Raw genomic sequence first — 55,908 nt, forward strand, 5'->3', positions numbered from 1 at the left:
ACGGCGTAATCGAAACGGGGCGTTTCGGCGCCCCGTTTTCGGTCGCGCCGCAATGCAAATAATTGCGAGATATTGGCGCGAGGCACCCCCCTCTGTCCTGCCGGACATCTCCCCCTCAAGGGGGAGATTGGACGTCACCTCGGCTTTCGCCAATCACGGACGTTGCAGGAGCGAGCGGATCGCCGAAGCTGCCGATCTCCCCCCTTGAGGGGGAGATGTCCGGCAGGACAGAGGGGGGTGCTGTCCCGCCGACATTTCCTACCAAGGCACGACACTGATCTCCGGCCAGTTCTCCCTCGCACGCGCGCCCTTCATCTCGTGCGTCTGCTGATTATCTAGTGCACGGTTCGGGGTAACGCGAAACGAGAAGATGTCGTCGAGCCCGAACGGCGCCACGAGCGCGAGTTGCCCATCGGTGCCGAATCTAACGCCGACCGCATGGGTTTTCGAAGCGAAATAGGACAGCGCCTCGGCGGACGACGACAGTCTGGGATAGGAACCGCCAAAGCGCGCCTCAAACCACAGATGCACCCGCGCCTGGTTGCGCACTTCGACCGGCAGCGTCAGTCCTTCGAACTGCTTCGCCGCCCGGCGGATGACCGTGTCCTCGGCCTCGTAAGACAGATCGCTCTCATCGAAATAGAACAGATCGACATCACGAATGCCATATCCCGAAGGCTTCGCCGTCAGATGATTCCAGACGCTGTTGTAAAGCGCGCCGGACACGACCAGCCAGTCGGGGAGGTCGAGCGCCCGTACCCGCGACAGCGTCTCGCCGACCAGCGGATCGGGCGAGACGATATCGAGAAAGGCTGCACGCTGTTCCTCGAAGGGCAGCCCTGAATAGCGCAAATGGTTCATCGCCCTTTGGAGGGCGATTCGCCATGCGTCCGCAATCCCTCAGCCGCGCAGCACGCCGCCGGTCTGTTTGCCGACATTCTCGACGATGCGCTTGGCCAGCGCCTCGAAATCCTCGTCGGTCAGCGTCTTTTCGACCGGCTGGATCGAAACTTCGATGGCGATCGACTTCTTCGCCGCGCCGAGCGCTGCACCCTCGAAAACATCGAACACCGAGACGCCGGAAATCAGCTTCCGGTCTGCGGCAAGGGCGGCGCGAACGAGTGTGCCGGCTTCGACCGCCTTGTCGACGACGAAGGCGAAATCGCGCTTGACCGCCTGGAAGGCGGACAGATCGAGCCTCGGCTTTGTCCGCGTCGGCTTGGCCTTCGGCTCGGGCACGGCATCGATGAACACCTCAAACCCGCAAAGCGGACCGGAGACGTCAAGCCCCTCCAGCGTCTTCGGATGGAATTCGCCGAACGTGCCGAGCACGACCTTCGGCCCGAGCTTGATCGTGCCGGACCGGCCGGGATGATACCAAGCCGGGCCGCCGGCCTCGATCTGCAGCCGCTCGACCGGCGCGCCGCAGGCTTCGAGTGCAGCGATGGCGTCGGCCTTGGCATCGAAGACGCCGACGGCGCCGGCATTGCCTGCCCAATGGCGGCCGGAGCCCTCGAGCTTGGCGGTGCCGCGCCGAACGCCGGCGGCAACACGCCGCTGCTGGTCGGCGCCGTCGCCCTCGTAAGTGCCCGACACTTCGAACAGCGCGACATCGCCGATGCCCTTGTCGGCGTTGCGCTGCGCGGCCGCGATCAGGCCCGGCAGCAGCGACGGCCGCATGTCCGACATATCGGCGGCGATCGGGTTGGCAAGCTTCAGCGCCTGCTGGCCGCCGCCGAACAAATCGGCGTGTTTTGCCGGAATGAACGACCAGGTGACGGCCTCCATCATGCCGCGCACGGCAAGTGCCCGCTTGGCGGCGCGGGTGCGGATCTGCAGCACAGTCAGGATCTTGGCGTTGACCGCGTCGTGGCTGCCGAGCGGCTGCGGCGCGATATTGTCGACGCCGTGGATGCGCATGACCTCCTCGACCAGGTCGGCCTTGCCGTCGACATCCGGCCGCCAGGACGGGACCGCCACATTGACGACATCGCCCGTGCCCTCCGGCTTGAAGCCGAGGCGGGCAAGAATGTCGAGGCTCGTCGAGCGCGGCACTTCGATGCCGGTCAGCCGCTTCACGTCCGACAACGGGAACGAGACGATCTTCGGCCGATGGCCGGCATAGCCGACGACTTCGGTTTGCGTCGGCGTACCGCCGCAGAAATCGAGCACCAGCCTCGTCGCCAGCTCCACACCGGGAATCATCATTTCCGGGTCGACGCCACGCTCGAAGCGGTAGCGTGCATCGGTGATGATGCCGAGCGTGCGGCCGGTGCGGGCGGTGGCGATCGGGTCCCAAAGTGCCGACTCGATCAGCACGTCGGTGGTGTTCTCGTCGCAGCCGGAATGCTCGCCACCCATGATGCCGGCGATCGACTCGATACCATCCTGGTCGGCGATGACGCACATCTCCGGCGTCAGCGTGTATTCGCGGCCGTCGAGCGCCAGCACCTTTTCGCCGTCGCGTGCCCGGCGCACGGTGAGATTGCCGGTGACCTTCGCAGCGTCGAAGACATGCAGCGGCCGGCCGCGATCGAAGGTGACATAATTGGTGATGTCGACCAGCGCACTGATCGGCCTCAAGCCGATGGCGAGAAGCCTTTGCTGCAACCATTTCGGCGACGGTCCGTTCTTGACGCCGCGCACCAGGCGCAGCGCAAAGCCGGGACAGAGCTCCGGCGCTTCGATCGTCACCTTGACCGGCGTCTCGCCCTTGCCGGGGATCGGCTCTATCGGCGCGCTCTTCAGCGTGCCGAGCCCGCTCGCCGCCAGATCGCGGGCGATGCCATAAACGCTGGTCGCATCCGGCCGGTTCGGCGTCAGATTGATTTCGATCAGCGGATCGTCGAGATGGGCATAGGCGGCGAAACTGGTGCCGACCGGCGCATCGGCCGGCAGGTCGATGATGCCGTCATGCTCCTCGGACAGTTCGAGCTCGCGCTCGGAGCACATCATGCCGTGGCTTTCGACGCCGCGGATCTTGCCGACGGTCAGCGTCACGTCGATGCCGGGAATATAGGTGCCGGGTGCTGCAAAGGCGCCGATCAGGCCCGCGCGGGCGTTCGGCGCGCCGCAGACAACCTGCACCGGCGCCCTGCCGTCGCCGGTGTCGACGGTCAGCACGCGCAGCCGGTCGGCGTCGGGATGCTGGACTGCCGTCAGCACCTTGGCGATGACGAAAGGTTTCAAGCTCGCCCGGTCGTCGACATGCTCGACCTCGAGGCCGATCGAGGTGAGACGTTCGACGATTTCCGCCAGCGAGGCATCGGTCTCGAGATGATCCTTGAGCCAGGAGAGGGTAAGTTTCATGACTGTGTTCCGTCTGGTCTGGGCACGCTGGGCTTGAAGCTATGCGGCCGCGCGTCGGACATGTGCAGGAAGGCTAGCTGCCCGCGGATTTGCTGCGGCCCGGTTGTCACGCGCTTAGCCCGCCAAACAGCGTCGGCATGTCGAGCGGCCTAAAACCGTAATGCGACAGCCAGCGCACATCGGCGTCGAAGAAGGCGCGCAGGTCGGGCATGCCGTATTTCAGCATGGCGATGCGGTCGATGCCCATGCCCCAGGCGAAGCCCTGGTATTCGTCGGGATCGAGGCCGCCGTAGCGGAGCACGTTGGGGTGGACCATGCCGCAGCCTAGGATCTCCAGCCAGTCTGAGCCTTCACCGAAGCGCACCTCGCCAGGCCGCGAACGGTCGCACTGGATATCGACCTCGAGGCTGGGCTCGGTGAACGGGAAGAAGGACGGCCGGAAGCGCATCTTGACGCTCGGCACCTCGAAGAAGGCCTTGCAGAACTCCTCCAGTACCCACTTCATGTTGGCGACGTTGGCCGATTTGTCGATCACCAATCCCTCGACCTGATGGAACATCGGTGAGTGGGTGGCATCGGAATCCTGCCGGTAGGTCTTGCCAGGAATGACGATGCGGATCGGCGGCTTCTGCATCTCCATGGTGCGGATCTGCACCGGCGAGGTGTGGGTGCGCAAAAGCTTGCGTTCGCCCTGCTCGTCCGGCTGGAAGAAGAAGGTGTCGTGCATCTCGCGCGCCGGGTGGCCTTCCGGGAAGTTCAGCGAGGTGAAATTGTAATAGTCGGTCTCGATGTCGGGACCTTCGGCGATGGCAAAGCCGAGATCGCCGAAGATCGCCGCGATCTCGTCGATAACCTGGCTGATCGGATGGATGCGGCCGCGCTCGGCCGGCGATTGTCGCACCGGCAAGGTGACGTCGACCTTCTCGGCGGCAAGCCGTGCCGTGATCGCCACATCTTTCAGCTCGGCGCGACGGGCCGAAAGTGCCTCGGTGACGCGGTTCTTGAGGCCGTTGATTGCCGGGCCTTTGACCTGGCGCTCCTCGGCGCTCATCGAGCCGAGTGTCTTCAGTATCTCGGAGACCGAACCCTTCTTGCCGAGGGCAGAGACACGCACCGCCTCGATTGCTTGCTCGTCGGCGGCAGAGGCGATCTCGGCCATCAGGGAATTTTCGAGAGTTTCCATGTCACTCATGTTCCAGACCCGATTGGAAGCAAAGAAAAACCCGCGCCAGCCCTGCCAGCGCGGGTTTCCCAAATCAAGTGTCGAATAGCTTGGGAAGCGCTGGTCTTAAGCGACAGCGCTTTCAAAAGCGTTCGGCGTGGTGTTCTTGAGGTATTCGAGCGCGACCTTGGCCTTGGCCACGAGTGCGGCAAAAGCCTGCGGCTCGTGGATGGCCATGTCCGACAGGATCTTGCGATCGATCTCGATGCCGGCCTTGTTGAGACCGTCGATGAAACGGCCATAGGTCAAGCCATGCTCATGCGTCGCCGCATTGATGCGCTGGATCCACAGCGCGCGGAACGAACGCTTGCGATTCTTGCGGTCGCGATAGGCGTACTGCAGCGACTTTTCCACCGCCTGCTTGGCGATGCGAATGGTGTTCTTGCGGCGGCCGTAAAAACCCTTGGCGGCTTTCAGGACCTTCTTGTGCTTGGCGTGCGAGGTGACGCCTCTCTTTACGCGTGCCATGTCATGATCTCCTTAAAAGCAATTCCAGGAAAAGTGCCTAGCGGTTTTCCGTTCGGAATTGCGTAAAACAAATGCGTGTCCAGACCGAATGCCCTTATTTGGCGCATGATGTTTTCCAAAAAGTTTGCAACTTTTTGGCATCATGCCCTAGAGGCCGTTCGGCAGAAAATTCTTGATGACCTTCTTGCCATCCGGTTCAGCCAGAACCATCGTGCCGCGGGCATTTCGAATGAACTTGTTGGAACGCTTGATCATGCCGTGACGCTTGCCGGCCGCAGCCGACAGAACTTTACCCGTACCTGTGATCTTGAACCGCTTCTTGGCGGCCGATTTGGTCTTCATCTTGGGCATTTTGCTACTCCGTTTATATGCGCACCAATGCGCTTTTTGTTCGCTTCAGTCCGACCAAAGCCCGAAAAGCAAATGAAACCGCCACGGCATGCCCTGCCGGGCGGTTTTTTTGGAACGCGGTCATATACGTCAAAGCGAGGGCGCGCGCAACACCCAGCGCTCAGCAACCTTGTAGTGCTCAGGGGAAACGGAACAGCACCGGTAATATGCCCGACTGCTGGGCGCCGTCGATCAGTTCGAAAGCCGGCAAGGCAAGGAGGAACACCAGCCCGTCCAGTAACGTGGTTCGCAGCAGGCGCGGCTTGAAGCTGCCGGTGTCGCCTTCCTGATACAGTGACAGTTTCGGGAAGAAGCGCGGCACTTTCGCCAGATAGGCCTGGTATGGCGCGCCGAGAACCTCCTTGAGGAATTTCTCCTCGCGCAGGATAACGATGTAAAAGGCACCCGCGCAGAGCGCTCCAAAGCCGATCGTGGCCGCGATGGAGCCGATCTGTGCGCCGACACCAGCGGCAGCTAAAGTGGAGAAAAGGTAGAGTGGGTTGCGCGTGATCGAATAGGGTCCGCCGGTCACCACTTCGGAGGATTTGCGTCCGCCGATGTAAAGCGTCGACCACAAGCGCCCGACGATGCCGAGAAAGATCAGCACGACGCCGACCATTTCGATCGTTTCATGCACTGGCGTATCGGGAGGGAAAACCGACTGGCCGAACAGCAGCGCCGCGAACATCACCATGATGAGAACGGCAAGTACCATCCTGCGCATATGCTGGTAGCTGCCAAGCCCGTGCTTAACTTGCGCGTATCTGACTTCATTGACCATGTCGGGAATCCGATCGTCGAGGGAACCAGAGCGTCGTTGCTCTCGCCGGCGATCGCAGCGTCTGGCCAAGAAAACAGGCGCCCCGCCGATCGCCGGGACGCCTTGCAACATGATTCAGGCGGATTTAATGCATGTCGCCCAAAAGTGCGCAGCGGTTTTGGGACAACGACATGCACAAAACAGAACTAAAGCGCAACGCGCTTTAGCGGGGCGCCAGCACCATCATCATCTGGCGGCCTTCGAGCTTCGGTTCGGCTTCGACCTTGGCGATGGGCGCCACTTCCTCGCGAACCTTATTCAGAAGCTGCATGCCGAGTTCCATGTGCGCCATCTCGCGACCGCGGAAGCGCAATGTCAGCTTGACCTTATCGCCTTCCTCGAAAAAGCGCCGGACGGCCTTCATCTTGGTCTCATAGTCGTGGCTGTCGATGTTCGGGCGCATCTTGATCTCCTTGATCTCGATGACCTTCTGGTTCTTGCGCGCCTCGGCCGCCTTCTTCTGGTTGGCGTATTTCAGCTTCCCGAGATCGAGGATCTTTACGACGGGCGGCACTGCATTGGGCGATATCTCGACCAGATCGAGCCCAGCCTCTTCGGCGAGCAGCAATGCGTCGTTGATGGAGACATCGCCCCGGTTCTGGCCTTCGGCGTCGATTAGCTGGACCCGGGGAACCCGGATATCACGGTTGGAGCGCGGGCCTTCCTTGGTGGGCGCCGCTGCTTTGAAAGGTCTGCGAATGGTCGTGGTCTCCTTGAGCCGTTTCGTTAAGGGGTTCTTCAGTTCAGAATTGCGAACGCGCAATGTGGTGAGTGCGCGGTCGGAGTCAATAGCACAGCATTCTCAGGAAATCACCTGCTCGATGAATGCTCCTCTGCACCAAGCGAAGAAAGTAACAGAGCACTTTTCGTTGAACCCCCGCTTGTGCCAAAAGACCGGCGCGAGGGAATACACCATGAGCACCACCACCCCGATCTTCCTAGACGTCGACGGGACGAGCATCGCCGTCAGGCATGCGGCAGGTGCCGAGCCCGGCATCGTCTGGCTTGGCGGCTACAAATCCGACATGCTGGGCACCAAGGCCGAAACCCTGTCGGAATGGACGCGCAAAGAAAGCCGGGCCTTCCTGCGCCACGATTATTCCGGCCATGGCGAATCGGGTGGCGCCTTTGCCGACGGCACCATCTCGAAATGGCTAGGCGAGAGCCTGGCGGTTTTCCGCCGCTTCACCCAGGGCAGGCAAATCCTGGTTGGTTCGTCGATGGGCGCGTGGATCGCGCTGCGCATGGTGCAGGAATTGCGTAAGGCGGGCGAGAACAGCGTCGCCGGCCTTGTGCTGCTGGCCCCGGCGCCCGATTTCACGTTCGAACTGGTGGAGCCGGTGCTGACCGGAGCGCAGAAGCGCGACCTCAGGAAAAAGGGTTTTTTCGAAGAGCCGTCGGATTATTCAGCCGAGCCTTACATCTACACGCGCGCTCTGATCGAGGACGGCCGCAGCAACCGGGTGATGACCGGGCCGGTCGACACGCACTGTCCGGTCCATATCCTGCAAGGCCTGGCCGATCCCGACGTGCCGTCGAGCCATGCGCTCAAGCTGGTCGGCCTGCTGCCGGCCGACGACGTCACGCTGTCGCTCATTCCGGACGGCGACCACCGCCTGTCGCGACCTCAGGATCTCGATATGCTGGTGCGGGCGGTGGACGCGATGGTGCGGCAGGCGGGATAGAGACATGCGCATTTCCATTCCGGTGTCCGCCTTTGTGGCGGCGATCGTCGGCTTCGGCGGTACGCTGGCCATCGTCATTGCCGCCGCCAAGGCGGTCGGCGCAACGCAGGTCGAGACCGCAAGCTGGGTGACGGCACTCTGCCTGGCGATGGCCATCGAGAGCCTGTGGCTGTCGTGGCGCACGAAAATGCCGGTCATCACCGCATGGTCGACGCCGGGCGTCGCGCTGATCGCCGCATCGACCGGCTTTTCGATGGGCGAGGCGGTTGGCGCCTTCATCGTCACCGGGGTCCTGCTGGTCGCCACCGGCCTGTTCGGGCCATTGACCAAGCTGATCGCCAGAATACCGGCTTCGGTCGCGTCCGGAATGCTGGCCGGCATCGTCGTAACCTTCGCCATCAATGCGGTGAAGACCGTGCCCGTCGACCCCTGGCTGATCCTGCCGCTGGTTGCGGTCTTCTTCGTCATCCGCCTGTTCAACCCGGCGCTGTCGGTGCTGTTGGTGCTGATCGGCGGCGGTCTCGCGGCCTTTCTTACCGACCGGGTCGGCGGTCTGCCGGCACCGGAACTCTCGAGCTTGACGCTGGTAATGCCGCAGTTCACCGCCGCTTCGATCATCGGCCTGGCATTGCCGCTCTATCTGGTCACCATGGCCTCGCAGAACCTATCCGGCCTCGCCGTGCTGAGGGCAGCCGGCTATCATCCCGAACCCGGGCCGCTGATCGGCGTCACCGGCCTGTTTTCGCTGCTGACGGCGCCGTTCGGCGCCTCGACGACCAATCTTGCGGCGATCTCGGCGGCGATCTGCACCGGACCCGACGTGCATCCCGATCCGGCCGAGCGCTGGAAGACCGGCCCGTTCTACGCGCTGGCCTATCTTGTCTTTGCCCTGTTCGGCGCCTCGCTGGTGGCGATCTTCGCCGTATTGCCGCAGAGCCTGATCGCGCTGGTCGCCGGCCTGGCGCTGATGGCACCGCTCGCCAATGCGCTGTCGATCGCCTTGAAAGACGAGGACGAGCGGATGGCCGCTACCGTCACCTTCGCCGTCACCGCATCGGGGCTGACGCTGTTCGGCGTCGGTGCGGCGTTCTGGGGCCTGATCGCCGGATTGGTCGTGCTTTTCCTTGAAATGCTCAAAAAGCGATAATCATTTCAGCCGCTTGTCCGGTTTTGGCGGTTGCTGTCTTGAATCGCCGTTTTCTCCATCCCATTTCGATTCCACGCAGCCGGATTTGGCTGTCTCCAACTGAAGGATTGGGAGAAATGAACACATCTGCATTGATCCGTCCGGCCTGGACGCCGGCGACCATCGCGCTGATGGTGATCGGGTTCATGGTGTTCTGGCCGCTCGGCTTCGCCATGCTCGCCTACATCATCTGGGGCGACCGGCTCGACGGCTTCAAGCGTGACGTCAACCGCGCCACCGACGGCATCTTCGCCGGCTGCCGCCGCGGTTCCGACAAGGCCGCGCGCTGGGGCCATGGCTCCGCCCGCACCGGCAACGTCGCTTTCGACGACTGGCGCGAAAAGGAACTCGAGCGGCTTGCCGAGGAACGCCGCAAGCTCGACGAGATGCTGAGCGAGTTCGACGAATATGCCCGCGAATTGCGCCGCGCCAAGGACCAGGAAGAGTTCGATCGTTTCATGGCCAACCGCAACAAGTCGACGTCTCCCACGACCGGGTCGACGACGAACAACAAAACCACCGGCAAGTCCACGCCAGGCCTGCTCGACGAGTAACGTCCCGTGCCCAGATAGATAATCCAACGGCGTCGCGTCAGCGGCGCCGTTTCTTTTTTGTTCTAGTCGTTTCCCTCGAATCACGTATCGTCCCGGAATGTCCTTCGGCTTCTTTCGCACCCCGACGAAACCCAAGCCCACGCCCGTCGTGGAGCGCGAGCATTGCGTTGCCGGCCGCACGCTGCCGCTCAAGATCGTCGAGAACGACAGGGCGCGGCGCCTGACGCTGCGCATCGATTCCGGCGGCCGCGGCCTGCGCATCACCGTGCCGCCGGGGCTGCGGCGCGGCGAGGTGGAAAGATTCCTCGACCGTCATCAGGACTGGCTGGAGCAAAGGCTGGCCAAGGTGCCCAACCGGCCGCAGGTGCGGCCCGGCATCAAGATACCGGTGCGCGGTGTGCCGCATCGCATCGTCCATGAACCGTCGAAACGCGGTACAGTCACGCTGTCGCGCGACGAGCGCGGTCCGCTGATGATCGTGCACGGTGAGCGCCTGCATCTGCCGCGCCGCATCGCCGATTTCCTCAAGCGCGAAGCCAAGCGCGAGATCGAGGCGCTGGTGACCAAGCACAGTGCTGCGGTCGGCAAGCGCGCCAAGGCGATCCGCTTCAAGGATACGTCGAGCCGCTGGGGGTCCTGCACGTCGGACGGCAATCTGTCGTTTTCCTGGCGCATCATGATGGCGCCGCGGCCGGTGATAAACTACCTCGTGGCGCACGAGGTGGCGCATCTCAAGGAGATGAACCACGGCCCGAAATTCTGGAAATTATGCGAGCAGCTGTGCCCGGACACCGAGCGCTGCAAGGATTGGCTCAAGCGCAATGGCGGCGCGCTGCAGGCGATCACGTTCGAGTAGTTGTCCGATCAATCGTCATTCGCCGCGTTCAACTCCTCCGGCCGCAACCCCTCATCGACATGGCGCGGCCAAGGCAGAAAATCCTTCTCGAAGCCATCGTTGCTGAAATAAGCCAGCGCCCGATGCGCCTCCGCGCCGTTGAAGGCTGCCTTGTCCATCAAATGAGCGATGACCTCATGGGCCTGCGCCAGCTTTTGCCTGAGTTCCGCGACGGTCTTTTCCGGCATGGTCTTTGTTCTCCCGCCTTTGTGCCTGAGCAAGGTAGCGCGTTGCGCTCTTATATTAGCAAGGTGGCGCGTTCCGCTCTTACATTAGCAAGGTAGCGCGTTCCGCGCCGGCGGCAAACAGGATGCTTTTTCTCGACTCTTTGGTCGTTTCGTGCCAATCCCGCGCCATGGCGCTGGACATCAAGATATGCGGATTGAAGACTGACAAGGCACTGGCCGCGGCATTGGCCGGCGGCGCCAGCCATGTCGGCTTCAATTTCTTTGCCAAAAGCCCGCGCTATGTCGAGCCGGTGGAAGCCGGCCGCCTGCGCGAAGCGGCGCGCGGCAAGACCAAGGCGGTTGCGGTGACGGTCGACGCCAGCGACGCGTTCCTGGACGAGATCGTCGAAAAAATGCAGCCCGACATGCTGCAGCTTCACGGCGCCGAAACGCCCGACCGGGTGGCTGAGGTGAAGGCGCGCTACGGCTTGCCGGTGATGAAGGCCTTGCCGGTCAGCGAGGCTGCCGATCTCGAGCGGGTTAAACCCTTCGTCGGCATTGCCGACCGTTTCCTGTTCGATGCCAAGCCGCCTAAGGGTTCGGAACTGCCGGGCGGCAACGGTCTTGCCTTCGACTGGCGCATTCTGGCCGGCCTTGACGCCGGCGTCGATTACATGCTTTCCGGTGGGCTCAATGCCGGCAATATCGGCGACGCCCTTCGGCTGGCGAACCCGCCCGGAATAGATCTTTCCTCGGGCGTGGAAAGCGCGCCGGGGGTCAAGGAACCGGCGCTGATCGAACAATTTTTCCGGGCCGTCGGGGCAGCACGCGACAACCGCGCCGCCTGACCACGCTTCAAACCACAGACCAGGAGATCGGCGATGGATAAGCCGGCGATACCGAATTCCTTCCGCACCGGCCCCGACGAGCAGGGCATGTTCGGCATTTTTGGCGGTCGTTTCGTTGCCGAAACGCTGATGCCGCTGATCCTTGAGCTGGAGCGGCACTGGAACGAGGTCAAGAACGATCCGGACTTCAAGGCCGAACTGACCGATCTCTCGACGCATTACGCCGGGCGGCCGTCGAAGCTCTATTTCGCCGAAGGCTTGACCAGGCATCTTCGCGAGGTTTCCGCAGCGAAGGGCCTCGGCGGGGGCGCAAAGGTCTATTTCAAGCGCGAGGATCTGAACCACACCGGCTCGCACAAGATCAACAACTGCCTCGGCCAGATCCTGCTCGCCAAGCGCATGGGCAAGACGAGGATCATCGCCGAGACCGGAGCCGGCCAGCATGGCGTCGCTTCCGCTACAGTGGCGGCGCGCTTTGGGCTTCCCTGTATCGTCTATATGGGCGCGACCGATGTCGCCCGGCAAAGCCCCAACGTCTTTCGCATGAAGCTTCTGGGCGCGGAAGTGCGGCCGGTGACCGCCGGCCACGGCACGCTGAAGGACGCCATGAACGAGGCGTTGCGCGACTGGGTGACCAATGTCGAGGACACCTATTACCTGATCGGCACCGCCGCCGGCCCCCACCCCTATCCAGAGCTGGTGCGCGACTTCCAATCGGTGATCGGCACCGAGGCGCGCGCCCAGATCCTCGAGCAGGAAGGCCGGCTGCCGGACACCATCATCGCTTGTGTCGGCGGCGGTTCCAACGCCATCGGCCTGTTCCATCCCTTCCTCGACGACAAAGAGGTTCGCATCATCGGCGTCGAAGCCGGCGGCCGCGGCCTCGATGGCATCGAGCATTGCGCTTCGATGAGTGCCGGCGCGCCCGGCGTGCTGCATGGCAACCGTACCTACCTCCTGCAGAACGCCGACGGCCAGATCATGGACGGCCACTCGATCTCGGCCGGGCTCGACTATCCCGGCGTCGGGCCGGAGCACTCGTGGCTGCGCGATTCCGGCCGCGTCGACTATGTGCCGATCCTCGACGACGAGGCGCTCGAGGCGTTTCAGCTGACGACGCGCGTCGAGGGCATCATTCCGGCGCTGGAATCCGCCCACGCTATCGCGCAGGCGGTGAAGATCGTGCCTGATATGGACAAGGACCAGATCGTCATCGTCAATCTGTCCGGCCGCGGCGACAAGGACGTGCATACGGTGGCCAATATGCTGGGCATGGAGATCTGATCATGACCACCCGTATCGACCGCCGCATGGCGAAGCTGAAGGCCGAAGGCCGACCGGCACTCGTCACCTATTTCATGGGCGGCGACCCCGACTACGACACGTCGCTGTCGATCATGAAGGCGCTGCCTGGCGCCGGCAGCGACATCATCGAGCTCGGCATGCCGTTTTCTGATCCAATGGCCGACGGCCCGGCGATCCAGGCGGCCGGCCTGCGGGCGCTGAAGGGCGGCCAGACACTGGTCAAGACGCTGAAGATGGCCTCGGAATTCCGCGCCGGCGACAATGAAACGCCGATTGTCTTGATGGGCTACTACAATCCGATCTACATCTACGGCGTCAAGCGCTTCCTGAGCGACGCGCTGGCCAGCGGCATAGACGGGCTGATCGTCGTCGACCTGCCACCGGAGATGGACGAGGAGCTTTGCATCCCGGCACTCAAGGCCGGCATCAACTTCATCCGGCTGGCGACCCCGACCACCGACGACAAGCGCCTGCCCAAGGTGCTGCAGAACACATCGGGCTTCGTCTACTACGTCTCGATGACCGGCATTACCGGTTCGGCGCTGGCCGACACCGGCAAGGTGGCGGCAGCGGTCAAGCGCATCAAGAGCCATACCGACCTGCCCGTCTGCGTCGGCTTCGGCGTCAAGACCGCCGAGCAGGCGCGCACCATCGGTGCCTCGGCCGACGGCGTCGTCGTCGGCACCGCGATCGTCAATGCGGTCGCCAACGTGCTCGGGCCGAAGGGCGAAAAGACCGCCGATCCGGCCGAGGCCGTTGCCACGCTGGTCAGCGGGCTTTCGCAAGGGGTTCGCGCGGCTCGCCTTGCTGCCGCCGAATAATCTTCCTACGTCTTCTTAAGGGACAGGAGCCGAAGCGATGAACTGGATCACCAATTACGTCCGTCCGAAGATCAATTCGATGCTCGGTCGCCGCACCGACATGCCGGAAAACCTGTGGATCAAGGATCCCGAGACCGGTGAAATGGTGTTCCACAAGGATCTGGAGCAGAACCAGTTCGTCATCCCGTCCTCCGGCCACCATATGAAAATATCGGCCAAGGAACGGCTGAAATTCTTCCTCGACGACGGCAAATACGAGACGCTGGAAAATCCCAAGGTCGTTCAGGACCCGCTCAAGTTCCGCGACGAGAAACGCTATGTGGACCGGCTGAAGGATGCCAAGGCCAAGACCGGCATGGAAGATGCCATCATCAATGCGCTGGGCACCGTCGAAGGCCTGCCGGTGGTGGTGACGGTGCAGGATTTTGCCTTCATGGGCGGCTCACTCGGCATGGCGGCCGGCGACGCCATCGTGCATGGCTTCGAAGTTGCCCTGCAGCGCAAGCGGCCGCTGATCCTGTTTGCGGCCTCCGGCGGCGCCCGTATGCAGGAAGGCATCCTGTCGCTGATGCAGTTGCCGCGGACCACGGTCGGCGTCGACAGACTGAAGGAGGCCGGCCTTCCCTACATCGTCGTCCTGACCAACCCGACGACCGGCGGCGTCACCGCCTCCTACGCCATGCTGGGTGACGTGCACATTGCGGAGCCCGGCGCCCTGATCGGCTTTGCCGGCCCGCGCGTCATCGAGCAGACCATCAGGGAAAAGCTGCCCGACGGCTTCCAGCGCGCCGAATATCTGATGGAACACGGCATGGTCGACATGGTGGTGTCACGGCTGGAGATGCGCCAGACGATTGCGCGGCTGCTGAGAATGCTGCTCAAGCTGCCGGAAGAGCAAAAATCGCAGGAGCCGGAAATCCTGCCGCCGTCGGTGATCCCGGTCGAAGCCAGGCCGCAAGCCTGACGCGACATCATGCGGCGCGGGCGGCTGTTGTGTGCCGTTGTGCGCACGCTTAGGATTCCTTCATGACCACGCTTGCCGCCGACCGCGAAATCGAAAGCCTGATGGCGCTTCACCCGAAGGGCTTCGACCTTTCGCTTGACCGCATTTCGCGGCTACTCGAGCGCCTCGGCAACCCGCAGGACCAGCTGCCGCCGGTCATCCACATCGCCGGCACCAACGGCAAGGGCTCCTGTGCCGCCTTTTCACGGGCGCTGCTCGAAGCCGCCGGCTACCGCGTCCATGTCCACACATCGCCACATCTGGTGAACTGGCATGAGCGCTACCGACTGGCCGCCGATGGCGGCGGCAGGCTGGTGGACGACAAGGTCTTCGCCGAAGCCATCGCCCGCGTCGCCAAGGCCAATCAAGGCCAGAAGATCACCGTGTTCGAAATCCTCACCGCAGTCACCTTCGTGCTGTTTTCCGAATATCCGGCCGATGCCGTCATCCTCGAGGTCGGCCTTGGCGGCCGCTTCGACGCCACCAATGTCATCGCCGAGCCGGCCGTGTCGGTGATCATGCCGGTCTCGCTCGACCACGAAGCCTATCTCGGCGACCGCGTTGAACTGATCGCCGCCGAAAAGGCCGGCATCATCAAGCGTGGATGCCCGATCGTCATCGGCGCGCAGGAAAGCGAGACGGCGCAGCAGGTGCTCATCGAAACCGCCGAACGGCTCGACTGCCCCGCCTTCGTCTATGGCCAGGATTTCCTTGCCTATGAGGAAAACGGCCGCATGGTCTATCAGGACGAAGACGGATTGATGGACCTGGCGCCGCCGCGCCTGCCGGGGCGCCACCAATTCGCCAATGCGGCAGCGGCGATCGCGGCGGTCAAGGCGGCGGGCTTCGAGATCAGCCACCGCGCCGCCGAGAAAGCGATGGCCAATGTCATCTGGCCGGGCCGCATGCAAAAGCTGCCGCAGGGGCGGCTGGGCGAACTGGCGCCGAAGGGCGCCGACATCTGGCTCGACGGCGGCCATAATCCCGGCGCCGGCGTGGTCGTCGCCGAGGCGCTGGCCGAGCAGGAGGAAAAGAACCCGCGGCCGCTGTTCCTGATCTCGGGCATGATCAACACCAAGGACCAAAGCGGCTATTTCCGTGCCTTCAAAGGGCTGGTGCGGCATGTCTACACCGTGCCGGTGAGCACGAGCGACGCCGGCGTGCCGAACGACGAACTGGCGACGCGCGCCATCGAGGCCGGCCTGTCGGCCGAACCCGTCAGTTCCGTCGCCAATGCGCTGATGCTGCTGCGCGACACATGGGACGGACCGCCGCCGCGCATCCTTGTCGGCGGCTCGCTTTACCTGGCCGGTGCGGTATTGGCCGAAAACGGCACACCGCCGGTTTGAGGCGTGCCTCCACCCGGGCCATGATGACGCCACACCTATCAGATCACCGCGAGGAGCCAATCATGATCAAGGTAAAGCAGCTCGCTCACGTTTGCATTTTCGCGAATGACCTGGAGAAGACGCGAAGCTTCTATCGGGACGTCCTCGGCATGGATACGCAGTTCAATTTCCTGCGCGACGGCAAGATTTTCGGCTTCTATCTCAATTGCGGCAGCCGTAGCCATGTCGAAGTGTTCCAGAAAGACGGCGCGAGCTATAGCGACTTGAACCAGATCAACCACTTCTGCCTCGAAGTGGAAAACATCGACGCCGCGATCGCCCATCTGAGGTCAGAGGGGGTTGATGTCACTTCCAAGAAACGCGCGTGCGATGACACCTACCAGGCTTGGATCCGCGACCCCAACGGCGTGAAGATCGAACTGTTCGAATACACTGAGAAAAGCGCACAATTCGTCGGCGGCGATCGCATCGCGGATTGGTGATCGCGCCTCGCCGGACAATTGTAGCGGCGCAGCCGATGGTTGGTGGACTACTTCAGCTCGACCTCGATGAAGGCGAATTCGCCATCGTTTGCGCTGATGACGTCATGTTCGACGCCCTCGTTGCGGAAATAGGGCGCGCCCTTCTTCATTTCGGCGAAGGATTCGCCATCCTTGGTCAGGAGCTTCACCTTGCCGTCGGTCAACGGCACGATCACATAGTCGTGGCCATGGCGGTGCCAGCCGGTGTTGTCGCCCGGGGCGAAGCGGTATTCGGTGACGATGACGCGCTCATTGTCGATGAAGACGGTGGCCTTGGCGGATCCGGTCATATCGCTTCTCCTTTGTATTCAGAAGAGAAGAATACGGGGCGGCAAGCCGCGAGTGCCAGAGCGGCCCACCAATGACGCCAGCAAAAGAAAGCCCGGCGCGAGGCCGGGCTTTTCTGCAAAATTTTGATCGGATCAGGCGAGACTGCCGTTGATCCAGTGCGACAATGCCGTTTTCGGCGCAGCACCGACCTTCATATCGGCGACTTCGCCGCCCTTGAAGATCATCAGCGTCGGGATCGAGCGCACGCCGAACTGCGCGGCCAGCTCAGGATTCTCATCGATGTTGAGCTTGGCGATCTTTATCTTGCTGCCGAGTTCGATGGCGATATCCTCAAGCGCCGGGGCGATCATCTTGCACGGGCCGCACCATTCCGCCCAGAAATCGACCACGACCGGCTCTTTGGCGTTGAGCACGTCGGCCTGGAAATTGCTCTTGTCGACCTTGACGGTGGCCATGCTGAGATCCTTTCGATTTGTTCGTCGCACCAAATGTGGTGGTGATCGTGTCCGTCTTCAAGCAAGTGTTGTGTCACGCTCCCGTGAGTCTAGCAAGCGCGTCGTCCATTGCGGCCGCCGGCAGTTCGATCAGCCGCGGCGCCTCGGTGAACAGCAGCGCCGCCGAGACCTCGCGTCCCGGATAGAGCGGCTGAAGCAGCGCGCGATAAAGTGCGAGTTGCAGAACATAGGCTTGCGGCACTTCGGCGAGCGTAGCTGGCGCTGGCCGATTGGTCTTGTAGTCGACGATCGAAACCTTGTCCGGCGTTACTGCCAGCCGGTCGATCTTGCCGGAGATCGAGCGCAGTTTGCCCCTCACCTCCAGGCTGCCCATGATGGCGACTTCAGCGCGCGAGTTTGGTGCAAACAGCGGCGCGAAGCGGCTGTCGGCAAGAATTCTGGAAACGCCAGCCAAGGCTTTGTCGCGCTCGTCTTCAGGCCATTGAGCTCCGGCGCGCGCCAAATAGCGCTCGGCGGCATCCTGGCGTTTTCCCTCGGCGATGCCGGGCAGCATCTGCAGCAATTTGTGCAGCGCCAACCCGCGAATCACGGCAAAGCCGGGCTCGGCGTCGGCATCCAATACCGGCGAACGCGTGTCGGCCACCGCTTGCCGCGCCTCGTCGATCAGCACCGAGGCGCCGGACGGCGAGAGCGGCCGCGGCAGTTCCTCGAAAGGCGGCAAAGGCTGGAACAGGGTTTCCGGCAGTGGCGCAAAGCGTTCCGCCTGCCGTGCCTCATCCACTGCCGCCAGTGGCATGGGCGGCAGCTTCGTCACCTGGAAACGATGCACGGTCTCGCCAGTGGCGGGATGCCGGCGTTCCGCGCTTTCAGCGGCGCCGACCAGCGCGCGGCTGACGACCGAATGCCAGGTGCCGGTATTCTGCGCCCGCTTGCCATGGTAGCCGCAGACGATCAGCCGATCCTCGGCGCGAGTCATGCCGACATAGAGCAGCCGGCGGTATTCGTCGTCGGCGAGCTCGCGGGCGCGGGCCGATGCGGCGCGTGAAAATCCATTGGCGACATCGCTGGCCGACCGCCAGAGATAGCCCTTGCCCTCCCAGCAGTCGCCCGACCCTTCGAACGGCATCAATCTCGGCAGGTGCTGGTCGCTGAACGGCGCGGAGCCGCCATCGACCAGGAATACCACCGGCGCTTCCAGGCCCTTGGCGGCATGCACGGTCATGACGCGAACCTCGTCGCGGGTCTGGTCCATTTCGCGCTTGATCTCGGGGCCGGCGTTTTCCAATGTCGACAGGAAGGATTCCAGTCCCGGCAGGCCGGTCCGCTCCTCGGCCAGGCAGAAATTCAGGAATTCGTCGAGGATGTCGCCGGCCTCCGGACCGAGCCGCGCGATCATCTTCTTGCGCAGGCCGTCGCGGGCGAGAGCTCCGGCGTAAAATTCGAACACCGGCTTGAATGCGACTTCGTTCGACCATGTGTCGAGCCGGCTGACGACGGCGGCCAACGCCTCGCTTTCGCCGGCATGCCGGCGCAGCGAGGCGATCAGCGAGACGCCCGACGGCCTCTCGGCAGCAAGTGCGAAGAGCTGCTCTTCCGAGACATCGAAGATCGGGCTGCGCAGCACGGCGGCCAGCGACAGATCATCCTGCGGCTGGATGAGAAAATGGCCGAGTGCGATCAGGTCCTTCACCGCGATGTGGCCGGGCAGGCTGAGCCGGTCGGCGCCGGCCACCGGAATGTCGCGGCGCTTCAGCGCCCGCGTCAGCGCATGGACCAAGCGGTCGCGCTTGCGCACCAACACCAGCACGTCGCCGGGCCGGAGTTTCTTGCCGCGACCTTCGATGACCTCACCGTTGCCGATCCAGCCGGCAATGGTTGCGGCGACGTTTTCCGCAACGCGCACCGCCGGCGCATGGGCATGGTCGACCGCTTGCGTCCAATCGTCTGGTTCGTCGACGACATCGGCGCCTATCGACGGCCAGACCTCGACATAACCCGGCGCATCGGTGCGGATCGCCTTGTGGTCGAGCGGATCGGGATCGTGGCTGATGCCGCGCCGCACGTTCGGGTCGGCAAAGACACGATCCACCGCCGCAAGCACGTCGTCGGTCGAGCGAAACGACCAGGTCAGCTTGAGATCGGCGAAGGCGGCGTCAGCGGATCTGACTTTGCCCGCAAACAAAAGCCGGCTGTCGGCAAAGGAATCCGGAGCGGCCCCCTGGAAGGAATAGATCGACTGCTTTTCGTCGCCGACCGCAAAGATGGTGCGGTGGACGGTGTCGCGTGCGCCGAGCCCGGCAAAGAACTCCTCCGCCAGCCGCTTGACCACCTCCCACTGGTCGGGACTGGTGTCCTGCGCCTCGTCGAGGAGGATGTGGTCGATGCCCTGGTCGAGCTTATATTGCACCCATGGGCCGGCGTCGGGCCGCGCCAGTAGATTGACAGTGCGGGTGATCAGGTCGTTGAAGTCGAGGAAGCCGCGGGCGCGCTTCAATTGCTCGTAGCGGGCGATCAGCCAGTCGGCGATGGTCAGCGCGGCACGCGTGCCTTCCAACATCCTGAACAAGGCCAGGCGGTCGGAGATTTCGAGAATGGCGTCGACCGCCACGAGATAACGTTCGGCAAGATCGGGCAGCCGGTCGAGCAGCGCCTTCTTGAACGTCTTTGCCGGATCATAAGGCTCGCCATCGGCCCTCAGGAGAGCCTTGGCAAGCAGATTCAGGCGTCGGGCCGGATCCTGCTCGGCGAAGGCAAGACGGGCGTATGGCAGCAGATTGTTCAGCACGATGCGTGCATCGGCGGCCTCGGCCGCCCGTGAAAAGGTGACGAGATAATCCGGCAGGAAGCCGGGCAGCGGCCAGACCGAGTCGGCTATGCCTTCGGCGGTCTGGCCGGCTCGGAATTGGAACTCGTCGAACAGCGCCTGAAAACCATCGCCGCCGGCCATGGCGATGAAGGCGCGCAGACCGTCGCGCTTGCGCACGATTTCGGCCAGCAATGCGTCGAGCCCATGTTCGCCGCCGCGCTCCAGCACGGTGGCAAAAGCTTCGGCCAGTGCCGCATCGCCTGCAACACCGCCGGAGATCATGTCGCGGCGGGCGGCGGCAAACAGCGAAGCCTCCATTTGCGGATCAAGCATTTCGAAATGCGCCGGGATGTTGGCTTCCAGCGGGAACTGATGCAGCACCGATTCGCAGAAGGCGTGAATGGTCTGGATCTTCAGCCCGCCCGGTGTTTCCAGCGCCTCGGCAAACAGCCGCCGCGCCCGGCGCATGGTTTCGCGGTCGGGCTGGCGGCTGTCCAGCGCCTCTATCCGTGTCGAGAGCTCGGCATCACCAAGCGCCGTCCATTGCGACAGGGTCGAAAACACCCGGTTCGACATGTTGGCGGCGGCGGCGCGCGTATAGGTCAAGCACAGGATCTTGGACGGATTGGTGCCGCGCAGCAAAAGCCGGATGACGCGCTGGGCGAGCACATGGGTCTTGCCCGATCCGGCGTTTGCCGACACCCATGCGGAGTTATGCGGGTCGGAGGCGCTCGCTTGGCTGGCGGCGGTGTCGCTCGGGATGGGATAGGCCTTCTTCACGCCTCCCCTCCCTCCTCGTCGGCGTCGCCGCCGGCGGACCATTCCAGCACGCGGGCGAGATGGTCGTAGTCGCCGTCGGTCTCACCTTCGCGGAACGGCAGCGCCCGCGACAGATAGCCGGTCGCCGGGTCGGCGTAGTGGATCAGCAGTTTTTCCAGCCGCGCCCAAGCCTCTTCGGCGAGATCGGCGGCGGTTCGCGCCTTGCGGTTGTATTCGAGGATCGATTCCTCGAACACCTCTCCGTTCGGCTTCAGCCGCACGAAGGCCAATTGCGACGGCTCGCATGCGCCAAGCTCCTTGAAGGCGCCGCGACGCAGCAGCGCGCCCTCCAGCGCCAGTTGCGGCGCGAGCAGCGTGTGCGCCTGCGCTTTGGATGGCGAGGAGCCGGTCTTGTAATCGAGGATGTCGGCCATGCCGCCGGCCAGCAGATCGATGCGATCGGCATAGCCGGACAGGGTCACGCCGGATCGGCCGACGCCGGTCTTTTCGGCGCGTTCCTCGGCGTGCCGCCGTACCACGGCGGCGGCCCGGCCGCGCTCCCATTCGATAATGCCGGCGGCAAGCTTTTCGAAGCGCGGCCACCACACCGCCTCGACATCGGCGGGCAGGGCAGCATCGGCAAAGCAGGACCGGCCGGCGGCGATGAGCCCGTCCAGCGCCTCCGGCGCGCGCGGGTCGGCCACCCTCGCTGAGAAGAGGTGCAGAATGGCGTGAAACAGCGTGCCGCGCTCGGCAGCGCCCGGATCACCAACGACCGGATCGAGTGGCATCAGGCCGAGTATCCTTCTGGCATAGACCGCATACGGGTCGCGACGTAGCGTCTCGATCTCGGTGACCGAGAAGTGGTGCGGCCGCAGGGCGAGCGGCGGTTTCGGCTGCGGCCTCGGCGCAAAGTCCTGCTTTTCGCCGGCATCAAGCGCACGCGCCCAGGCAAGCAGTTCATCGCCGCGCCGGCGAAGTGCCACAGCATGGTCCTCGCCGACGAAGGTAAGGATACGCTGCAGCCAGCGCGACGGCACCGACGGAGCGTCGCCGGAACGGGCGGAGCGAGCCAGCACCACTTTTTTGGCGCCCATGGCCATCTGGAAATCATGGGCGGCAAGGCCGATGCGCCGCTCCGGCGGTTCAAGATCGATGCCGGTCTTCATCAGCCGCGACATAAAGCGGTCACTCTCCGGCTTGCGCGGCCACACGCCTTCGTTGAGTCCGCCGACGACCAGCGTGTCGATATCCTGAAGCCGCGCTTCCAGCACGCCCCAGATGGCGATGCTCCTGTCGGTGCCCTGCGCCGGCTTGACCATTTCGGGCGCAATCAGCGCCTCCATCACATCGGGCCATTCGTCCGCGGCGAAGGAGAACGACACCGAGGCCGCGACCAGACCGCGCAAGAGCTCGGCAAGCTTTTCACCGGCATCGCCGGCATAGAGTTCGCTGAGGCTTCCGTCAGCAGCGCGGCCGAGGCTTTCGAGCACGCCGACACTGGCGCGCACAAGCGTGGCAAGATCGGCATTCTCCTCGCCGCGAAAGGCAACCAGCGGCGCCAGCGCAGCCGTTAGCCGGATCAGCAGATCGCGCGCCTGTTCGATGCGCCTGACCGAGAGGCGCGATCGCCAGAAAGGCGGGCGGCGATTGCCGCCGTCGTCGAATTCGGCAAGCCGGGCACCGAAGAGTTGCGGCAGCGACGCGACGTCCGGGCGACCGGTGCCGCCGCGCAGCGCCACGAGTTCGACGATTTCGGCCGCATGGCGGACGCTTGCCCGCTCCAGGCCGAGGCCAAGCAAGGGATGCTTGAGCAGTGACAGCAGGGCGACCGGATCGCCCGGGCGGAACGCCGCCTGAAGCGCCAGCCGGAGCAGGCTGGCGGCTGGCGTGTTGATGAGCGGCGTGCCGCCGGAATCGTCGGCGGCGACGCCGAAGCGCAACAGCTCGACCGAGACGCGTCGCGCCAGCGCGCGGTCGCCGGTGACCAGTGCGGCGCGCTGGCCGGGCCGTTCGACGGCCTGTTTGAGCGCAACGGCGATCGCCACGGCTTCGTCGCGTTCGCTGGCGGCCTCGAGAAGCGTCACACCAGCGAAGGCCTCGGCACTATCGCCAGCGGTGAAGCGCGCGCGCGTCTCGGCCCAGAGCTCGGTGGTCTCCGCCGGCCGCAGCGCCTCGCCGACAAGTGCGGCGCGCAGCGCAAGTGGCCGCGGCGCAACAGCAAGCTCCCCGACATCGGCCCGAAGCACCCCGATCTTGCCGATCAACTTTGCCAGGCCGTATTGCGGATGGCCAAGCAAAGCCGGCCGCGCACCAGGTGCACTGACGGCGGCAAAGGACGGCTCGTCCAGCGTCCGGTCGAGGCCGGGCAGCACAACAGCGCCATTGGGCAGACCGGCGATTACGGCAAGCAGCTCGGCCGTGGCGGGGATGGAGCCGGTAGAGCCGGCGGCGATCACCGGCCCGGCGGGTGGATTGCGCTTCAGCCGCGCCGCTTCCAGCCTTATCAGGGCATTGCGATGCGCTGCCGGATTGGAGCGACGGCGTTCCTCGAGCAGCATCGGCCAGTTCTCAGTCACGATGGTCAGGAAATCGAGCGTCACCTGCCACCAGCCTGCAAGGTTGCCGGTTACAAGGTCGGCGAGCCTCGCCCAATCCGTGCCTTCCGTCTCGATCTCATCCATCAGCCGTGCAAGGTCGCGCGCCAGCCAGATGGCGTCGGCGGCGGAGGCCGGGATGACGATCTCCTCGTCGAACAATGCCGCGACATGTGCCGGCAGGCGGCGTTTCCACGCCCGCACCAGCGGCGCAAGCAGCAGAAGACGCTCGACCGCGGCGATCGGCGGCGCAAAGTCGATGGCGGCCGAAGCTTCCGTCTCGAAGGCGGCTTCATCTTCATCAAACTCACCAAGTGGGCGGATGACCGGCAGGATCGCCGAACGGCTTCCCGAGCGCGAGAGAGCATCGACGAAGACGCCGCGAAGCGCCCGCGCTGCACGGCGCGTCGGCACGTAGATGGTGAGATCGGCCAGCACCAGCGGATCGCCATCATAGGCAAAGCCGGGAACCAGGCGCCCTGCAAGCAGCGCCTCGGCCAGCGTCGGCAGGAACGGCGCTCCGGGCGGGATCGAGAAAACGCGGCGGGAGCCGCTCATTTCGACTCGGCAAGAGCGCCGGGTGCCTCAGCAAGAGCATCGGGCGTGCCGGCAAGCGCGGCAGCGACCACTGCTTCCGCCCGCGGGATCGCGTCGGGTGTGCCGACAGTGATCCAATGGCCACGCATCGTCATGCCGAACAGGCGGCCGGCGGCGATTGCCGCATCGAAATAGGCGTTGAGCGACAGCGGGCCGGCCGGCGCGTCCTTGAAGATGCGCGGATGGACGATTGCGGCGCCGGCATAGATCAGGCCGGCCGGATCGTTGTTCGCACGCCGCAACGCGCCGTCCGGCGCCATCAGGAAATCGGTGCCGCCGCTATGTCCGGTTGCCGACTGGAGATCCGCAAGCATCAGCAGAATGTCCATTGTCGCGCCCTCCCATGCAAGGGCAAGTCGCCTGAGATTGGAAACGCCGCTGTCGATCCAGAAGGTGTCGGCGTTGAGCACATAGAAGGGTGCCCCTAACCTGGGCAATGCCTTGACGATGCCGCCGGCAGAGTCGAGCAGGCCGCTGCTCTCATCCGAGATGACGATTCTCGGCGCACTGCGGCGGGCTACATGGTCCACGATCTGTTGCGGCAGGTAATGGACGTTGACGACGGCCTTGGCGACACCGGCTTCGGCTAGGCTGTCCAGCCCCCAGTCGAGCAATGTCTTGCCGGCGACCTTGACCAGCGGCTTCGGCATGGTCTCGGTGATCGGCCGCATGCGCTTGCCGAGCCCGGCGGCAAGCACCATGGCGGTCGTCGGCATCGGTCCCGACGCTTTCAGGCCCAAATCCTTAGCCTTCAAATCGAGCGTTCCTCCAGCAAGCCGTGGGCGATGTAGAAATCCTGCAGCCCGGCCAGCGCCGGATGCGCCAGCGCCCGGCGAAGATAATCGCGGATGCGCGGCAGATGCTTCAGATAATAAGGCTTGCTGTCGCGTTTTTCGAGCCGCACGAAAATGCCGAGGATCTTGGAATTGCGCTGTGCAGCCATGATTGCATAGGTTTCGCGGAATTCGTCTTCATCGAAGACGCCGGCGTCGCGTCGCGCGGCGATATAGGCGGCGAGCGTGTGCTTTTCGATTTCAGGTGAAATGGTGACGCGCGCGTCCATGGCGAGCGAGGCGACGTCGTAGGCTGACGGACCGATGAGCGCATCCTGGACATCGACGACGCCGAGACGATCGTGACCGGAACGGTCACCGCGCCAGATCAGGTTGGGCGAATGGAAGTCGCGCAGCATTAGCGTGTATTCGCGCCCCTCGAGCCGATCGAGCACCGCATTCCATTCGCTGCGATAACCGGCGCGCAACGCCTCGCTTGGCGGAGCGCCTGATATCGCAGAGACATACCAGTCGACCAGCAATTCGGCCTCGATCATCATGGCGTCGCGATCGAAAGGCGGCACCTCGTGGAAGACGCCGGGGCCGGCCTGCATGCTGGCCGGCCATGTTTTGCCGTGCATCATGGCAAGCAGTTCGGCCGCCGCCGCGTAGCGCTCGGCCACCGGCTGGCCGCGCTTGTCCAGGAACCCTTGGGACCCGAGATGCTCCAGCAGCAGAAAACCCTGGTCGAGATCCTGGGCATGGATTTCCGGGACGCTGACGCCGCCGGCCCGCAAGGCACGGTCAATGGCGACGAACGCCGAAACGGATTGCGCGGTGTGGGCGATCTCGGCATAGGGTTTGCCGTCGCGGACTGGCGGTCCGAGCACCAGCCTTGGCGAGTTCATCAGCACGCGCGGCGGAAATCCGGCGAGCGTGACGATCTCGTAGGAGCGAGCCGAGGCATCACCGATGAAATATCGCCGCTGCGCTTCGCCCCAACCGGCCTGGCCGAGAAAATCGCGCATGGCCAGCGATCGCGCCGCGCGCTCGAAGGCGGCGCCCCCTCCCGCTAGTCTCGCCAATCGGCCGTCGCCCTGCTGGAGAAGTTCGACCAGCACCGAGGTTTTCGGCAAATATGCCTCTGCCCGTTCCGGCCATTCGACCAGTGCGGCCCCTTGCGTCAGCGCCTCGTCGAAACCCAGCTCGTCCAACTCGGATGCCGCGCCCAAGCGGTAGAGATCGAAATGATGGACCGGCACACGCGTGTCGTAACTCTGGACCAGCGTAAAGGTCGGGCTCGGCACGTCGAGGCCGGCATCGTCGGCCAGTGCCTTGACCAGCGCCCGCGCCAAGGTCGACTTGCCGGCGCCGAGATCGCCCTTGAGAGCGAGCACGTCGCCAATGCGCAGCGACATGGCGAGGTCCTCACCAAGCCTTGCCGTCGCAGCCTCGTCGGCGAGAAAACGCTCGAGCACCAATACCGCCATCGAACGCGCTACTCGGCCGCCGCGCGGATGCCGGACGGCGTGTCGGGAAAGGCGCAAACAACCGTCGTGCCCTTGTCCCTGCCGGTCTCGATGCGGACGCTGCCGCCATGCAGTTCGACAAAGCTCTTGACGATCGACAGGCCGAGCCCGGCGCCGCGGCGGCGGCCGCCATTGGTGCGCGGCTCGAAGCGCCGGAACACTGAGTCAAGCAGGTCCGGCGGCATGCCGGGACCGTCATCGTGAACGGAAAATTCCACGCCGTCGGCAAGTTGGCGGCAGGCGAGCGTTATGGTGCTCGCCTCCGGCGCGTAATTGGCGGCATTGCTGAGCAGATTGTAGAGGATCTGGCGGACGCGGATTTCGTCGCCGTGGAAGGTTTTCGGCGCGGCCGCCGCGTCGATCCTAAGCTTGATCGCATGTTCCTCCAGTCGGTCGGCGACCAGTTCGGCGGCGGCTGTAATGGTTCGATCGATGTGAACTTCGGAAATGTCGAGTTCCATGATGCCGGCATCCACCGTCGCCAGATCGAGGATGTCGTTGACGATGGTGAGCAGGACCGAGGAGGACGAGCCGACATGCCCGATATATTCGCGTTGCTTCTGGTTCAACGGACCAGTCGACGGCAGTGAAAGAAGCTCGGTAAAGCCGATGATGTTGGTGAGTGGCGAGCGCAGCTCATAGGAGACGTGCTGCACGAATTCGTTCTTGATCTGGTCGGACTTTTGCAGCGCCTCATTCTTGTCCTTCAGCGCCCGCTCGACATTGACGCTGTCGGTAACGTCGACGAAGGTCATCATCACCTGGCCGTTGGGCAAGGGGATGACGGCGTAGCGCAAAACGGTGCCGTTGTTCAATTCGGTCTGGCCGTGGCGGTCGCGGCGCTCGTCGTCGAAGCCGGTGATGGCGGCAACGAACCCGCCCCACGGACTGTCGACGGCACGGCGGTCGCAAAGGTCGCGGATCGTCGAGACATGGACGTTGGGTTTTGAGGCATCGGCATCCAGCCCCCACAGTGCTGCGAAGGCCGGGTTGGACAATCTCAGCCTGCCGTCGGGACCGAATACAGCGACGCCTTCGGCAAGGTTGTCGAGCGTCTCGCCCTGAACCCGGACGGCGGTCTGGTAGCGGCTTTCAAGGTCCATCTTCTCGGTCAGGTTCTCGAACACCCAGGTGACGCCGCCCTTGGGCTGCGGGTTGGCGACGACGCGAATGGTCTTGCCGTCCGGCAGATGCCACCAATGCTCCTGCGATTCAACCGCGCGATAAGCGCCGAGCAAGCTCTCTTTCCAGCGCCGCCATTCGGGCTGCTCGGCAATCTTGCCTTCGCTGCGCAGGCGGTCGAGCAGCAAGGCGTTGTCCGGCGCGCTGTGCAGGAAGCCGCTGTCGAGGCCCCATAGTTTCTGGAACGCCTGATTGAAAAACCGCAATTTCTCGTCGGTATCGAAAATCGCCACGGCAGTGTTGAGCTGATCGAGCGTATCGGCGTGGCTCTGCACGGTCCGCTCATACTCGGCGCGAATGGCCTCGATGGCGCTGATGTCGCAGGCAAGACCAGCCGAACCATCCGCCCCGGCAAAGTCGGTCACGGCAAACATACGGCGGTCGCCTTCGATCACAGTGGAGAGCGTCTGTTCGAAGACGGGGTGCGACTTGTGCTGCGCAGCAATCGTGTCGCGCGCCTGGCCGCCGAGGAATTCCTTGCTGTCACGAACCGCCGATTCGGCATTCTCGGCCTCGACCGCTTCGGCATAGGCCCGGTTGACCCATTTCAGCCGCCCGTCGACGGTGCGTAGCCATGACGGCATCTTGAGCGCATCGAGAAGTCCGATCAGCGTCTCATGGTCGGCGGCCAAGCGCTGGTTCTCGATCTTCAGCCTGGCCTGGCTTCGCTGTGTCTCCGAAAGCGAGACGAAGCGAACCAATACATGCGCCGCACTCTTGCGGCCGTGAACCTCGAGCGGCTGGCCGGCCTGCGATTCGATGACCAGATCGAAGGGCTTTGCCTTGTCCCGCAGCGCCGCCACGGCATGTTCCAACGCGGCCGCCGAACGCGGCATCAGCCAGCGGCCGAAAGCCAGGAAGGCCGCCCGGTCCTCCGGCGCGCCGCTCTCGATCGGCAATGTTCCGACAAGCTCGGGTTTCTTGTTTTCGGCGGCCCATACGACCACGCGCTGGTCGCGGGAATGGAGCAGCGCCTCGGAGCGCTGCAGCGCGGCATTGACGTCGGCGATGCGGGTCCTGAGCTCGGCATTTTCCGCCGCGGTGCGCGCCCTTTCGCGGATCAGAAAGATGGCCGACAGCAATGCCGCCCCCATGACGCCGACAAACATGGCGAGTTGCATGACCTCGACCGTGCTGACCGACAGCCCGGCCTTTTGCGCCACGCGGGTTTGGGCATGTGCGGCAAAGCCAAGCAGCGGACCAACCAGCGCGGAAGAAGCAAGCAGCACCCCGACACGGCTGCCGGCACGGCATAAAAGGCTGCCGCCTCTGGCAGCGGAGCCCGTGATCGAATCGTTATGGCCGCCGGAAACGGCCTGTCCCGCGCAAGGCGGGTTATCCCCCGGCATGTCTTGGTCCTCTTCGCCGCCTGAATGCAAGACCGCCCTGATGCGTGCGCCCGGGCCTCGTCCCCGGACCGCGAATCAGCACCATAGCGCTTGCGCGAATCGGCGTGAAGAATCAATCAGCGCAAAAATAAAGCCGGGCGAAAAGTCAATCGCCCGGCTTCAATATCTAGTGGCAAGTTTCGCCGTGGTTAATAGCGGTAGTGTTCCGGCTTGAACGGTCCCTGCGGGGTGACGCCGATATAGGCGGCCTGTTCGCCGGACAGTTCGGTCAGGCGGGCACCGAGCTTATCGAGATGCAGGCGCGCGACCTTTTCGTCGAGATGCTTCGGCAGGACATAGACCTGGTTCTCGTACTGACCGGGCTTGGTGTACAGCTCAATCTGGGCCAGCACCTGGTTGGTGAAGGACGCCGACATGACGAAGCTCGGGTGGCCGGTGGCGTTGCCGAGGTTGAGCAGACGGCCTTCCGACAAAAGGATCATCCGCTTGCCGTCCGGGAAGGTGATCATATCGACCTGCGGCTTGATGTTGGTCCATTTCAGGTTGCGCAGCGACGCCACCTGGATCTCGTTGTCGAAGTGACCGATGTTGCCGACGATCACCATGTCCTTCATCAGGCGCATGTGGTCGAGGGTAACGACGTCCTTGTTGCCGGTGGTGGTGATGACGATGTCTGCCGTCGGTGCCGCGTCTTCGAGCGTGACCACCTCGAAACCGTCCATCGCTGCCTGCAGCGCGCAGATCGGATCGACCTCGGTGACCTTGACGCGGGCACCGGCACCCTTGAGCGAAGCCGACGAGCCCTTGCCGACGTCGCCATAGCCGCAGACGACCGCGACCTTGCCGGCCATCATCGTGTCGGTGCCGCGGCGAATGCCGTCGACAAGCGATTCCTTGCAGCCATATTTGTTGTCGAATTTCGACTTGGTGACGGAATCATTGACGTTGATCGCCGGGAACGGCAGCAGGCCTTTTTTCTGCAACTGATAGAGCCGGTTGACGCCGGTCGTCGTCTCTTCGGTGACGCCGCGGATCGCTTCCTTCTGCTTGGTGAAGAAGCCGGGCGATGCCTGCATGCGTTTCTTGATCTGGGCAAACAGGATCTCTTCCTCTTCGCTGCCCGGATTGGACAGCACATCCTCGCCGGCCTCGGCGCGGGCGCCGATCAGGATGTACATGGTGGCATCGCCACCGTCGTCGAGGATCATGTTGGAGGTGCCGCCATCGGCCCACTGGAAGATCTTGTCGGTGTAGACCCAATAATCCTCCAGCGTCTCGCCCTTGACGGCAAACACCGGAATTCCGGCCTCGGCAATGGCCGCGGCAGCGTGGTCCTGGGTCGAGAAGATGTTGCAGGAAGCCCAGCGGATATCGGCGCCGAGCGCCTTAAGCGTTTCGATCAGCACCGCGGTCTGGATGGTCATGTGCAGCGAGCCGGTGATGCGCGCGCCCCTGAGCGGCTTCTTGTCGCCGAATTCCTCGCGGCAGGCCATCAGGCCCGGCATTTCGGTTTCGGCGATCTCGATCTCCTTGCGGCCCCAGCCGGCAAGCGCGATGTCGGCGACCACATAATCCTTGCTACCCGTCATGGCAGTGCTCCGATGCGAATTGATTGCGGGACGCGCCCCGCCCCGAAGGCGTGTGGGAGGGCGCGAGTTGCCGGCCTGACTAGCAGATCGGGAGTCGGACGACAATGGGATATAAAGAAATCTTTATCCGTGCATGTCTTCAGCGGCAACCAACACGAGAGAGCGCCGTCAGCATTCCTCGCCAAAACGGGAAGCAACCAGTTGCTCCAGCGCATCGATGACCTCTTCGGCCTGCGGGCCGCTGGCGGTGACGCGGATCGAATAGCCGGGGCTCGCCGCCAGCATCATCAGGCCCATGATCGAGGTGCCGCCGACCTTGACGCCGTCCTTCTCGACCTGGACCGTGGCATTGAAGCCGCTGGCAATTTGAACGAACTTGGCCGAGGCGCGCGCGTGCAGGCCGCGCTGGTTGACGATCGGAAAGTCGCGAACGATCTTGTCCTTTTCCGGCAACAGCGCGCTCATTTGCTGCTCAGGAGCTGACTGGCGACGTTGATGTATTTGCGGCCGGCAGCCTGCGCCTCATCCAGCGCGGCCGCCATGTTGTCGCCTTTGCGAACGCTGGACAGCTTGATCAGCATCGGCAGGTTCATGCCGGCAATGACCTCGATGCGGCCGGATTCCATCACGGAAATGGCGAGGTTGGAGGGCGTGCCGCCGAACATGTCGGTCAAAACGATGACGCCTGATCCGGTATCGACGCGGCCGACTGCGTCGATAATGTCGCGGCGGCGTTGTTCCATATCATCGTCGGCACCGATCGCCACGGTCTCGAAATTGTCTTGTGGCCCTACGACATGTTCCACGGCATTGCGGAACTCGGCGGCCAGTTGACCGTGCGTTACAAGCACGAGTCCGATCATTCTTTGGTGGCTCCCGTCATCGCCGCTTCACAGGCGCATTTTATGCTCGCCGACCGTTCCAGGTGGCGGGAGCGCTATCTTGTCGACGCAAGGCCCGTTGACAAGCCCAAAATTGCGCCGGCCCAGACCAATTTGACGCATTGCAGCAAAAAATCCAAATCGGATCACAGGAAAGGCGCAATCGACAGGCGCGACATCACTGCCGGCAAGGCCGCCGCGACATTGCGCCCGGCAAGATCGATGCGCGGCACTGGTACGCCGAAAACGAGTTCGCTGCAGTCTTCCTGGAAGCGGGCCATTTTGCCGGCTGGCACCAGCCGGATAATGAGGTCGATCACGCAGCTTGGCTCGAATGGTATCGGCTTGGGGCCGAATCCCGGCACCTCGACGAGGCCGGCTATGCTGACTGGTGCGCGGCAGACCAGCCGCCCCTCGCAATCGGCAGCAAAGAGCTGGTCATCGCCGATCAGCCGCGAAAACAGCCCGCGCTGGCTGCAATGATCGATCAAGGCGAGCGCCAGCGTCGTCTTGCCCAAGCCGGACGGTCCGGTGATGAGAATGCCGCAATCACCTATCAGGATGGCGGTGCCGTGAATGTTTTCAGGCTGCACAATAGGACCAGGCGTGATTGGAATTCATCCGTCAGCCTTCGGCCGGCAGCGTCACCACGAAGCGGGCGCCCTTGATCTCGCCAGGCTTGGTGCCCGGGATGTTCTCGGCGCTCAACGTGCCGCCATGGGCTTCGACGATCTGCCGGGATATCGACAGGCCAAGGCCCGAGTTCTGGCCGAACGCCTCGCCGGCCGGCCGGTCGGTATAGAACCGCTCGAAAATGCGATCGATGTTGTCGGCCCGGATGCCGGGGCCATTGTCGTCGACGGTGACGATGTTGAACTTGCCGGCGCGCGCCAGCGATATGGTGATGTGGCCACGTTCTTCGGGAACGAACGAGCGGGCATTCTCGATCAGGTTGGTGATCACCTGGCCGATCCTCAGATCATGGCCGACGACGAAGTAGCCTTTCACGCCCTGCGGCAGTTTGGCGACCTTGAATTCGATCTCGACCGCCTTCTTGTTGCGTGTGGCCTCGCGCGAGACGGCGACCAGATCGGTGATGAACTTCTTCAGGTCGACAGTTCCCGCGTCTTCCCGCGCCAGTTCGGCATCGAGACGGGAGGCATCGGAAATATCGGTGATCAGGCGGTCCAGGCGCCTCACATCGTGCTGGATGATATCCATCAGCCGGCTGCGCGAATTGTCGTTCTTGGCCAGCGGCAATGTCTCCACCGCGCTGCGCAGCGAGGTGAGTGGGTTCTTCAATTCATGCGAGACATCCGCGGCAAAACTTTCGATCGCCTCAATGCGGGCGTAGAGCGCATTGGTCATGTCGCGCACGGCGATCGACAAATTGCCGATCTCGTCCTGGCGGTCGGAGAAGTCGGGAATTTCCTCGCGGTTCTTGACACCGCGGCGAACCCTGACCGCCGCCGCGGAAAGCCGGCGCAGCGGGTTGGCGATGGTGGAGGCCAGCAGCATCGACAGGATAGCGGTAACCAGCGCGGCGATGCCGAACACGCGCAGGATCGCCTTGCGCTCGGCCGCGACGATCTTGTCGATGTCGCCACCTTCGGTCGACAGCATCAGTACGCCGAGAACGGCACGGAAGCGCTGGATCGGCACCGCCACGGAAACGATCTGCTCGCCCTGCTCCGAGATCCGCACGATCGTCGACGGACTGCCGGTAAGCGCCTTGACCACTTCGGGAAACGCGGCACCGTTGCCGCCCGGCTGCTCGCGATAGACGGGCAGCTGCTTATTGCGGAAGAAATCGAAGACGAATTTCTGGATGCGCTCCAGAAGATCCGGCTGCTCCTCTTCGACCGGCGGCAGATCGTAGCGAAGGATCTGACCGCGCGAATAGAGATGGCGGGAATCGAGCAGCAGGTTGGCGTCGCGGTCGTAAATGCGGGCGCGCGTGCGCGTCGGCGAGATCAACCGCCTGAGCACCGGCGCCACGCGCTCCGGATTGATCGGGAAATCGAGATTGTCGAGCTGATCGGAGCCCGGGCCGAGGCTTTCGCCAGCCTGCAACTCAAGCAGCTTTTCCGGATCGATGCTGATCGAATCGGTCTCGACCGTCGCCGATGCGGCAATCGCGCCGGCAATGATCTCGCCCTGGGTCATCAGGCTCTCGACACGGGCGTCGATCAGCCCGTCTCGAAAGGTGTTGAGGTAGAGAATGCCGGTGACCAGGACGGCCAGGCCGGCAAGATTGAGAAAGAGAATACGCCGCGTCAGGCTGGAAAAGATGTGATGGCCGAGAAACCGGCGCATCGGCACCGTGATTTTCGACACGAAGGCGGGCAGAATCCGCGGCGGGCGCCTGGCGGCGCCCGATCGTCTCACTCGCTCTACTTCCACTGCCATCGAATAGCAGCTCCCGCTCGACTCAAGCTTCGCGGAACCGATATCCGACTCCGTAAAGGGTTTCGATCATTTCGAAGTCATCATCGACGGCCTTGAACTTTTTGCGCAGCCGCTTGATGTGACTGTCGATGGTGCGGTCATCGACATAGACCTGCTCATCATAAGCCGAATCCATCAGCGCATCACGGCTTTTTACGACGCCTGGACGCTGGGCCAGCGAATGCAGGATGAGGAACTCGGTGACGGTAAGCGTCACCGGCTCGCCCTTCCAGGTGCAGGTGTGGCGCTCCTGGTCCATGACAAGCTGGCCGCGCTCAAGCGACCGAGCCTGCTGGTTGGGCGCCTTGGCGGCCGCCTCGCGGGTACTGGCGCGGCGCAGCACGGCGCGGACGCGCTCGACCAGAAGACGCTGCGAGAAGGGTTTGCGGATGAAGTCGTCGGCGCCCATCTTGAGGCCGAACAGTTCATCGATCTCGTCGTCCTTGGAGGTCAGGAAGATCACCGGCAGGTCGGATTTCTGGCGCATCCGGCGCAGCAGCTCCATGCCGTCCATGCGCGGCATCTTGATGTCGAGGATGGCGAGGTTCGGCGGGCGCGCCGCCAGTCCCTCCAGCGCCGACGCCCCATCCGTGTAGGTTTCAACCCGATAACCCTCGGATTCGAGGGCGATCGAAACCGAAGTCAGAATGTTGCGATCGTCGTCGACAAGCGCGATTGTTGCCATTTCAAGCGGCTCCCTCATGAGCTGTCCCTTCTTTCGTCGAGAAGGGGCTTTTGCAGGACAAATTAGGTACAAAATGTGGCATAGGCTCTATCCGCTGTCACGCGCGGCATGCCGGCGGCCACAATTGTACCTCGATATGGATTGGACGAATGAACATCGCCAATCCTTTGGGCAACCATCAGTGTTTTTGCACATATAAACGATTTAAACAACTTTCAAAATATTTAAATCGATTAATGATTTGATATCATTCGCCTTTTCTGGTTTTGACGTTTTTAGCTCCTGCAATGGGGGTTCCGGAATTCGCCGGTAAAGACGCGGTAAATCGAAGAAGGGACACCCATGTCGGAAGCCGGCAAACGCAATCCTGCATGTACAATCGATCGGATCGGCCTGAGAACCACGGGCGTGGTGCGCTATAATTTCGGCGCGGCCGCGCTCTACGAGGAGGCAATCCGCCGTGGCGAGGCCCGACTCACCGCGCATGGCGCGCTTGCCGCCGAAACCGGGCAGCACACCGGCCGCTCGCCCAGGGACAAATTCGTGGTGCGCGACGAAAGCACCGCGCCGCATGTATGGTGGGACAACAACAAAGCGATTTCGCCGGGGCAGTTCGATACGCTGCTTGCCGATTTTCGCGCCCATGCGGCTGGAAAGGACCTTTATGTGCAGGACCTGGTCGGCGGCGCCGACGAGGAGCTGAAGCTGCCGACCCGGGTGATCACGGAGCTTGCCTGGCACTCCTTGTTCATCCGCAATCTGCTCATCCGGCCGGCAGCCGCCGAACTCGAGCATTTCGTGCCCGATTTGACGATCATCGACCTGCCGTCGTTCCGCGCCGATCCCGCCCGCCACGGCACGCGCGGCGAAACGGTGATCGCCGTCGATCTTTCGCGCATGATCGTGTTGATCGGCGGTACCTCCTATGCCGGCGAGATGAAGAAGTCGGTATTCACCGTGCTCAACTATCTGCTGCCGGCAAAAGGCGTGATGCCGATGCATTGCTCTGCCAATGAAGGACTCGCCGGCGACGCGGCCGTCTTCTTCGGCCTTTCCGGGACCGGCAAGACGACGTTGTCGGCCGACCCGTCGCGCACGCTGGTCGGCGATGACGAGCATGGCTGGGGACCGCACGGCATCTTCAATTTCGAAGGCGGCTGCTATGCCAAGACGATCAAGCTTTCGGCCGAAGCCGAGCCGGAGATCTTCGCCACCACCCAGCGCTTCGGCACGGTGCTGGAGAATGTCGCGCTCGACGCCGGTCGCGTGCCGGATTTCGACGATGGCGGGCTGACCGAAAACACACGCTGCGCCTACCCGCTCCACTTCATTCCGAACGCCAGCAAGACGGGGCGCGCCAACCACCCGAAGAATATCATCATGCTGACCGCCGACGCGTTCGGCGTGATGCCGCCGATCGCGCGGCTGACCCCGGCGCAGGCGATGTACCATTTCCTCTCCGGCTATACCGCCAAGGTGGCGGGGACCGAGAAAGGCGTTACTGAACCCGAAGCGACATTTTCGACATGCTTCGGCGCACCGTTCATGCCGCGGCATCCGTCGGAATACGGCAATCTGCTGCGCGAGCTCATCGCCCGCCACGGCGTCGATTGCTGGCTGGTCAACACCGGCTGGACCGGCGGCGCTTACGGCACCGGCAAGCGGATGCCGATCAAGGCAACGCGGGCGCTGCTTGCGGCAGCACTCGACGGCTCGCTGAAAGCGGCCGACTTCCGGACCGACGCCAATTTCGGTTTCGACGTGCCGGTGACGGTTACCGGCGTCGACCGCGCCATTCTCGACCCGAGATCGACCTGGATCGACAAGCCCGCCTATGACCGGCAGGCGGCAAGGCTGGTTGGCATGTTCGTCGACAATTTCGAAAAGTTCGAGGCCCATGTCGACGCAACCGTGCTCGGCGCTGCACCACGCATGCAGGTAGCGGCTGAATAGCCGTCGCGCTTCAAGGCCCGGCTTCGATCGGGCCTTTTCTTTTTTCGCCTGCCGCGCCATGACTGCGGCATGAACGCCGACGAAAAAATCATCATCACCGACGATGCGGTGATTAATCCGGGTGACCTGCACGAGGACTTCATCCGTTCGTCCGGCCCGGGCGGCCAGAACGTCAACAAGGTGGCGACGGCGGTGCAATTGCGCTTCGATGCTGCCAATGCACCGGGCCTGTCGGAGCGTGTGCGCGAACGGACCATCAAGCTTGCCGGCCAGCGCGCCACCAAGGACGGCGTCATCGTCATCGAAGCCGGACGCTTCCGCACGCAGGAGCAGAACCGGGCGGACGCCCGGGCGCGGCTGACGGCACTGGTCGCCAAGGCCGCCGAACCGCCGCCACCGCCGCGCAAGAAGACAAGGCCGTCCAAGGGCGCGGTCGAAAGACGGCTGAAGAGCAAAGCCGGGCGCGGCTCGATCAAGAAAATGCGTGGCCGGGTCGAGGATGACTGACAGCCGAATCGGCTTCGGATCCCAGATCGCCGGTGTGAAATGTGCAGCCACTGCCGGAGGCGGCTTTCGGGTCGCCGTTTTCGTTTGACGGTGGCATTCTGATTTTCCAGACCAACGGATCAAGCGACCCGATGCTCGTGCTGCCCAAAGGCGTCCGCCATATGCCTGGTTACCTGTCGCGCGCCATGCAGGAAGTGCTGGTGGAAGATATCAGGGAGGTCGTGCAGGAAGCCCCGCTGTTCGTGCCGGCGATGCCGCGTACCGGCAAGGAGATGAGCGTGCGCATGACCAATTGCGGCCCGCTGGGCTGGGTCACCGACAAGGAGCACGGCTATCGCTACCAGCCGACTCACCCGGTGACCGGAAGGCCATGGCCGCCGATCCCGGAGATGCTGCTCGAACTGTGGCGGGACGTATCTGCCTATGCGCACCCGCCGGAGGCCTGCCTGGTCAATTTCTATTCCCAGGATGCCAAGATGGGTCTTCACCAGGATCGCGACGAGAGCGATTTCTCCGCGCCTGTCGTCTCGGCCTCACTCGGCGACGATTGCCTGTTCCGGGTCGGCCAGACCATGCGCGACGGCGCCACCAAATCGTTCAGATTGAAGAGCGGCGACGTCGTCGTGCTCGGCGGCGAAGGCCGCCTCTGCTTTCACGGCGTTGACCGCATCTACCCCTCGACCTCGGCATTGCTCAAGAACGGCGGCCGCATCAATCTGACGCTGCGTCGGGTGACGATGCCGAAATAGGCTGTTCGGGTGGCCGGTCGCCCGGCCGGACATAATCGTCGCGCAGATAGATGCGCTCGGTCTCGTCCTCGACGAGAATGCGATAGTGCGCCAGGATCGCGTCAAAGCCAAAACGCTCCATCAGTTGGCTTGTCCAAGGGCCATCATCTTTCCTGATAACTTTCGTAGAGATAATAATATCAGGGCGCAGACGCTCAAATTCTTGGCGTTTGCTTTCAGCGTAACGCTCCATGATCATCTCGTAATGCGTGGCTTGGGCGACGTCACGCGAAAGCGTGGCTTGCCGGGACAGGGCCATTGCAAACGCTCCAAGCCAGTCATTGGGATCGGCCGAAACGAACTGGCCGCCGATCATGCGGCTTAGTGGATGTCCAGTGTCTATATCTGGACTGATCAAGGCGACGTTTGGTCGATCGGTCGCGGCGCGTATCACGGCGACCAACACCGCGCCTGGCTTCTGAGTGCCCCAGTTCGGTAAGAAGGCAGCCACAATCGCCAGCGACACCAAGGCTCGCGGGGGAGCCGCCAGGCGGGAGAGCAGCCCTGCCGATTGCCGCTCGCTTCTCGGCAAGGCCAGCAAGCAAAGACTAGCCGCTACAGCGTAAAAAATCGATGGGTAGGCATGATACGTCCAGCCTTTGTCCTGGTAGAACAGCGGGAACAAGCCGGCAATAGATGCTGCCAGCGCTACGGCAGCCAGCTCTGGGAAATGGCCGACCGGCCACGACCACCAGCCGCGTCATGGTTTTTCCGAGGCCTTGCTCAATTCGGGTGGCCGGTCGCCCGACCGGACATAATCGTCGCGCAGATAGATGCGCTCGGTCTCGTCCTCGACGAGAATGCGGTAGTGCGCCAGGATGGCGTCAAAGCCAAAACGCTCTGTCAGTTGGCTTGTCCACATCGCGTTGTTTTTCTTGAAGACAATGATATCCGGGCGCAGACGCGCGAATTCTTTGCGTTTGCTTTCGACGTAACGCGCCATGATGGCCTGGTAACGCGTGGCTTCAGCGGTATCACCGGAAAGGGCTGCCTGCCGGGACAGGGAAAGCGCGAACACTCCGAGCCAATCGCTGACATGGGTCGAAACGAACTGCCCATCGATCATGCGGGTCAACGGATGTCCCGAGGACATATCCGAACTGATCAACGCAATAGTAGGCCGATCGGTCGCGGCGCGAATGGCGGCAACCAGCGCCGGCCCCGGTTTCTGGGTGCTCCAGTATGGCAAGAAAGCGATTGCCACCCCCGCCAGTGCCCAAGCTCGCGAAGGCGCCGTCACAAACGCCAACAGCTTCGACGGCTGCCGCACGATCCTGGGCACTGCCAGCAGGCACAAAATGGCTGCCACGGCGCAAAAGATCGCGGGATAGGCATGATAAGACCAGCCTTTCGCTTGGTAGAACAGGGGAAACATGCCGGCGATCGATGCAGCCAGCGCTACCGCCGCCAGCTCTGGAAACCGCCCGGCCGGCCACAGCCACCAAATCAGGAAGACGAGGAAACACCACGCGAAACCGTGGCCGATCACGATGGGCCAAAAGATGCCGAGCTTTCCATAAACATCCGCCAAGAGGGGATAGATGTCGCGCAGGAATTCCGGATGGATCAGCGTGACCGCGCCGAGATAGACAATGCAGATGCCGCCAATGACCCAGTGTTCCAGGGCGAAGATCGATTTCAGGCTGCGCCGGCGCACTGCAACGACCAGCGCTGGCGCCAACACCATGATCGCATAGTAGGGCTTGACCAGCAGCAAAATGCTGCCCGACAGGCCGGCGAGTACGGCGATCCCCGGGCCTGGTTGGGCGGCTGCATCTCTGCGCGCACGCCAGGCGTGAAGCGCAAGCAGCGGCATGAAAAGCGCCATGCCGATATGCTCTCGCTCGCTGAAGGCGTTGCCGGGGAAGATCACCAGCATTGCGCAAAACGCTGGCCCCAGTGCAAACAGTGATGCAGTTTCGGTGAAACCCCCGCGCTTGACGATCACGCCCGAGAGCGAAAGTCCGATAAGCACGGCAAGGTATGTCCAGGCCTCAACCAGGATTTCCGGGGCGGCGCCCAGCAATCTGGCCACAGCCACTGGCGGCAGATAGAGCCATACGCTGAATGGAGGGTTGGTCTCGTGGATCTGCGAGTAAAGCCGCTCACCGGAGAGCATCCGCTCGCATACCGTGATCAGCCAGCTAGTATCGGGAACAGTCCCCCAACGCCGCTGCCAGACGATGGAGAACACGGTGACTGCGGCAATGGCCAGGACATTGCGGCTAGGAAGCAGCGCCGCCGCGATATTCCGGCCGCGCCACCGGCTCAAGCCGTCAATGTCGTTCGAGACGCTCATGATGTTGCACCGAGGCTCTCGAGCTCGAGCCATACGTCGTCCAGCGGAGCGATTGGATCCAGCCGTGCCATGGTCTTCCGGGAGCCTCTGCTCAATTGGTTTGGAGCGGCGCAGGCGCCGTGTAACGCAGATAGACAGTGATTTCCGGCTCGTGGTGCAGCAGACGATAGTCGGCCAAGGCGGCTCCGATCCGCTTGTCCTGCAGCATCAGGGCTGTCCGCGCGGGCGAGCCTGACAGCACGACATCGGGCTTCTTCGCTGATATCTCGGCGGCGTATTCGCCGATCACCCGATCGCGGATGCTTTCAAGTTCCCGTCTCCGTTCGAGATCGCCGGTGGCGCGGGCGAGCGTGTCAGCGTTGGAGACCGCCCAGGCGCTCGGATGGCGTGATATGAACCTGCCGTCGACCAGCCTGGCGAGGGGATGGGCAACCTGCATCCGGTCGGCGATCGACATGATGGTCGGGGTTTCGACCGTTGCGCGGATCGCGGCGACAGAGCGCCCGATCGGGCCGTTGTCCGTCGTCAGCGCCGCGTACTGTGCCCTGACCGCTAGTTGCAGCACCAGCACGCAGCCGAAGATCAGGGCGGCCTTGCGAATGAAGCCTGCACTGCGGAATGTGCCGAACCGCAGAAGCTGGATGCCAAATGCAAGTGTTGCAACAACGACCATCGCCAGGGCGTGATTGGGCCAACCCTTGCCCATGACGATGAAGGCCGGAATGAACCCCAGTGCGGTCAGAAGCGGAATCCTGACGTCCCAGTTCGTCTGCCTCAGGCCGCCGGCCGCAAGCACGGTAGCGGCGGCCAGAAGCAGCACCACCTTCGGCCAGTTCGCCAGCATATCGGCGGTAGAGGCCCTCAACGGAAGATAGACCTCGCTGACCAAGGGCAGGACTTCGCTTAAATAAGCACGGTCGAAGAGCGCGATGGACGCGACATAGGCGGCCACGATCGTAGCGCCAAGCAGGTTCTCCACGACGAAGAGCGGTTTCAGCGACCGCCTTTCAACCGCAAGACAGAGTGACGGCAACATGAAGGCCAGCGCAAAATAGGGCGGCTTGACCATGACCACGATCGCCGCGCCGAAGCCCGCGACCATGTGCTCCAGGCGCGAGCCGGCGCTGAAATCCGGGTTCCGCTGACGTGTGCATTGCAACGCCACCCAAGGCAGAATGGCAATCAACGCGAAGTGCTCGCGTTGGCCGAATTGATCCGGCATGAAACAGAGAACCCAGCCCAGGGCCGCCGCTGCTGCCCAGAACGCATGGGGCTGCCGGTAAACCGGTTCATCGCGCGCGAGAATGCGGACAGAAACGAAAAGACTGGCCAGGCTCAGGCAAACGACACCAAGCGTCAGCCAGAATTCCGCACGTATGCCGGTGAGCTTTTCCAGGAGCATGAACGGCATGTAGAGCCAGATCGAGAAAGGTGGGTTGGTCTCCATGATGTCGGTGTTGAGCCGCTCTCCGCCAAGCAGCCGATCACAGACGACCAGAAGCCATGACACGTCGACATTGGTCGGTATCGCAATTGTTGTCAGCCAGACGGCGTATATGACGACCAGGCAGGCCAGCAGCAACGGGGCGCCCGCCACGCCCGCAAACGGCGAGAAACGGTTGGCACCGGGCAGCAGTTCACTGAGGGATCGCGCGCTAGAGACCACGAAACACCCAGCGTCCGAGGACGACATAGTTGATGACCGGCACGGCAATGCAGGTAAGCAGGATCGGGACTGCGGCAGGGACGCCGAGCATCTGGGTCAAAAGCCCCGGCAGGGCGATTGCGACAGCGAGGCCGGAAGCGGTGAGCAGGAGAAAGCGGGGCAGTTCCATCGCGTGGCTGCCGCCCGAGGTGAAGGTGAAATATTTATGCCCGGTGTAAGAAAACAGCGCGGCAACGGCGTAGGCCGCAAACGATGTGAGCGCCGCCGGCAGGGCCGCCGTCGCCTGCCCACGCGACAGCAGGAGAGCACAAACGGCATAGATCAGCGTCGACGCAATGCCAATTAGCGCAAAGCGCGATAGTCGACGATACGAACCGGTGCCCATTGCGCGGTCAAGCTGCCAATTTCTCGTCGAGGCGACCGGTTTCGACGGCGTCGTCCTTGCGGAATACCGCCAGCAGCGAAACACCGAAGGGCAGGCTTGCATTTGGTATGATGCGGCCTTCCGCCGAAAACACTGCCTTCATCGCCGCATTCAGTGGTTTCGACGGCGTTGCATGGCCGGCTGGCAAGGCGGGCTTGCGCAACCTATCCACCAGCCGTGCCAGTGCCGCTACAGGAAAGAGTGCGGCATTTGTGTAGCTCAGCCGGTCGATCCTGAAACCAGCCCTTTCAATTCGTTCACGCAGCAGATTGCGTGAATAGCGCCGCATATGATGCAGCCCCACATCATGCGTGCTCCACAACCATTGGTGTGCGGGCACCGTAAGGATGACGCTGCCGGCTGGTTTCAGCATCTGGCGGATCGCGGCAAGCGATGCCTCGTCTTCGGCGACATGTTCCAGCACGTCGAACAGGCAAACCAGGTCGCAGCTTTGCGGCGTGACAGGAATGTTGTCCGGCAGATGTCCGGCAAGGAAGTCGCGGCCGGTCTTTTCCCAGGCAATCCTGCGTGCGAGATCGCTCATCTCGACTGCCGTCACGGTGCCGAACTGCTCCAGCATCCGGATGTTGCCGCCGGTGCCGGCGCCGATCTCGACGATGCGCGCCTTTTCGGGCAGGTCGATGCTGCGAATGACCGCCTCTGCGATGGCGCGACGCCCGCAGAACCACCAATGCTCGTCTTCGGTGGCGGCCATCTGTCGGTAGGCGTCGAGCTCCATTAGCTCATTCCCTCATATTTGCGGCGCACAATGTAGATCGGACGCTGCTTGATCTCGGCGTAGACCCTGCCGAGGTATTGTCCGATGATGCCGATGCCGAGCAACTGGATGCCGCCAAGAAAAAGAACGCTGACCAGCAGCGAGGCGTAGCCGGGCACATCAACGCCAAAGATCATTGTCTTGGCGACGATCAGCAGGCCGTAGAGGAACGACAGCGCGGAAATCGTCGCGCCGACATAGGTCCAGATTTCAAGCGGAGCGGTGGAGAAGCTGGTGATGCCTTCGAGCGCGAAGTTCCACAGCTTCCAGCCGGAGAATTTCGACTGGCCGGCGATCCGCTGATCGCGGACATATTCGACGCTTGCGGTGCGGAACCCGACCCAGGCGAACAGGCCCTTCATGAAACGACGGCGTTCGGGCAAAGACCGCAGCGCCTGGATGACCTGACGGTCGATCAAACGGAAGTCGCCGACATCGTGCGGGATCTTCTGCTGCGCGATCCAGTTGTGAACGCGGTAGAACATCGAGGCGGAGCGCTGCTTGAGAAAGCTGTCGCTCGACCGGTTGGCTCGCTTGGCAAGAACAACCTCGAAGCCCTCGCGCCACTTTTCCACAAGCAAGGGGATGACATGCGGCGGATCCTGCATATCGACGTCCATCGGGATCGCGGCATCGGCATCGCAGCTGTCGAGGCCCGCGGTCATCGCGGCTTCCTTGCCGAAATTGCGTGAAAGGTCGATTATGTGGATGCGAGGGTCTGCTTGTTGGGCTTCGATCAGCTTTTCGAGCGTCGTATCGCTGCTGCCGTCGTTGACGAAGATGAACTCGAGGGCAACGCCATTGTCCTTCAGCGGAGCGGTGCTTTCGCACACCGCCTTCAGGAACGGGGCAATCGCGCCTTCCTCATTGTGGACCGGCACGATCAGGGCAATCGTGGCGGCGCCGCTGCCCGGATGTGCGACGCGGTCCGCTGCCGGCCGATCAATATTTAGGAATGGCGCATTCATTGTTTGCCGAGCCCGCAGATCAGGCCTGACAATAGGAAGACGGGGTTAAGATGACTTTAAGGAATGAATCGGGATTTCACAGTTTTCGGAGCGCCACTTCCTCGACCAGATGATTGGCGCCCTTGCGCAGGATGAGATCGGCGCGGGCGCGGGTCGGCAATATATTCTCGCGCAAGTTCTTCAGGTTGATGTTGGTCCACAGGCCCTCGGCGATGGCGCGGGCCGCATCCTCGGAAAGTTGCGAATAGCGGTGGAAGAAGGAGGCTGGGTCGCGGAAGGCGGTTTCGCGCAGCCGCATGAAGCGGGCGATATACCAGTGATGGATAAGCGCCTCCTCGGCATCGATATAGATGGCGAAGTCGAAGAAATCTGACAGGAAAGGCACGATCTTGCCGTCCTTCGGCAGCTTGCCAGGTTGCAGGACATTGATGCCCTCGAAGATCAGGATGTCCGGCCTGTCGATGGTCTGGAACTCGCCCGGGATAACGTCATAGGTCAGGTGCGAATAGACCGGCGCGCGGACGTTGCGCTGCGCCGATTTGATGCCGGACAGGAAACGCAGCAGCGCGCCGACGTCGTAGCTGTCGGGAAAGCCCTTGCGCTCCATCAGATTGTTGCGGCGCAGGACTTCGTTCGGCAGCAGGAAACCGTCGGTGGTGACCAGATCGACCTTGGGACTCGACGGCCAGCGCGCCAGCAGCTCCTTTAGCACGCGCGCCGTGGTCGATTTGCCAACCGCCACGGAACCGGCAATGCCGATGATGAACGGTGTCTTGGCCACGTCCAGCGCGTTGAAAAAAACCTGGCGTTGCCTGAACAGGAGTTGACTGGCTTCGACATGGGCCGACAACAGCCGCGACATCGAAAGGTAGATGCGCTCGACCTCGTGGAGATCGACCGGATCGTTCAGCGACCGCAGACGACGGACCTCGTCCTCGGTGAGCGTCATCGGCGTATCGGCGCGGAACCGCGACCATTGCTCCGCCGAGAAGAACCGATAGGGTGAATACTTCTCGGTAGGAGCGAGCTGGTCCATCGAGTTCCTCCGCAGCGATCAGCCCCGGTCCAGCCGAGACGCCTTTTCGGCGATGCCCGAACGACCGGTGCGGCGTTCAAGCTCGTTGAGCACATCGCTCAGCGGAATGTCCGCTATGCCGAGAACGACAAGCCAATGATAGATGAGATCGGCGCTTTCCGAAACAAGCGCGTCCCGGTCGGCGCTGACGGCTGCGATCACCGTTTCGACCGCCTCTTCGCCGAGTTTCTGCGCTGCCTTGCTCATGCCGCGCTGAAAGAGCTTGGCCGTCCACGAATCCGGATCGCCGGAACGTGCGCGTTCGCCAATGATCTTCTCCAGATCGGAGAGTGAGAACTCGGTCATAACGGCGTTTACAGCCTCTTCTTAGCCGGAAAGGCTCTAGGACCGATTACCCGGCGAGTCCAGCCGCATCGGCAGTCCGGCCTGAGCCATATGCATCTTGGCTTCGGCGATGCTGTAGGTGCCGAAATGGAAGATCGAGGCTGCCAGCACCGCGCCCGCATGGCCGTCGCGAATGCCTTCGACCATGTGATCGAGCGTGCCGACGCCACCGGAAGCGATGACCGGCACGCGTACGGCGTCGGCGACCGCGCGGGTAAGCGCTATGTCGTAGCCGGCCTTGGTGCCGTCGCGGTCCATCGACGTCAACAGGATCTCGCCGGCGCCGAGATCGACGATCCGCCGAGCGAACTCGACGGCATCGATGCCGGTCTTCTCGCGGCCGCCATGGGTGAAGATCTCCCAGCGATCAGCCTCGCCCGCAGCGGACACTTTCTTGGCGTCGATGGCGACGACGATGCACTGGTTGCCAAACTTGTCGGCAGCCTCGGCGACAAAATTTGGGGTTTTCACCGCCGCCGTATTGATCGACACCTTGTCGGCGCCGGCCAGAAGCAGCTTCCTGATGTCGGCGACCTGGCGGACGCCACCACCGACAGTCAGCGGCATGAAACATTGTTCGGCCGTTCGGGTAATGACATCGAAGATGGTCTCGCGGTTTTCCGACGAGGCAGTGATGTCGAGAAAGCAGAGCTCGTCGGCGCCGGCCGCGTCATAGGCTTTTGCCGCTTCGACGGGATCGCCGGCATCGACCAGGTCGACGAAATTGACGCCCTTGACGACGCGACCGTTCTTGACGTCGAGACAGGGGATGACGCGGGCTTTCAGCATCAGATCCTCTCGATCGCCGCAAGAAAGTCGACAAGCAGCTGGCCGACGACGGACGGAACCTCGGACTGGGAATCAAAGGCCGGATCGTAGGCCGAGAGCGTCACGCCCACGATCGGGATGGATCTGGCCAGCCCGCAGGCAAGCTGCCGCAGCTGTTCCGGACTCGGACCGCCCGGATGCGTGTAGCGGTTCACCTGCAGCACATCCGGATCGAGGACATCCAGGTCCAGATGCAGATGTCCCCGAACAGCCCCTGCCGCTGTGAGCTTTCCCACCATATCGAGCGCACCGGCACATTCGGCGCGCACGATCGGCAAAGTTTCCAGCAGGCGCTTTTCGTCGGGATCGAGGTCGCGGGCATCGACCAGCATGCAGTGCGCCGGGTCCATCGGCCGGAATCCCGGAATTGCTGCCGCCATCGGACGCCAGCAGAGCCCGAGTGTCGCCGCCAGCGCCATGCCGTCGAGAAAGCCGTAGGCGGACGTCTCTGGCGTGTTGAGATCGCCATGCTGATCGATCCAGATAATCGAATCCGCGTCTTCACCGGCAACCGCACCGGCGGCGGTCAGGCAATTTCCAGCAAGGACAATGGGGAAGCCTCCTCCGTCGCGGGCGAGGCCGACCTTGGCCGCGACGGCGTTGCAGACGGCGAAGCCGGTTGCGATTTCGCGCCCCTGCTCGTCTCCCACCTTGCCGATATCTTCGACGGCGACGTCATGGCCGGCCACGGTCAGAGCTTCGACGAGCCCACCGCCGATGATGGCGTCCGGCCCCTGGCCGCACCCTTCATGATGGTGCCCGCTGTCATAGGGGGCGAGGATAATCGAGACTTTCATGATGACGCCCCTGCCATCGGTTTGCCACGCAGGATCGCCAGTGCCTCGGCCGGGTCGATGCGGCCGTCGTAGAGCGCGCGGCCGGAGATCGCGCCTTCGAGCTTCCGCGCATCGGGCATGGTCATGCGCACAATGTCGGCGATCGAGGCGAGCCCGCCCGAGGCGATGACCGGGATCGAAACCGCCTCGGCGAGATCGATGGTGGCGTCCCAGTTGATGCCGGTCAGCACCCCGTCTCGATCAATGTCGGTGTAGATGATGGCAGCAACGCCGGCGCCCTCGAATTTCCTCGCCAGTTCGATGACGCCGAGGCTCGAGGCCTCCGCCCAGCCTTCGACCGCGACCTTGCCGCCCTTGGCGTCGATGCCGACGGCGATCTTGCCCGGGAATGCCTTGCAAGCCTGCCTGACCAGATCCGGATCGCGCACCGCCACAGTGCCAAGAATGACGCGGGCCAGCCCACGGTCGAGCCAGTCCTCGATCTGCGCCAGAGTGCGGATGCCGCCGCCGAGCTGCACCGGGTTGTTCGTCGCCTTGAGGATGGCGCCGACTGCCGCGCTGTTGACGCTCTGGCCCTTGAAGGCGCCGTTGAGGTCGACGACGTGCAGCCATTCGAAGCCCTGCTCTTCGAAGGCGCGCGCCTGAGCGGCGGGATCGTCATTGTAGACCGTCGCGGTCGCCATGTCGCCATGCTTGAGGCGCACGCATTTGCCGTCCTTGAGGTCTATCGCCGGAAACAGGATCACCTTCAGGCGCCTTCGACGATGACAAAGTGGCCGGTCGAGCCGGCGAGCCTGTACTTCAAGGCCTCCTGGTATTCAGGCGAGCCGTAGCAGGCGATCGCCGTCTCGTAGGATTCGAATTCCACCAGCACGTGGCGATTGCCTGTCGGCCCTTCCGGGCTGGTATACCGTCCGGCGCGCACGGGAAACTTCGCGCCGTATTTCGCAAAAGCCGCGGCATTGGCCTCGATGTACTGCTTGTAGACCTCGGGGTCGCGGACATCGACCATCGCCATCCAATAGCCCTTCTTGCTCATGACCTAGGGCCTCCATTGCAGGAAGTTGGTGATCAAAGCGAGGCCGAGCGCCTGGCTCTTCTCGGGGTGGAATTGCGTTCCGGCGAGATTGCCGCGGGCGACAGCGGCCGTCACCGGGCCACCGTAGTCGGCGACCGCCAGCACCTCGTCCTCCTTCCGTGCATCGAGATGGTAGGAGTGGACGAAGTAGGCGTGCAGCCCCTTCCCGCCCGTCGCAATGCCGGAAAACAGCGGATGCTTGCGCTTCAGGTCAATCGTGTTCCAGCCGATCTGCGGGATCTTCAGTGTCGGATCGGCCGGCGTGATCTCCTTGACGTCGCCGGCGATCCAGCCAAACCCTTTCGTAACCGTTTTCTCCAAGCCTCGCTCCGACATCAGCTGCATGCCGACGCAGATGCCTAGGAACGGCCGTCCCTTGACGATCGCGACCTCCTCGACCGCTTCCCACATGCCGGCCACAGCGCGCAGTCCAGCGGCGCAATCGGCATAGGCGCCAACGCCGGGCAGGACGATGCGGTCGGCGGTCCTGACCCGCTCGGCATCGGCTGTGAGTTCAATCGCGGCGGCAATGCCGGCTTCATGAGCGGCACGCTCGAGGGCCTTGGTGGCCGAGCGCAGATTGCCCGACCCGTAATCGATGATCGCGACCCGCATCTCAGCGCCTTCCCGGAATATGGGTCAGCCCCAGTGCCATGCCCATCGGCGTCGGCCGGGCAAGTGCTGCGTCCGGGACGATGCGCTGTGCGGGGGACCGTGCATTCGAATCCGCATCGGTTTCCAACGCATAGCGAATGTCGGCATCGTCGAGCCTGTCGGCCTCGACGACACCCCATTCACGCCAGCCACGGCGGCGCAGTGCTGCGATCCGCAGGGCCTGCCCTTCCAGTCCGACAAAGAGCATGACAAGGAGGGACAAAAGCGAGCCTGCGCTTTCCAGGCCCAGGCTTTCGCCCAGCATCGAAAGCAGGCCCATGGCGACAAAGGCCAATGCCGCCTCGACCCACAGCCGGTGCCAGGCCAGCCACAGCGGCGGCAATAGGAAGCCGAGCCAGGCAAAGCCGTCACGGACAAAGGTGGTGTCCACCCTTTCGCTGCGGCCTGGCGGTTCCATCGCGACATAGATGGCCATGGCGCTACCCTTTCAGGGATCCCTTGGTGGAGGGAACCGCGTCCGGCTGGCGCGGGTCGCGCTCGAGCGCCGAACGCAGCGCACGCGCCACGGCCTTGAAGCAGGTCTCGGCAATGTGGTGGTTGTTGGCGCCGTAATGATTGGTGACATGCAGCGTGATGCCGGCATTCTGCGCCAGCGCGTGGAAGAATTCGCGCACCAGCTCGGTGTCGAACGTACCGATCTTCGGCGATGAGAACGAAACATTCCAGACCAGAAAAGGCCGGCCGGAGACGTCGATCGCCGCCCGCGTCAGCGTCTCGTCCATGGCGAGATCGATCGAAGCATAGCGCATGATGCCGCGCCGCTCGCCCAATGCCTTGGCCAGCGCCTGCCCAAGCGCGATACCAGTATCCTCGACCGTGTGGTGGTCGTCTATGTGCAGGTCGCCCTTGGCCTTCACCGTCATGTCGATCAGCGAATGGCGCGATAACTGGTCCAGCATATGGTCGAAGAAGCCGACGCCCGTCGAAATGTCGGATTTGCCCGAGCCGTCGACCTGAACCGACACGGAGATGTCGGTTTCCTTGGTCTTGCGGCTTATCTCGGCGGAACGGGGCACCATGACCTCATCCTTGTCTCAGATTTGCACGATTCAGGCGTTCACATGCCTGAAAACGAAAGCCTTCTAGCAGCATGATCCGGCGATTGCCAGTTACCGCTGCGGAGCACTATCCGGCCCGGTGGATGGCCGGTTTGCAATCGTCTGGCCTATGCATACATATGGCCGATCAAGTCACTCGTAACGCGCCAATCGCCTTGATGGGATCGGTGCTGACCGGAGCAGAAAATGTCTAATGAACTGACCATGCATGCCACGACCATCCTAACCGTGCGCAAGGGCGGCAAAGTGGTGATCGCCGGCGACGGCCAGGTCAGCCTCGGCCAGACCATCATGAAGGGCAACGCCAAGAAGGTGCGCCGCATCGGCAAGGGCGGCAACGTCATTGCCGGCTTCGCCGGCGCCACCGCCGATGCCTTCACGCTGCTGGAGCGGCTCGAAGCCAAGCTCGAACAATATCCCGACCAGCTGACACGCGCCTGCGTCGAGCTCGCCAAGGACTGGCGCACCGACCGCTATTTGCGCCGGCTGGAAGCAATGATGCTGGTGGCCGACAGGTCGGTGTCGCTGGCGCTGACCGGCACCGGCGACGTGCTGGAGCCCGAATTTGGCGTGATGGCCATCGGCTCCGGCGGCAACTACGCGCTGGCCGCGGCCCGCGCCCTGATGGATACCGATAAGGACGCCGAGGAGATCGCCCGCAAGGCGATGCAGATCGCGTCCGACATTTGCGTCTACACCAACAACAGCTTCGTCGTCGAAACCCTCGATGCCGCCTGAGCGGAGCCTCCGCTACGGTTTTCGGCCGGTGACCGAGAGGGACCTGCCGATGATCGCCGGCTGGCTTGCCGAGCCGCATGTCACCGAATGGTGGAACGACCCAGAGACCGAGATCGCGGAGATCCGCGAGCATATCGACAGCATTTCGGTCGAGCCGCTGATTATCGAGCTCGACGGCAAACCCATCGGCTATTTGCAGAGCTACGATCCGCATCTGGAGGACGGTCATCCCTATAGCGACCAGCCGTTCGGCACGCTCGGCATCGATCTGTCGATCGGCGTGCCGGAGCTTGTCGGGACCGGCCACGGCTCGGCGATCGTCCGGCAGTTCGTCGAGCAGCTTTTCGAGGAAGGTGCGCCGCGCGTCATCATCGACCCGGACCCGGCCAATGCACGGGCTATCCGTGCCTATGAAAAAGCCGGTTTCAGGGCTATCGATCGCAGGAAGTCGGAATATGGCGATGCCGTGCTGATGGCGATTGATGCCCCAGAGGGTGATGCCGAACAGGGTGACGCAGAAGAGGGGCAATAGCAGCATGAGCGTATCCAGCGACAAAACCGTCTCGGCCTACGAAGACAGTTGGCGAATGGGGCTTCTGTTGGTTCTCGGTCTGGTCATATTCCAGGCAGGGGTCCTCTACGGCATGGGGCGGACGCCGATTTGCACCTGCGGCTACGTCAAGCTGTGGCACGGCATCGTGCAGAGCTCCGAGAATTCCCAGCATATCTCCGACTGGTACAGCTTCTCGCACATCATTCACGGCTTCCTGTTCTATGCGCTGGCGTGGTTTCTTTTCCCGCGCTCGCCGATCGGGCTCAGGCTGGCCTTTGCGGTGGTGATAGAGGGCGGCTGGGAGCTGCTCGAGAACAGCCCTTTCATCATCGATCGCTATCGCGCCGGCACGATCTCGCTCGACTATTATGGCGACAGCGTCATCAATTCGGTGTCGGACACGCTGGCCATGGTGCTGGGGTTTGTCATGGCGCGAAGGCTTCCTATATGGGTGATCGTAACCCTCGCCCTCATCTTCGAATTCGGTGTCGGCTATCTCATCCGGGACAATCTGACACTCAACGTGATCATGCTGCTGCATCCGTTCGAGTCCATTCGGCAGTGGCAAAGTGGAATTTAGTGACATGAGCACCTTCTCTCCCCGCGAAATCGTTTCGGAACTCGACCGCTTCATCATCGGCCAGAAAGACGCCAAGCGTGCCGTGGCGATTGCCTTGCGCAACCGCTGGCGCCGCCAGCAGCTCGAGGGCCAGATGCGCGAAGAGGTGATGCCGAAGAACATCCTGATGATCGGCCCGACCGGTGTCGGCAAGACCGAGATTTCTCGCCGCTTGGCGCGCCTTGCCGGTGCGCCTTTCGTCAAGGTCGAAGCCACCAAGTTTACGGAGGTCGGCTATGTCGGCCGCGATGTCGAGCAGATCATCCGCGATCTGGTCGAGATCGCCATCGGGCTGGTGCGCGAGAAGATGCGTGAGGACGTCGAGGCGCGTGCCCACATCAACGCCGAGGAAAGGGTGCTTGAAGCGCTCGTCGGCAAGACGGCGAGTCCGGCCACCCGTGACAGTTTCCGCAAGAAGCTGCGCGACGGCGAGCTTGACGACAAGGAGATCGAGATCGAAGTGGCCGATACCGGCAATGGCGGCATGCCCGGCTTCGAGATCCCCGGCATGCCGGGCGCCAATATCGGCGTGCTCAACATCAACGACATGCTGTCGAAAGCGATGGGCGGCAAGAAAACCAAGATGCGCAAGACGACCGTTAAAGAGTCCTACGGGCTGTTGATCAGCGACGAGTCCGACAAGTTGCTCGACCAGGACGAGGTGGTGCGCAGGGCACTCGAATCGACCGAGAATGACGGCATTGTCTTCCTCGACGAGATCGACAAGATCGCCTCGCGCGAAGGCGGCATCGGTGCCGGTGTTTCGCGCGAGGGCGTGCAGCGCGACCTGCTGCCGCTGGTCGAAGGCACCACGGTTGCGACCAAATACGGACCGGTGAAGACCGACCACATCCTGTTCATCGCTTCAGGTGCGTTCCACGTCGCCAAGCCATCCGACTTGCTGCCGGAATTGCAGGGCCGCCTGCCGATCCGTGTCGAGCTGCGGGCACTGGAGAAGGACGATTTCGTCCGCATCCTCACCGAGACCGAAGCCAGCCTGATCAAGCAGTATATCGCACTGATGAAGACCGAGGGAGTCGACCTGGTCTTCACCGATGACGCGATCGACTCGTTGGCCGGCATCGCTGTTGACCTCAACGCCAGTGTCGAGAACATCGGCGCCAGGCGGCTGCAGACGGTGATGGAACGGGTGCTGGACGAGATCTCCTATGACGCACCGGACCGCAACGGCACCTCCGTGACCGTCGATGCCGCCTATGTGGAGAAGCATGTCGGCGACCTCTCCAGAAACACGGATTTGTCGCGTTTCATCCTGTAGGAGACGCTTCATCCTCAAAGAGGCCGGGGAATTGCTCCCGGTCTCCGCCAAATTCAGCCCGGCATTTCCGATGTGTGGCCAAATGGAAGCATCCGGCGAGCTTTCGTCCCGTCGGGTGCAGGCGTCTCTCGACTCCCGTTGGAGCATTACCTAGTTTGCCCGGCGACTATTTGGGCGGCGGCGCATGAAAAAACTGATCCTCGTCATTCTCGGGCTGACGCTGGCGGCAGCCATGTTCGCCGCGCAAGCGGCAACCATGGTGCCGCCCGGCAACCGCAACACCGAGCAGCCCGACATACCGGGCGCATCCAGCCGGCGCACCCAGGCGACCAACACCACCTTCCAGGCGAAATACCGCAAAGTGTTTGCGCTGCTCCAGAACGATGCCGAGCTGCGTGGCAAGATCATGCAGGCAGCCGCGGCCTATGGCATCGACCCGATGCATATCGTCGGCGCCATCGTCGGCGAGCACACCTACAATGTCGATGCCTACGACCGGCTGCAGACCTACTACGTCAAGGCGATCTCGTATCTGTCGAGCAAACTCTCCTTCGCCTATGAAGGCGAAGACATCACCGATTTCGTGCAACGGCCGCAATTTGCCAAGTGCGCGGGCAAATCGGACAGTTACGAACTCTGGGAATGCCGCGAGCAGGTGTGGAACCGGTCGTTCCGCGGCAAGACCGTCAACGGCGAGAGCTTTCCCAACGACCGCTTCGGCGCGACTTTCTTCCAGCCCTATTATGCCGGCCAGACTTTTGGTCTTGGCCAGCTCAATCCGCTGACGGCACTGCAGATGAGCGATCTCGTGCACAAGGTTTCCGGCCTGCCGGAGCTCGACGTCGGCGACCCGAACGCGGTCTACAAGACCATCATGGATCCTGACCTGACCCTGCCTTATGTCGCGGCAACGATCCGGAAGTCGATCGACGCCTATAAAAGCATTGCCGGCTTCGACATCTCAGGCAATCCCGGCATCACGTCGACGCTCTACAATGTCGGCAATCCGGAACAGCGTGCCTATGCGCTGAAGGCCGAGAACGACAAGCGCCGCGCTGCGGGCGAGCCGGAAAAGCTGCCTGAGGAAAATTACTATGGCTGGCTAGTCAACGACAAGCTGCCGGAGCTGAAGGCGCTGTTTTAGCGGTGAAGGTCTGCGGTGGAGCCTGCGCCAGGAAATCGCCTATCTGCTTGAACTCTGTGGCTTCGAACCCGTCGATCCTTTCAAGGGATCGCCCCCGGCTGGGGAACAGCTTTGTCGCGCGCGCGATCTGATGGGCAGCAAGGGGTGGATATTGTTGAAAAAAGTCCGGCGCATCCCTAAGCGAACGCCGCCAGCAGAATCCCATTTCCATTGTCAGATCTCTTGCGGAATCTGGATCCGTAATAGGTCTCCGTTCGGTTGCCTACTAAGAGAGGTAACGGGATGCATAAGCGTATGCGAAGTTGGGGCAAAGGAGTGCAGATGAGTGATCCGCTTAGGTCCATTGATCGGCCCGGTTTAGGGCGTGCAACGATGGGCTACCAGCCGGCCGAGAATGATTTGTTGAGCGAGGTGCTGCGCGATCTACGCCTTGCCCATGCGAGATATGGCCGCAGCGAGTTGACGGCGCCCTGGGGCATCGCCGTGCCGTTCAGGGAGGGTGTACGTTTTCATGCGATGCTCGAGGGTCATTGCTGGATACAAGCCAAGGGCTTGCCGCCGCTGCTGCTCGAAAACGGCGATGTGCTTCTTCTTCCCCACGGAACAGAGCACACTATGTCCGATCGGCCAAAACGGCGAACCTTGCCGCTCGCCGATGTCAAACCAGCGTTGATCGGGAACGGAACTTACGAGTTGAAGTCTGGCGGCGGCGGCGCGCGATCGTTGATCGCATGCTGTACGATCGGCTTTGAGGGCCCGACAGCAAATCCGCTGCTGGAACTGCTACCTTCTGTGATGCACATCCGGCATGCCGAGCATGGCGATACTGACCTACCAAGCCTCATTGCGATGATGGCGCGCGAGGCTGAAGGGCAAAGAATCGGCTCGGCAACGATAATGGCGCGCCTTGCCGATATTGTCATGACGCAAGTAATCAGAACCTGGGTCGAGACATGTTCCGACGATCTGACTGGTTGGCTGGCGGCCGTGCAGGATCCACAAATCGGGTCGGCGCTTGCAAGAATCCATCGCTCCCCTGGGGAAGACTGGCCAGTCGATCGCCTGGCTGCATTGTCCGGGCTGTCGCGATCGAGGTTCTCGCAGCGGTTCAAGAGCCTGTTGTCGGTATCCCCCGCCCGCTATCTCCTGCAATGGAGGCTTCGGCTGGCGGCATCCTGGTTGCGTAACGGATATATGTCGCAGTCACAGATCGCATCGGAGTTGGGATATGAGTCCGATGCGTCCTTCAGCAGGGCGTTCAAACGCTTCATGGGTGTCTCACCCGGCGCTATCCGAGATTCAGGGCTGCGTGTGAGCGGAACAGAATCCTGATCGGGTTCATGCGAGGCTGTTTCGACCAGCCGCAGATACGCTCCTGTTGCGACCGCGTGTAATACGGAAAATACGCGCGACAAACGGTCAAATATTCAGTCGTTTCTGCCATAGCAACGCCATACCAGCATCTGCCAATTTCAATGGCCGCAACCACTTCGGTCGGCCGTTCCGGCAGGAGTACCACATGGCGCTGACGTTGCCTGATCTTCCTCGACCAACCGCTGGCGAAGACACGCCCTATTGCGTTATCGCTAAGCATCGCGCCACTCCCGGCCAAGGCTCCGCGCTTGTCGCCCGTATGCTTAAAGATCTCCAAGCGACGAGATCGGAAGCCAGCTGTCTTCAATTCCACATCCATCGAGATCGGACCGACCCCGATCTCATCGTTATCTACGAGGTCTGGCGCAGTATCGATGCACTCAAGAGCCACTTCGGCGAAGCCTATGTCCAGAGCTTCGTCGTAGATGCTGGTGAGCTCGAACCGGGCGACATGGAGACGCAGTGGCTGGAGATGCTG

Annotated in this window: 56 protein-coding genes (1 of these 56 only partly in view); 20 read left to right on the forward strand and 36 right to left on the reverse strand. The window is 62.8% G+C overall.

Annotated elements, in window-relative coordinates:
* Positions 1 to 258 precede the first annotated feature (258 nt).
* From NKH71_RS28090 to infC, 7 genes are all read right to left on the reverse strand, one after another.
* On the reverse strand, positions 259 to 861 hold the full coding sequence (locus NKH71_RS28090) for a nucleotidyltransferase family protein (protein WP_352789430.1): 603 nt from the start codon (positions 859 to 861) through the stop codon (positions 259 to 261).
* A gap of 39 nt (positions 862 to 900) precedes the next feature.
* Entirely contained in the window at positions 901 to 3,309 is a 2,409-nt protein-coding gene (gene pheT / locus NKH71_RS28095; protein WP_352484468.1) for a phenylalanine--tRNA ligase subunit beta, read from the reverse strand.
* Between the two features lie 106 nt (positions 3,310 to 3,415).
* Positions 3,416 to 4,501 carry a phenylalanine--tRNA ligase subunit alpha gene (gene pheS / locus NKH71_RS28100; RefSeq protein WP_023718300.1) on the reverse strand — a complete coding sequence of 362 codons (1,086 nt, stop codon included), beginning with the start codon at positions 4,499 to 4,501 and terminating at the stop codon, positions 3,416 to 3,418.
* Positions 4,502 to 4,597: 96 nt separating this feature from the next.
* The gene (rplT, locus tag NKH71_RS28105) at positions 4,598 to 4,999 is read right to left on the reverse strand and encodes a 50S ribosomal protein L20 (protein ID WP_006201247.1); all 402 of its coding nucleotides are present in this window, start codon (positions 4,997 to 4,999) and stop codon (positions 4,598 to 4,600) included.
* 147 nt (positions 5,000 to 5,146) lie between these two features.
* The gene (rpmI, locus tag NKH71_RS28110) at positions 5,147 to 5,350 is read right to left on the reverse strand and encodes a 50S ribosomal protein L35 (RefSeq protein ID WP_006201248.1); all 204 of its coding nucleotides are present in this window, start codon (positions 5,348 to 5,350) and stop codon (positions 5,147 to 5,149) included.
* A 178-nt stretch (positions 5,351 to 5,528) separates the two neighbouring features.
* The gene (locus tag NKH71_RS28115; RefSeq protein WP_023718299.1) at positions 5,529 to 6,170 is read right to left on the reverse strand and encodes a methyltransferase family protein; all 642 of its coding nucleotides are present in this window, start codon (positions 6,168 to 6,170) and stop codon (positions 5,529 to 5,531) included.
* A gap of 202 nt (positions 6,171 to 6,372) precedes the next feature.
* Positions 6,373 to 6,909 carry a translation initiation factor IF-3 gene (gene infC, locus NKH71_RS28120; RefSeq protein WP_023677573.1) on the reverse strand — a complete coding sequence of 179 codons (537 nt, stop codon included), beginning with the start codon at positions 6,907 to 6,909 and terminating at the stop codon, positions 6,373 to 6,375.
* A gap of 214 nt (positions 6,910 to 7,123) precedes the next feature.
* Here infC and NKH71_RS28125 point away from each other — a divergent pair, with 214 nt between their 5' ends.
* From NKH71_RS28125 to NKH71_RS28140, 4 genes are all read left to right on the forward strand, one after another.
* Complete coding sequence (locus NKH71_RS28125; protein WP_352484469.1) at positions 7,124 to 7,894, forward strand: alpha/beta hydrolase; 771 nt, start codon at positions 7,124 to 7,126, stop codon at positions 7,892 to 7,894.
* A gap of 4 nt (positions 7,895 to 7,898) precedes the next feature.
* Positions 7,899 to 9,041, forward strand: coding sequence for a benzoate/H(+) symporter BenE family transporter (locus NKH71_RS28130; RefSeq protein ID WP_352484470.1), 1,143 nt, complete (start codon positions 7,899 to 7,901; stop codon positions 9,039 to 9,041).
* Between the two features lie 116 nt (positions 9,042 to 9,157).
* Positions 9,158 to 9,634, forward strand: coding sequence for a DUF2852 domain-containing protein (locus tag NKH71_RS28135; RefSeq protein ID WP_352495238.1), 477 nt, complete (start codon positions 9,158 to 9,160; stop codon positions 9,632 to 9,634).
* A gap of 97 nt (positions 9,635 to 9,731) precedes the next feature.
* Complete coding sequence (locus tag NKH71_RS28140; RefSeq protein ID WP_023718295.1) at positions 9,732 to 10,490, forward strand: M48 family metallopeptidase; 759 nt, start codon at positions 9,732 to 9,734, stop codon at positions 10,488 to 10,490.
* A gap of 8 nt (positions 10,491 to 10,498) precedes the next feature.
* Here the strand turns inward: NKH71_RS28140 and NKH71_RS28145 are convergent, their stop codons facing one another.
* Positions 10,499 to 10,717, reverse strand: a complete 219-nt coding sequence (locus NKH71_RS28145; protein ID WP_023718294.1) for a hypothetical protein — start codon at positions 10,715 to 10,717, stop codon at positions 10,499 to 10,501.
* Between the two features lie 167 nt (positions 10,718 to 10,884).
* Between NKH71_RS28145 and NKH71_RS28150 the strand changes: the two genes are divergently transcribed.
* The 6 genes from NKH71_RS28150 to NKH71_RS28175 all read left to right on the forward strand — a co-directional run bounded on the left by NKH71_RS28150 (position 10,885) and on the right by NKH71_RS28175 (position 16,504).
* Entirely contained in the window at positions 10,885 to 11,544 is a 660-nt protein-coding gene (locus NKH71_RS28150) for a phosphoribosylanthranilate isomerase (protein ID WP_023718293.1), read from the forward strand.
* Between the two features lie 33 nt (positions 11,545 to 11,577).
* On the forward strand, positions 11,578 to 12,828 hold the full coding sequence (gene trpB / locus NKH71_RS28155) for a tryptophan synthase subunit beta (RefSeq protein WP_023718292.1): 1,251 nt from the start codon (positions 11,578 to 11,580) through the stop codon (positions 12,826 to 12,828).
* 2 nt (positions 12,829 to 12,830) lie between these two features.
* Positions 12,831 to 13,670, forward strand: a complete 840-nt coding sequence (gene trpA, locus NKH71_RS28160; protein ID WP_352789431.1) for a tryptophan synthase subunit alpha — start codon at positions 12,831 to 12,833, stop codon at positions 13,668 to 13,670.
* Between the two features lie 37 nt (positions 13,671 to 13,707).
* Positions 13,708 to 14,634, forward strand: a complete 927-nt coding sequence (accD, locus tag NKH71_RS28165; protein ID WP_023718290.1) for an acetyl-CoA carboxylase, carboxyltransferase subunit beta — start codon at positions 13,708 to 13,710, stop codon at positions 14,632 to 14,634.
* A gap of 62 nt (positions 14,635 to 14,696) precedes the next feature.
* On the forward strand, positions 14,697 to 16,022 hold the full coding sequence (locus NKH71_RS28170) for a bifunctional folylpolyglutamate synthase/dihydrofolate synthase (protein WP_352789433.1): 1,326 nt from the start codon (positions 14,697 to 14,699) through the stop codon (positions 16,020 to 16,022).
* 62 nt (positions 16,023 to 16,084) lie between these two features.
* Positions 16,085 to 16,504 (forward strand): VOC family protein, encoded by a 420-nt coding sequence (locus tag NKH71_RS28175; RefSeq protein WP_023718288.1) that lies wholly within the window; start codon positions 16,085 to 16,087, stop codon positions 16,502 to 16,504.
* 47 nt (positions 16,505 to 16,551) lie between these two features.
* Here NKH71_RS28175 and NKH71_RS28180 read toward each other — a convergent pair whose 3' ends face one another.
* From NKH71_RS28180 to NKH71_RS28240, 13 genes are all read right to left on the reverse strand, one after another.
* A complete protein-coding gene (locus NKH71_RS28180; RefSeq protein WP_023718287.1) occupies positions 16,552 to 16,833 on the reverse strand; it encodes a cupin domain-containing protein in 282 nt (93 codons plus the stop codon).
* 132 nt (positions 16,834 to 16,965) lie between these two features.
* Positions 16,966 to 17,289 (reverse strand): thioredoxin, encoded by a 324-nt coding sequence (gene trxA / locus NKH71_RS28185; protein ID WP_023677558.1) that lies wholly within the window; start codon positions 17,287 to 17,289, stop codon positions 16,966 to 16,968.
* Between the two features lie 73 nt (positions 17,290 to 17,362).
* A complete protein-coding gene (gene addA / locus NKH71_RS28190; protein WP_352895540.1) occupies positions 17,363 to 20,875 on the reverse strand; it encodes a double-strand break repair helicase AddA in 3,513 nt (1,170 codons plus the stop codon).
* A complete protein-coding gene (gene addB / locus NKH71_RS28195; RefSeq protein WP_352895541.1) occupies positions 20,872 to 24,009 on the reverse strand; it encodes a double-strand break repair protein AddB in 3,138 nt (1,045 codons plus the stop codon). The genes addA and addB overlap by 4 nt, the downstream gene beginning before the upstream one ends.
* A complete protein-coding gene (locus NKH71_RS28200) occupies positions 24,006 to 24,764 on the reverse strand; it encodes a nucleotidyltransferase family protein (protein ID WP_023718284.1) in 759 nt (252 codons plus the stop codon). The genes addB and NKH71_RS28200 overlap by 4 nt, the downstream gene beginning before the upstream one ends.
* 35 nt (positions 24,765 to 24,799) lie before the next feature.
* Positions 24,800 to 26,311 carry a tRNA (adenosine(37)-N6)-threonylcarbamoyltransferase complex ATPase subunit type 1 TsaE gene (gene tsaE, locus NKH71_RS28205; protein WP_352895542.1) on the reverse strand — a complete coding sequence of 504 codons (1,512 nt, stop codon included), beginning with the start codon at positions 26,309 to 26,311 and terminating at the stop codon, positions 24,800 to 24,802.
* An 8-nt stretch (positions 26,312 to 26,319) separates the two neighbouring features.
* Positions 26,320 to 28,881 carry a sensor histidine kinase gene (locus NKH71_RS28210; RefSeq protein ID WP_352484479.1) on the reverse strand — a complete coding sequence of 854 codons (2,562 nt, stop codon included), beginning with the start codon at positions 28,879 to 28,881 and terminating at the stop codon, positions 26,320 to 26,322.
* Positions 28,882 to 29,069: 188 nt separating this feature from the next.
* On the reverse strand, positions 29,070 to 30,470 hold the full coding sequence (gene ahcY, locus NKH71_RS28215) for an adenosylhomocysteinase (RefSeq protein WP_352495247.1): 1,401 nt from the start codon (positions 30,468 to 30,470) through the stop codon (positions 29,070 to 29,072).
* A gap of 168 nt (positions 30,471 to 30,638) precedes the next feature.
* Positions 30,639 to 30,935: an HPr family phosphocarrier protein gene (locus tag NKH71_RS28220; RefSeq protein ID WP_023718281.1), complete on the reverse strand. Its 297-nt coding sequence runs from the start codon at positions 30,933 to 30,935 to the stop codon at positions 30,639 to 30,641.
* Complete coding sequence (locus NKH71_RS28225) at positions 30,932 to 31,333, reverse strand: PTS sugar transporter subunit IIA (protein WP_023718280.1); 402 nt, start codon at positions 31,331 to 31,333, stop codon at positions 30,932 to 30,934. Before NKH71_RS28225 ends, NKH71_RS28220 begins: the two co-directional genes overlap by 4 nt.
* Before the next feature lie 164 nt (positions 31,334 to 31,497).
* The gene (locus NKH71_RS28230) at positions 31,498 to 31,944 is read right to left on the reverse strand and encodes an HPr kinase/phosphorylase (RefSeq protein ID WP_352516065.1); all 447 of its coding nucleotides are present in this window, start codon (positions 31,942 to 31,944) and stop codon (positions 31,498 to 31,500) included.
* Positions 31,945 to 31,975: 31 nt separating this feature from the next.
* Entirely contained in the window at positions 31,976 to 33,760 is a 1,785-nt protein-coding gene (locus tag NKH71_RS28235) for a sensor histidine kinase (RefSeq protein WP_352484482.1), read from the reverse strand.
* A 22-nt stretch (positions 33,761 to 33,782) separates the two neighbouring features.
* Positions 33,783 to 34,484 (reverse strand): response regulator transcription factor, encoded by a 702-nt coding sequence (locus tag NKH71_RS28240; protein WP_023677547.1) that lies wholly within the window; start codon positions 34,482 to 34,484, stop codon positions 33,783 to 33,785.
* Positions 34,485 to 34,826: 342 nt separating this feature from the next.
* On the opposite strand from NKH71_RS28240, the gene NKH71_RS28245 reads away from it, so the two are divergent.
* The 3 genes from NKH71_RS28245 to NKH71_RS28255 all read left to right on the forward strand — a co-directional run bounded on the left by NKH71_RS28245 (position 34,827) and on the right by NKH71_RS28255 (position 37,693).
* Complete coding sequence (locus NKH71_RS28245; RefSeq protein WP_352484483.1) at positions 34,827 to 36,437, forward strand: phosphoenolpyruvate carboxykinase; 1,611 nt, start codon at positions 34,827 to 34,829, stop codon at positions 36,435 to 36,437.
* 69 nt (positions 36,438 to 36,506) lie between these two features.
* Positions 36,507 to 36,944 carry an alternative ribosome rescue aminoacyl-tRNA hydrolase ArfB gene (gene arfB / locus NKH71_RS28250; protein ID WP_023718277.1) on the forward strand — a complete coding sequence of 146 codons (438 nt, stop codon included), beginning with the start codon at positions 36,507 to 36,509 and terminating at the stop codon, positions 36,942 to 36,944.
* A gap of 131 nt (positions 36,945 to 37,075) precedes the next feature.
* A complete protein-coding gene (locus NKH71_RS28255) occupies positions 37,076 to 37,693 on the forward strand; it encodes an alpha-ketoglutarate-dependent dioxygenase AlkB (protein WP_352484500.1) in 618 nt (205 codons plus the stop codon).
* Here NKH71_RS28255 and NKH71_RS28260 read toward each other — a convergent pair.
* From NKH71_RS28260 to hisB, 15 genes are all read right to left on the reverse strand, one after another.
* Positions 37,656 to 38,357: a hypothetical protein gene (locus tag NKH71_RS28260; RefSeq protein WP_352484484.1), complete on the reverse strand. Its 702-nt coding sequence runs from the start codon at positions 38,355 to 38,357 to the stop codon at positions 37,656 to 37,658. The genes NKH71_RS28255 and NKH71_RS28260 overlap by 38 nt on opposite strands.
* A gap of 75 nt (positions 38,358 to 38,432) precedes the next feature.
* Positions 38,433 to 39,926: a hypothetical protein gene (locus NKH71_RS28265; RefSeq protein WP_352591231.1), complete on the reverse strand. Its 1,494-nt coding sequence runs from the start codon at positions 39,924 to 39,926 to the stop codon at positions 38,433 to 38,435.
* A gap of 196 nt (positions 39,927 to 40,122) precedes the next feature.
* Positions 40,123 to 41,697, reverse strand: coding sequence for a hypothetical protein (locus tag NKH71_RS28270; RefSeq protein ID WP_156948044.1), 1,575 nt, complete (start codon positions 41,695 to 41,697; stop codon positions 40,123 to 40,125).
* On the reverse strand, positions 41,687 to 42,082 hold the full coding sequence (locus tag NKH71_RS28275) for a GtrA family protein (protein ID WP_023718272.1): 396 nt from the start codon (positions 42,080 to 42,082) through the stop codon (positions 41,687 to 41,689). The genes NKH71_RS28270 and NKH71_RS28275 overlap by 11 nt, the downstream gene beginning before the upstream one ends.
* A gap of 7 nt (positions 42,083 to 42,089) precedes the next feature.
* Entirely contained in the window at positions 42,090 to 42,860 is a 771-nt protein-coding gene (locus NKH71_RS28280) for a class I SAM-dependent methyltransferase (protein WP_023718271.1), read from the reverse strand.
* A complete protein-coding gene (locus NKH71_RS28285) occupies positions 42,860 to 43,867 on the reverse strand; it encodes a glycosyltransferase family 2 protein (RefSeq protein WP_031193759.1) in 1,008 nt (335 codons plus the stop codon). Before NKH71_RS28285 ends, NKH71_RS28280 begins: the two co-directional genes overlap by 1 nt.
* A gap of 76 nt (positions 43,868 to 43,943) precedes the next feature.
* The gene (gene coaA / locus NKH71_RS28290; RefSeq protein WP_023718269.1) at positions 43,944 to 44,903 is read right to left on the reverse strand and encodes a type I pantothenate kinase; all 960 of its coding nucleotides are present in this window, start codon (positions 44,901 to 44,903) and stop codon (positions 43,944 to 43,946) included.
* An 18-nt stretch (positions 44,904 to 44,921) separates the two neighbouring features.
* A complete protein-coding gene (locus NKH71_RS28295) occupies positions 44,922 to 45,248 on the reverse strand; it encodes a phosphoribosyl-ATP diphosphatase (protein WP_254815934.1) in 327 nt (108 codons plus the stop codon).
* 36 nt (positions 45,249 to 45,284) lie between these two features.
* Positions 45,285 to 46,079 (reverse strand): imidazole glycerol phosphate synthase subunit HisF, encoded by a 795-nt coding sequence (gene hisF, locus NKH71_RS28300; RefSeq protein WP_023718267.1) that lies wholly within the window; start codon positions 46,077 to 46,079, stop codon positions 45,285 to 45,287.
* The gene (locus tag NKH71_RS28305) at positions 46,076 to 46,912 is read right to left on the reverse strand and encodes an arginase family protein (protein WP_023718266.1); all 837 of its coding nucleotides are present in this window, start codon (positions 46,910 to 46,912) and stop codon (positions 46,076 to 46,078) included. The genes hisF and NKH71_RS28305 overlap by 4 nt, the downstream gene beginning before the upstream one ends.
* On the reverse strand, positions 46,909 to 47,658 hold the full coding sequence (gene hisA / locus NKH71_RS28310; protein ID WP_023718265.1) for a 1-(5-phosphoribosyl)-5-[(5-phosphoribosylamino)methylideneamino]imidazole-4-carboxamide isomerase: 750 nt from the start codon (positions 47,656 to 47,658) through the stop codon (positions 46,909 to 46,911). Before hisA ends, NKH71_RS28305 begins: the two co-directional genes overlap by 4 nt.
* A gap of 2 nt (positions 47,659 to 47,660) precedes the next feature.
* Entirely contained in the window at positions 47,661 to 47,951 is a 291-nt protein-coding gene (locus NKH71_RS28315) for a DUF1330 domain-containing protein (RefSeq protein WP_352484487.1), read from the reverse strand.
* Between the two features lie 3 nt (positions 47,952 to 47,954).
* Complete coding sequence (gene hisH / locus NKH71_RS28320; protein ID WP_023718263.1) at positions 47,955 to 48,605, reverse strand: imidazole glycerol phosphate synthase subunit HisH; 651 nt, start codon at positions 48,603 to 48,605, stop codon at positions 47,955 to 47,957.
* Position 48,606: 1 nt separating this feature from the next.
* Positions 48,607 to 49,080 carry a DUF2628 domain-containing protein gene (locus NKH71_RS28325; protein ID WP_023718262.1) on the reverse strand — a complete coding sequence of 158 codons (474 nt, stop codon included), beginning with the start codon at positions 49,078 to 49,080 and terminating at the stop codon, positions 48,607 to 48,609.
* A 4-nt stretch (positions 49,081 to 49,084) separates the two neighbouring features.
* A complete protein-coding gene (hisB, locus tag NKH71_RS28330) occupies positions 49,085 to 49,684 on the reverse strand; it encodes an imidazoleglycerol-phosphate dehydratase HisB (RefSeq protein WP_023718261.1) in 600 nt (199 codons plus the stop codon).
* 225 nt (positions 49,685 to 49,909) lie between these two features.
* On the opposite strand from hisB, the gene hslV reads away from it, so the two are divergent.
* The 7 genes from hslV to NKH71_RS28365 form a co-directional block, all read left to right on the forward strand.
* Entirely contained in the window at positions 49,910 to 50,461 is a 552-nt protein-coding gene (gene hslV / locus NKH71_RS28335; protein ID WP_023718260.1) for an ATP-dependent protease subunit HslV, read from the forward strand.
* Positions 50,451 to 50,993 carry a GNAT family N-acetyltransferase gene (locus tag NKH71_RS28340; protein ID WP_352495253.1) on the forward strand — a complete coding sequence of 181 codons (543 nt, stop codon included), beginning with the start codon at positions 50,451 to 50,453 and terminating at the stop codon, positions 50,991 to 50,993. The genes hslV and NKH71_RS28340 overlap by 11 nt, the downstream gene beginning before the upstream one ends.
* A 4-nt stretch (positions 50,994 to 50,997) precedes the next feature.
* Entirely contained in the window at positions 50,998 to 51,594 is a 597-nt protein-coding gene (locus NKH71_RS28345) for a DUF2585 domain-containing protein (RefSeq protein ID WP_023718258.1), read from the forward strand.
* A 4-nt stretch (positions 51,595 to 51,598) separates the two neighbouring features.
* Positions 51,599 to 52,912, forward strand: a complete 1,314-nt coding sequence (hslU, locus tag NKH71_RS28350) for an ATP-dependent protease ATPase subunit HslU (RefSeq protein WP_023718257.1) — start codon at positions 51,599 to 51,601, stop codon at positions 52,910 to 52,912.
* A gap of 184 nt (positions 52,913 to 53,096) precedes the next feature.
* Positions 53,097 to 54,056: a DUF1402 family protein gene (locus NKH71_RS28355; protein ID WP_023718256.1), complete on the forward strand. Its 960-nt coding sequence runs from the start codon at positions 53,097 to 53,099 to the stop codon at positions 54,054 to 54,056.
* A gap of 321 nt (positions 54,057 to 54,377) precedes the next feature.
* Entirely contained in the window at positions 54,378 to 55,388 is a 1,011-nt protein-coding gene (locus tag NKH71_RS28360) for an AraC family transcriptional regulator (protein WP_352495256.1), read from the forward strand.
* Positions 55,389 to 55,575: 187 nt separating this feature from the next.
* Positions 55,576 to 55,908, forward strand: the 5' portion of a protein-coding gene (locus NKH71_RS28365) for a putative quinol monooxygenase (protein WP_023718254.1). Its footprint extends 33 nt past the window's final position; the window shows 333 of its 366 coding nt (coding positions 1-333); its start codon is at positions 55,576 to 55,578; its stop codon lies beyond the right edge, outside the window.

The organism is Mesorhizobium sp. M0983 (assembly GCF_040318975.1).
In the GTDB taxonomy this organism is placed as follows: domain Bacteria; phylum Pseudomonadota; class Alphaproteobacteria; order Rhizobiales; family Rhizobiaceae; genus Mesorhizobium.

Excerpts from the sequence above, each read along its gene's own strand:
- coaA (WP_023718269.1), bottom strand. The coding sequence starts at position 44,903 with ATGGACCAGCTCGCTCCTACCGAGAAGTATTCACCCTATCGGTTCTTC.
- NKH71_RS28340 (WP_352495253.1), top strand. The coding sequence starts at position 50,451 with ATGCCGCCTGAGCGGAGCCTCCGCTACGGTTTTCGGCCGGTGACCGAG.
- NKH71_RS28360 (WP_352495256.1), top strand. The coding sequence starts at position 54,378 with ATGAGTGATCCGCTTAGGTCCATTGATCGGCCCGGTTTAGGGCGTGCA.
- ahcY (WP_352495247.1), bottom strand. The coding sequence starts at position 30,470 with ATGACGGGTAGCAAGGATTATGTGGTCGCCGACATCGCGCTTGCCGGC.
- NKH71_RS28255 (WP_352484500.1), top strand. The coding sequence starts at position 37,076 with ATGCTCGTGCTGCCCAAAGGCGTCCGCCATATGCCTGGTTACCTGTCG.
- NKH71_RS28140 (WP_023718295.1), top strand. The coding sequence starts at position 9,732 with ATGTCCTTCGGCTTCTTTCGCACCCCGACGAAACCCAAGCCCACGCCC.
- addB (WP_352895541.1), bottom strand. The coding sequence starts at position 24,009 with ATGAGCGGCTCCCGCCGCGTTTTCTCGATCCCGCCCGGAGCGCCGTTC.
- NKH71_RS28090 (WP_352789430.1), bottom strand. The coding sequence starts at position 861 with ATGAACCATTTGCGCTATTCAGGGCTGCCCTTCGAGGAACAGCGTGCA.
- pheT (WP_352484468.1), bottom strand. The coding sequence starts at position 3,309 with ATGAAACTTACCCTCTCCTGGCTCAAGGATCATCTCGAGACCGATGCC.
- NKH71_RS28170 (WP_352789433.1), top strand. The coding sequence starts at position 14,697 with ATGACCACGCTTGCCGCCGACCGCGAAATCGAAAGCCTGATGGCGCTT.
- NKH71_RS28180 (WP_023718287.1), bottom strand. The coding sequence starts at position 16,833 with ATGACCGGATCCGCCAAGGCCACCGTCTTCATCGACAATGAGCGCGTC.
- NKH71_RS28225 (WP_023718280.1), bottom strand. The coding sequence starts at position 31,333 with ATGATCGGACTCGTGCTTGTAACGCACGGTCAACTGGCCGCCGAGTTC.
- NKH71_RS28280 (WP_023718271.1), bottom strand. The coding sequence starts at position 42,860 with ATGGAGCTCGACGCCTACCGACAGATGGCCGCCACCGAAGACGAGCAT.
- NKH71_RS28115 (WP_023718299.1), bottom strand. The coding sequence starts at position 6,170 with ATGGTCAATGAAGTCAGATACGCGCAAGTTAAGCACGGGCTTGGCAGC.
- trpB (WP_023718292.1), top strand. The coding sequence starts at position 11,578 with ATGGATAAGCCGGCGATACCGAATTCCTTCCGCACCGGCCCCGACGAG.
- NKH71_RS28305 (WP_023718266.1), bottom strand. The coding sequence starts at position 46,912 with ATGAAAGTCTCGATTATCCTCGCCCCCTATGACAGCGGGCACCATCAT.
- NKH71_RS28175 (WP_023718288.1), top strand. The coding sequence starts at position 16,085 with ATGATCAAGGTAAAGCAGCTCGCTCACGTTTGCATTTTCGCGAATGAC.
- NKH71_RS28315 (WP_352484487.1), bottom strand. The coding sequence starts at position 47,951 with ATGAGCAAGAAGGGCTATTGGATGGCGATGGTCGATGTCCGCGACCCC.
- hslU (WP_023718257.1), top strand. The coding sequence starts at position 51,599 with ATGAGCACCTTCTCTCCCCGCGAAATCGTTTCGGAACTCGACCGCTTC.
- hisH (WP_023718263.1), bottom strand. The coding sequence starts at position 48,605 with ATGCGGGTCGCGATCATCGATTACGGGTCGGGCAATCTGCGCTCGGCC.
- NKH71_RS28355 (WP_023718256.1), top strand. The coding sequence starts at position 53,097 with ATGAAAAAACTGATCCTCGTCATTCTCGGGCTGACGCTGGCGGCAGCC.
- NKH71_RS28295 (WP_254815934.1), bottom strand. The coding sequence starts at position 45,248 with ATGACCGAGTTCTCACTCTCCGATCTGGAGAAGATCATTGGCGAACGC.
- arfB (WP_023718277.1), top strand. The coding sequence starts at position 36,507 with ATGAACGCCGACGAAAAAATCATCATCACCGACGATGCGGTGATTAAT.
- trpA (WP_352789431.1), top strand. The coding sequence starts at position 12,831 with ATGACCACCCGTATCGACCGCCGCATGGCGAAGCTGAAGGCCGAAGGC.
- hisB (WP_023718261.1), bottom strand. The coding sequence starts at position 49,684 with ATGGTGCCCCGTTCCGCCGAGATAAGCCGCAAGACCAAGGAAACCGAC.
- NKH71_RS28220 (WP_023718281.1), bottom strand. The coding sequence starts at position 30,935 with ATGAGCGCGCTGTTGCCGGAAAAGGACAAGATCGTTCGCGACTTTCCG.
- NKH71_RS28240 (WP_023677547.1), bottom strand. The coding sequence starts at position 34,484 with ATGGCAACAATCGCGCTTGTCGACGACGATCGCAACATTCTGACTTCG.
- rplT (WP_006201247.1), bottom strand. The coding sequence starts at position 4,999 with ATGGCACGCGTAAAGAGAGGCGTCACCTCGCACGCCAAGCACAAGAAG.
- accD (WP_023718290.1), top strand. The coding sequence starts at position 13,708 with ATGAACTGGATCACCAATTACGTCCGTCCGAAGATCAATTCGATGCTC.
- NKH71_RS28130 (WP_352484470.1), top strand. The coding sequence starts at position 7,899 with ATGCGCATTTCCATTCCGGTGTCCGCCTTTGTGGCGGCGATCGTCGGC.
- NKH71_RS28275 (WP_023718272.1), bottom strand. The coding sequence starts at position 42,082 with ATGGGCACCGGTTCGTATCGTCGACTATCGCGCTTTGCGCTAATTGGC.
- NKH71_RS28200 (WP_023718284.1), bottom strand. The coding sequence starts at position 24,764 with ATGCCGACGACCGCCATGGTGCTTGCCGCCGGGCTCGGCAAGCGCATG.
- NKH71_RS28285 (WP_031193759.1), bottom strand. The coding sequence starts at position 43,867 with ATGAATGCGCCATTCCTAAATATTGATCGGCCGGCAGCGGACCGCGTC.
- pheS (WP_023718300.1), bottom strand. The coding sequence starts at position 4,501 with ATGAGTGACATGGAAACTCTCGAAAATTCCCTGATGGCCGAGATCGCC.
- NKH71_RS28135 (WP_352495238.1), top strand. The coding sequence starts at position 9,158 with ATGAACACATCTGCATTGATCCGTCCGGCCTGGACGCCGGCGACCATC.
- tsaE (WP_352895542.1), bottom strand. The coding sequence starts at position 26,311 with ATGGCGGTATTGGTGCTCGAGCGTTTTCTCGCCGACGAGGCTGCGACG.
- NKH71_RS28125 (WP_352484469.1), top strand. The coding sequence starts at position 7,124 with ATGAGCACCACCACCCCGATCTTCCTAGACGTCGACGGGACGAGCATC.
- hslV (WP_023718260.1), top strand. The coding sequence starts at position 49,910 with ATGTCTAATGAACTGACCATGCATGCCACGACCATCCTAACCGTGCGC.
- NKH71_RS28145 (WP_023718294.1), bottom strand. The coding sequence starts at position 10,717 with ATGCCGGAAAAGACCGTCGCGGAACTCAGGCAAAAGCTGGCGCAGGCC.
- NKH71_RS28325 (WP_023718262.1), bottom strand. The coding sequence starts at position 49,080 with ATGGCCATCTATGTCGCGATGGAACCGCCAGGCCGCAGCGAAAGGGTG.
- trxA (WP_023677558.1), bottom strand. The coding sequence starts at position 17,289 with ATGGCCACCGTCAAGGTCGACAAGAGCAATTTCCAGGCCGACGTGCTC.
- NKH71_RS28210 (WP_352484479.1), bottom strand. The coding sequence starts at position 28,881 with ATGCCGGGGGATAACCCGCCTTGCGCGGGACAGGCCGTTTCCGGCGGC.
- NKH71_RS28235 (WP_352484482.1), bottom strand. The coding sequence starts at position 33,760 with ATGGCAGTGGAAGTAGAGCGAGTGAGACGATCGGGCGCCGCCAGGCGC.
- NKH71_RS28245 (WP_352484483.1), top strand. The coding sequence starts at position 34,827 with ATGTCGGAAGCCGGCAAACGCAATCCTGCATGTACAATCGATCGGATC.
- NKH71_RS28345 (WP_023718258.1), top strand. The coding sequence starts at position 50,998 with ATGAGCGTATCCAGCGACAAAACCGTCTCGGCCTACGAAGACAGTTGG.
- NKH71_RS28150 (WP_023718293.1), top strand. The coding sequence starts at position 10,885 with ATGGCGCTGGACATCAAGATATGCGGATTGAAGACTGACAAGGCACTG.
- rpmI (WP_006201248.1), bottom strand. The coding sequence starts at position 5,350 with ATGCCCAAGATGAAGACCAAATCGGCCGCCAAGAAGCGGTTCAAGATC.